The sequence below is a fragment of the Pseudonocardia sulfidoxydans NBRC 16205 genome, from assembly GCF_007989085.1.
Taxonomy (GTDB): Bacteria; Actinomycetota; Actinomycetes; order Mycobacteriales; family Pseudonocardiaceae; genus Pseudonocardia; species Pseudonocardia sulfidoxydans.
Window position 1 is genome coordinate 1 of the sequence record NZ_BJVJ01000045.1, and the last position, 50,551, is coordinate 50,551.

Consider the following 50,551-nt stretch of genomic DNA (forward strand, 5'->3'; position numbering starts at 1 on the left):
GGGTGCCCGCCGTAGGCGACACGACGCAGCGCCTCGACGAATGCGGCGGTGGTCTCCTCGGGGACCGGGGCCAGCAGACGCTGCTGGACCAGTCCCACCCGCCGGGTCACCTCTCCGAGGGCCGTGCGGGCCAGCGGGGTCAGACTGAGCGACTTCCGTCGCCCGTCGCCCGGGTCCTTGGCGAACCTCAGCCAACCCTGCCCCTCCAGGCGCGCGACGATGTCCGCGGTACTGGACTTGTCCAGCGAGGCGCGTTCGCCGACCGCGCGCTGATCGAGCGCCTGGTCGGAGCCGATGGCGCTGATCACCGCATACTGGGGACCGGTCAGATCCCCGTTGAACTCCTGGCCCCACAGGAACGTGTGACGTTGTTGTGCCCGTCGGATCAGGTGGCCGGTGGCCTCGTCGAGGGCGAGCATCGGGGCCGACTCGCCCTGGGGCTCACGATTCGCCAACGGCTGCGACACCTGTCGAGGTCCTCTGCTTCGGCGGACACGGTGCGAGAGGTGGTCCTCCGCCCGCCAAGCATACCAGCGGGGCATGGTCGATGCTGTACGTAGTATTTGTGTCGCGCTGCGTCCGGCATTGCCTTGTAGGCGAACGATGCTCTTCATGCCGGTAAGTCGATCGTTGACAGGGGGGACCGCCGGCCGTAGCGTCTCGATTTGCTCCGTACACGTTGTATTGGAAGCGACCAGGATCGGATGGCAGCGAACCATCCGCCACGCAACGAGCACACGGGCCCGTGCGCCGTCGAGGAGGACGCCGTGACTGCAGGAACCACCACCGGGACGAGCCGCGCCGATCAGTCCGCCGTGCGGCACCCGGTCTACAACGACCGCAAGCTCCACCTCGGGACGTTCTCGTCGAACCTCAGCGGAGGCTGCGCGATCTCGACGATCGACGGCACCCTGGAGGCGACGTGGGACCAGACCCAGGCCCTGGCCACCATGGGCGACCAGATGGACTTCGAGGCGCTCGTCCCCGTCGGACGCTGGAGAGGTTTCGGCGGCGAGACCAACTTCAACGGCGCCGGCTTCGAGTGTTTCACCTGGGCGGCCGGCATGGGCAGCGCGACCGAGAAGGCCGGTCTGTTCGTCACCTCGCACGTGCCGACGATCCACCCCGTCCTCGCGGCGAAGCAGGCCGCGACGATCGACCACATCTCGGCGGGCAGGCTGGCCCTCAACATCGTCACCGGCTGGCACGCGCCCGAGATCGAGATGTTCGGCGTCAAGCAGCTCCCGCACGACGAGCGCTACGACGTCGCCCAGGAATGGGTCGACATCATCCGGCAGCTGTGGACCTCCGAGGAGCCCATCAGCGTCGACGGCAAGTACTTCACGGTCACCGACGCGTCCATCGCCCCCAAGCCCGTCCAGACGCCGCACCCGGTTCTCATGAACGCCGGCGGTTCCGGCGCGGGACGCCACTTCGGCGCCCGCAACTGCGACGTGGTCTTCGTCAGCTCCGACCTCGCCCAGCAGTCCCCGGAAGCCATGCGCGCCAAGGTCGACGACTTCAAGCGGCTCGCCCGAGAGGAGTACGGCCGCGAGATCAAGGTGTGGACCAACGCCTACGTCGTCCAGGAGGACACCGAGGCCGAGGCCGCGCAGTTCCTGGACTACTACGTCAACCAGCGTGGTGACTGGGAGGCCGTGGAGAACCTCGTCACCAGCATGGGGATGAACTCCCAGTCCTTCGCCCCCGAGACGATGCAGGCCATGAAGTACCACTTCATCGCCGGCTGGGCCGGGTACCCCGTCGTCGGCACCAAGGAGCAGGTCGCCGACACCCTCATCGCGCTCGGTGCGGAGGGCGGACTCGACGGCGTGCTGCTGTCGTGGCCCCGCTACATCCAGGACATGAAGCGTTTCCAGGAGGAGACCTACCCGCTGCTGGTCCAGGCCGGGGTGCGCTGATGCCCGCGAACACGCTGGAGGCCAACGAGAAGCGGGTCGCCGAGCTGCTGGACCGGCAGTGGCGGCTGCTCGTCGGCGGCGAGCTGGTCACCTCGGTGGGCGGCCGCACCTTCCCCGTGTCCAGCCCGTACTCGGGCGAGGTCATCGCCGAGGTGCCCGACGGCACGAAGGACGACGCGAACCGGGCCGTCGAGGCCGCGGCCGCGGCGTTCCCGGCGTGGGCGGCGTTGTCCGCCGGAGCGCGGGCCGACGCCGTGCGCGCGCTGGCCGACGCGATCGAGGCACGCGGACACGACCTCGCGCTCCTCGACACCGTCGACGGTGGCGCCCCCGTCGCCGTCATGTCCGCCGACGTGACGATGGCGGTCGACGCCCTGCGCTACTTCGCGGGCCTCGCCCTGGAGAGCAAGGGCTACACCGTTCCGGCCAGCACGAACCTGCACTACACCGAACTGCAGCCCTACGGCGTCGTCGCGAAGATCATCCCGTTCAACCACCCGATCATGTTCGCGGCCAGCAAGATCGCCGCACCGCTCGTCGCGGGCAACACGGTCGTCCTCAAGCCGGCCGAGGCGACCCCGCTGTCCGCGCTGCTGCTCGGCGAGATCTGCGGAGAGGTGCTCCCTGCCGGAGTGGTCAACGTCGTCGTCGGCGACGGCATCGAGGTCCCGGACACGCTCGTGCGCCACCCCGACGTCTACCGCATCGGGTTCACCGGCAGCGAAGGTGCGGGCCGGGCGATCCAGCGCGCGGCCGCCGAGTCGGCGGTCAAGACCGTCACCCTCGAGCTGGGTGGCAAGAACGCACTCATCGCGTTCCCGGACGCGGACCTCGACGAGGTCGCCCGCGCCGCCGTGCAGGGCATGAACTTCACCTGGTCCGGGCAGTCCTGCGGCTCGACGTCGCGGCTGCTGCTGCACGAGGACATCGCCGACGCAGTGGTCGAGCGCGTCGTCCGGCTGCTGCAGGGGCGGACCTACCACGCGCCGCTGGACCCCGCGGCGATCCAGGGCACGATCGTCAACCGGACCCAGTACGACCGGGTGCTGGGCTACGTCGAGGCCGCCCGCGCCGAAGGTGCGCGCGTCGCGGTCGGTGGCGGCCGTCCGGAGGGCGTCGACGAGGGGCTGTTCATCGCGCCGACCGTGCTCGACGACGTGCGGCCGGAGCATCGCGTCGCGAACGAGGAGATCTTCGGCCCGGTCATCTCGGTGCTGCGCTGGCGCGAGGAGGACGAGGCCGTCGCACTGGCGAACAGCGTGCGCTACGGACTCACCGGCAGTGTGTTCACCAACGACATCCGGCGAGCCCACCGCGTCGCCCGCGCACTCCAGACCGGCTTCGTGTGGATCAACGCAGCCGGTCCGCACTACGCCGGTGTGCCCTACGGCGGGTGGAAGAACTCGGGCACCGGCAAGGAGGAGGGCATCGAGGAGCTGCTCAGCTACTCCCAGGTCAAGTCCGTGAACGTCAACCTCGCAGGCGGGTCCTGAGCCTGCGCAGGCCGACGCGTCGCGAACCGGCCGGCTGTCGCCCCCCGCCGGGCGACGGCGTCAGGGGGAGGGGTCCGGCTCACGGTCCTCCGGGTTGACGTAACCGGGTTCGAGCAGACCGTTGCGGTGCACGACCTTGTCCAGGGCGGCAACCCAGTGCTCGTAGTACTCCCATCGCCCGCGGGAGTCGGTGGGCGCGTTCTCCCAGGCGCCGATCTCACTGATCAGCTCCTTCTGGAACGCCTCCCACGGGTAGTGGCCGAACTCGGAGAGCGCGACCGCCAGACCGAACGCACGCCGCTGCCACTCGGCGTCGAACGTCGGCTGGTTGCGATCGGTGACGCAGGACGGGTGCAGCTGCGAGCCGGTCGTGACCGGCGCAGCGACCGGTTCGGGGGCGGGTGTCGTCGTCACGAGCGGGCCGGCGTCTCGACCAGGGCGACGCCCATCATCGACTCCGTCGTCACCAGCTCGGCGAGCTCGGCCTCCGACATCCCGTCGGTACCAGCGGGTCGCTGCGGCACGACGAACCACCGCGAGTGCCCGCTGACGTCCCACACCCGGATCTCGGTGTCATCGGCGAGATCGACGCCGAGCTCGGTCAGGACGGCACGCGGCTCACGCGCGGCGCGGGCGCGGAACACCGGGTCCTTGTACCAGTAGGGCGGAAGTCCGAGGACCGGCCACGGGAAGCACGAGCACAGGGTGCAGATGACGACGTTGTGGACTCCGGGTTCGTTGGCCACCGCGGCGAGGTGCTCGCCCTCGGCACCGGCCATGCCGATCGGCAGGTCCAGTTCGGCGATGGCGGCCGGGGTGTCGCTGACGAGGCGCTGCGCGAACTCGGCATCGGACCAGGCTCGGGCGACGATCTTCTTCCCGTTGAGCGGAGTCATCTCCGACTCGAAATAACCCAGCACCTTGTCGACGGTGCCGGCGGCGATGATGCCCTTCTCGATGAGCAGTTTCTCCAGGGCCCGGACCTGCGCGGCGCTGGCCGCCTCACGGTCGGACGGGTACTCGAAGTGCGAGGTCATGACGTGGAGTCACCTTCGGGAGCGGTGGCAGCGGGGGAGAGGTAGGACTCGTAGAGCTCGGCGTACAGCGGGCCCGAGCCCGCCTCGGCGGCCGCGCCCCAGAGTGTCGCGGGGTCGAACCGGACGAGATAGACCGGGACGGGCTCGCCGAGGCCGTCGGCCCCGGTCGAGAAGAAGTAGGAGTAGTTGCCCTCGAAGATGCGCTCGACGACGCCGTCGTGACCGCGCAGGTAACCCGGGAGCCGCGTGTGCTCCGCGGCCGGGGGATTGCGCACGGTGACGGTGTCGCCCACCGCGAAGCGCGGCGTCGCCGGCCCGCGGCGAGGTGAGTCGCCTCCGCGGAGATAGCGGATGACCTGCTCGTCGATGGCGGGATTCTCGATGTCGGGCAGCGGTGCAGTGGGCTCCTCGCGGAACCGGGCGGTCGCGTCGTCCAGCTCCTCCTGGGAGATGTAACCGCTCGCGACGAGGTGAGCCGTGATGCCGCCCAGCCACTTCTCGTAGTAGCGGTACTGGAAGTAGGCGAACGGGTTCATCGCCTCGGCGCCCGCCCGCAGATCGCCCCACGTCCAGCGGGAGTCGAACGTCGTCGGGACGCCGTCGATGTCGTAGCCGCCCGGTGAGTCCCGCAACGAGCTGCTCAGGCCCATCATGGCGGTGTGGATCCCGAAGATCCGTTTCTCCCACTCCTGGACGAAGACCTGCTTCTCGAAGTCGATCGGGTCGTCGAGACCTTCGAGGCCACCCAGGGTGTGCTGGAGCTTCACAGGCCCTCCTTCGACGGTGAAGAGTTCTCGGCAGACCAGATGTGCTGCCGCCGACGAATGATTCTGGTGAGCAGACACGCCACCAGGAGTAACGGCGGGATAACGGTCGTCGCAGGACCGGCCATCCATGCCACGGATTCGGCCATGTGCGTGTGGCCGGGCACGCTCTAGGCTCATCAGGTGACGAACGAACTGGTCCGGATGTCGGCGCCGGTGTGGAGCCCGGTGTGACGCTGAGCGACATTCCCGCGCGCCGGACGCACACGGTGGCCGTGCTGGTCTACGACGGGGTCCGCCTGCTCGACGTCGCCGTGTCGATGGGCGCGCCCTACCAGGTGCTCGTCTGCTCACCCGACGGGCGTGACGCCCGGACTTCCGGAGGCCTGCCGCTCGGGGTCGGCTACGCGGCCGACTCCGTGAGCGACCTCGACACCCTCGTGGTTCCCGGTGGAGAGTGCCTGGTCACGGGTCCGACGCCGACCGGGCTGCTCGATGCGGTCAAGGTGCTCGCCGCCGGCGCCGGCCGGGTGACGTCGGTGTGCGCGGGGTCGTTCGCGCTGGCCGCCGCCGGCCTTCTGGACGGCCGGCGCGCCACCACCCACTGGCGACACACCGCAACGCTGGCCCAGCGGTACCCGGCCGTCAGTGTCGACGAGGACTCGATCTACGTCCGGGACGGAGAGGTACTGACCTCCGCCGGAGTCAGCGCGGGCATCGACCTGGCCCTCGCGCTGGTCGAGGACGACCACGGTGACGAGCTCGCGCACGCGATCGCGAAGGACCTGGTCGTGTTCACCCGGCGGCGCGGCACCGCGCCCCAGATGCCGGTCCCGGCCTGGACGACCCGGCCCCGGCGGCCACAGCTGCGCACGTTGTGCGACGAGATCGTCGCTGACCCGGCCGCCGACCACAGCCTCGCGGCCCTCGCCCGACGCGCGGGGCTGAGCGTGCGGCACCTGAGCCGACTGTTCCGCCAGGAGGTCGGCTGCAGCCCGACGGCGTTCGTCGCGACCGTCCGGCTCGCGGCCGCGCGCACGTTGCTGGACTCGGGGGAGACCGGCGCGAGCGCGGCACGCCGTAGTGGCATGGGCAGTGAGGAGACGTTGCGTCGTGCACTGCGCCGGGGGCCGACGGCCGAACCGCGTCGCTGAGGCCCGGACCCTGCTGGACGGTCTGCTCGGCGCGCCCGGCGGCGACACGCGGCACGCCCTGCGCGGCCGAGCCGAACCTCAGGTCCGCGAGCTGTGGTCCACGGTGCGCGACCACAGTAGACCCTCGACACCGCCGAGGAACGTGGTGCGGACCGCGTCCGGGTCCGCCAGACAGCCGGCCACCATCGCTCCGTCCCGCAGCATCACGAAGTGTCGGGCCGGTGGCTCGGCAGGGCCGTCGCCCACCTGGTCGTACAGCTCGGTCATGGCTCCGAGGAACCAGTCGCGGTGCTCCATGACCTGGCGGTGCACCGGGTGCGTCGGGTCGGGGTACTCGGCTGCGGCGTTGAGAAAGGCGCAGCCGCGGAAGCCCGCGCGCTGGATGTCCGCGGCGATGTCGCTCGCAACCGCACGGATCGCATCCTCGGGCGCCGTGCTGTCCGCCAGTGATCGGGCGAAGCGCTCCCGCAGCGCATGGTCGGCCTCCCTCAGGTAGGAGGTGACGAGGTCCTCCTTGCTCGGGAAGTGGCGGTAGAACGTCGCCCGGGTCGTCTCCGCCTCGGTGATGATCCGGTCGACCCCGACCGAGTGCAGTCCCTCGGCGTAGAAGATCCGGCTCGCCGTGTCCAGCAGTCGTGATCGAGCCTCGGACGGTCGTCCGCTCCCGCCTTGCGTCATGCGCCCATGCTAGATAGAACGTTCATTCTTGACAACCGCGGAGCCGTCCTGCCACTCTGACGAAGGTCCGAGACCGAACGTTCTATCTCGGATTTCCGTCTGCCGTTGAAGGAGCTTCTCGTGAGCACTGCTGTCGCCCCCGTCGTCGCCGGATTCGCTCCGGCGCTCCGGCGCCTGTACTTCGTCCGGTTCGCCTTCGCGATCGTGTGGGCGGCTCTACTGCTGCTGACAGGGGGTTCGATCGGGGCGGTCACCGCGGTCCTCGTCGTGCTGTACCCGCTGGTCGACGTGGCCGCAGCCGTCGTCGATGCTCGGGCCTCGACCTCGGACTCGACCGTGTCGGTGCCGCGCGGTCTGTACCTGAACATCGCGATCAGCGTCCTCGCCGCGATCGGCTTGGTCGTCGCCCTGACCTCGGGGGTCCCTGCCGTCCTGCGTGTCTGGGGGGCGTGGGCCGTCGTGGCCGGCGTGATCCAGCTCGTCGTCGGGATCTCCCGGCGGGCCCTGGGCGGCCAGTGGCCGATGATGCTCAGCGGCGGCATCTCCGTGTTCGCGGGCACCGGCTTCTTCCTGATGGCGGCCGGGCCGGAGCCCACGCTGGTCAATGTCGCCGGCTACGCCGCGCTCGGTGGCATCTTCTTCCTCGCCTCGGCGCTGCGCCTCGGTCGTAGCGCACAGGTGAACTGACACAGCCTCGCGACGCTCACCCGACGTGCGGGGCCGGGTCAGCTGTGCGCGCTGCCGTTCGCGAAATGCGCCACCATCGCGTCGCGGGCGCCGGCCAGGTGGGCGTGCATCCGTTCCTGCGCCTGCGCGCCGTCGTGGTTTCCGAGGGCCTCGAGCACGGCGTCGTGTTCGGCGACGATCCGGTCGCGGCCGAGGATCAGCCGGGACTGGACCATCGACAGATGGATCTCGCCGCTCAGGCGCTCGTAGTGCGCGGCCAGGCGCGGGCTGCCCACGGCGTCGACCAGCGCGCGGTGAAAACGCAGGTCGGCGTCGACGAAGGCGCTGTGGGCAGCGGTGGCGGCGATCTCGCGCAGGTCGTCGACCGCCTGGGCGGCCGCTGTCAGGGGTGCGGCCCGACCTGCCACGAGGCGCACGGCCTCGAGCTCGAGCGGCATCCGCACGAGGAAGAGATCCTCGACGTCGGCAGCGGCCAGGCGCGGCACCCGGGCAGGTTGCTGGCGACCGGACCGACGCAGCAGGCCTTCGCGCTCCAGTTGCGTGATCGCGACCCGGGCGGTGGGGCGGGACACGCCGTACTCCGCGGCGATCTCGTTCTCCGACAACGCACGGTCCGGCTTCAGGTCGCCGTCGAGTATCTCGGCGCGCATCGTGGTGATCAGCGAGGTGGTCACCGTCATCGCCTTGAGCCGGCCCACACGCTCCCGCTTTCGTCGACGCTCTGCGACGGTCAGGTTAGCCGAGCCGCCGGGAGGCGGACCGCGGTTGACCCGCGCGGCTCATTGTCATACAACTAGACAATGCTGCGCAGCCGAAGCCCCCGATCCGACGCCGGGACGACGACGTCGTTGCAGCCTCTGCAGGAAGCCCTCCGCGACGGCGGCTCCGTCCACGACCGCCTCTCGGACCGGCTGTCGCACGCCCACGACGCCTCGCACTTCCGTCTCGTACCGGCGGCCGTCGCACGCCCGCACGACGCGACGGCGGTTGGGCGCCTGTTCGCCGCGGCCAAGACCGTCGGCCTCCCGCTGACCTTCCGATCCGGCGGCACGAGCCTGTCCGGCCAGGCCGGAACCACCGGCGTCCTCGTCGACACGCGAGCACGTTTCCGCAGCATCGAGATCCTCGACGGCGGCCTCCGGGTCCGGGTCGGGCCCGGCGCCACGATCCGCCAGGTCAACGCCGCACTCGCCCGATTCGGACGCAAGCTCGGGCCCGACCCGGCGAGCGAGGTCGCCTGCACCGTGGGCGGTGTCGTCGCCAACAACTCCAGCGGAATGGCCTGCGGGACCGCCGCCAACAGCTACGCGACCCTCGAGTCGATGGTCGTCGTCCTGCCGTCCGGCACCGTCGTCGACACCGGTGCACCGGACGCGGACGCGACACTGCGGGCGCTCGAACCCGAACTCCATGCCGGACTCGGCCGGCTTCGTGACCGCGTCCGCGGCTCCAGCGACCTGCGGGCCGACATCACCCGACAGTTCTCGATGAAGAACACGATGGGCTACGGCATCAACGCGCTCGTCGACTTCGCCGAGCCGGCCGACATCCTGGCCCACCTCGTCGTCGGCAGCGAAGGCACGCTCGCGTTCATCGCCTCCGTCGTGCTCCGGACCGTCCCGGCACTGCCCCACGCCCGCACCGGACTGCTGATCTTCGAGAACCTGTCCGCCGCCACCGGTGCGCTCCCCGATCTGGTCGACTCGGCACCGACCGCCATCGAACTCCTCGACGCCACCTCGCTGCGGGTCGGGCAACGCGACTCCGCCGCAGGCGACATGCTGCGCGGCCTCGCCGTGAAGGAGCATGCCGCGTTGCTCGTGGAGTACCAGGCCGCGACCGCCGCAGAGGTCGACGAGCTCGCCGCCGCCGCCCGGTCCACCATCGAGAAGCTGCCGGTCGCCGGGCCCCGCCGGCTCAGCGCGGACGCGGCCGGCCGCGCCGACATGTGGCACATCCGCAAAGGCCTCTACGCGATGGTCGCCGAGGCTCGGCCGAGCGGCACGACGGCGCTGCTCGAAGACGTCGTGGTCCCGGTACCGCAGCTCCTGCCCACCTGCCGGCAGCTCACGGCCCTGTTCGACCGCCACGGCTACCGCGACGCCGTCGTCTTCGGCCACGCCAAGGACGGCAACATCCACTTCATGCTCACCGAGCAGCTCGCCGGCGAGCATGCCTCGCTCGACCGGTTCCGACGCTTCACCGACGACATGGTCGACCTCGTCCTCGACCAGGGCGGGTCCCTCAAGGCCGAGCACGGCACCGGCCGGATGATGGCGCCGTTCGTCCGCCGCCAGTACGGCGACGAGCTCTACGCCGTCATGTGCGAGATCAAACGGCTCTGCGACCCCGACAACGTGCTCAACCCCGGCGTCGTGATCTCCGACGACGCCCAGGCCCACCTGCGCGACCTCAAGACCGCGCCGACGATCGAGCCCGAAGCCGACCGCTGCGTCGAGTGCGGGTTCTGCGAACCCGTCTGCCCCAGCCGCGACCTGACCACCACACCTCGCCAGCGCATCGTCCTGCGCCGCGAGATCGAACGGGCGCACCTCGACGGCGACAGCGACCTCGCGGCCCGGCTCGAGGCCGAGTACACCTACGACGCCGTCGAGACGTGCGCCGCGGACGGGATGTGCCAGACCGTCTGCCCCGTCACGATCAACACGGGCGATCTCGTGAAGCGGCTCCGGTCCGACCGGGCCGGACGCGCATCCGCAACCGCGTGGAAGGCCGCGGCGCGCCACTGGGGCGTCGCGACCCGCGCCGCGTCCACGGCCCTGACGGTCGCGGCCGCGCTGCCGGCCCCGGCGGTCGAGGCGGCCGGCCGGGTGGGCCGCGCCGTCGCCGGCCACGAGACCGTTCCGCTGTGGTCCCCGGACCTGCCTGCAGGAGGGAGGGGCACCGATCCCGCGGCCACACACGCCCCCGCGGACCACACCGCCGACGCCGTCTTCTTCCCCTCGTGCACCGGCACGATGTTCGGTCCCGCCACGCCGGGTACACCGGGGGCCTCCGCAGCGTTCACCGCCCTGTGCCGGCGCGCCGGGATCACCCTGCGGCTGCCGCCCGCGGCGGCCCGCCTCTGCTGCGGCACCCCGTGGCGGTCCAAGGGCATGAGCGGCGGCTACGACGAGATGGCCGCCCGGGTCCTCCCGGCGATCTGGGAGGCCACCTCGAACGGGCAGCTACCCGTCGTCACCGACGCGTCGTCGTGCACAGAAGGAGTCCGGCAGCTGGTGCAGCACGCCGGCGAGCGCTACCACTCGATCGAGGTCGTCGACGCGGTCGAGTTCTGCGCCGCGCGGGTGCTGCCGCGCCTGACCGTGACCGCACCCTTCGCCGACGTCGCGCTGCATCCCACGTGTTCGGCCACGCGAATGGGTCTGCTCCCCGAGCTGCGCGCCGTCGCCGATGCCGTCGCGGCGACGGTGCACGTCGCGCAGAGCTGGGGATGCTGCGGCTTCGCAGGCGACCGCGGACTCCTGCACCCGGAGCTCACCGCGTCCGCGACACGCGAGCAGGCAGCCGAGATCACCGCCGAGGCGCACGAGGCCTACGCCTCCTGCAACCGCACCTGTGAGCTCGGGATGACCCGCGCCACCGGGCAGCCCTACGTCCACGTCCTGGAGCTGCTCGAGCAGGCCACGCGACCCCCGGAATGAACGCGGTGCCCGCAGGACACTAGCGCTGGGCCGCGTCGCTCGGGTCGATCCCGAAGGCGTGCAGCTTGCGATAGAGCGACGACCGCGACATGCCGAGTTTCGCCGCCGCGCTCTTGCGGTTCCCGTCCGTGTCGACGAGAGCCGCGACGATCGCGTCGCGTTCGAGGGACTCGATCGGTGACAGAGCTCTACGGCTGGTCGTCGACGACGTCGGGGGCAGGTCCTCGCGTCGGACGACGCCGACGGGGCGCCGCCGCAGGGCAGCGGCCAGCACGGTGCGGAGTTCGGTGACGTTGCCGGTCCAGGCCTTGCGCGCCAACGTGTTCATGGCGTCTTCGCTGCACGCCGAGCCCCGGCCGGGGGCGAGCTGCTCGAGCAGCGCGGGCACGATCTGCTCGAGGTCCTCGATGCGGTGACGAAGCGGCGCCACCGTGACGGTGGAGTCGAAGCGCCGCAGCAGGTGCTCCGGCACGTCGCCGAGGCTTGCGGCGGTCGCGACCACCCACGGCGCCGGCCGCTGCGCGAGCAGGTCGTCGACGAGCGCATCCAGCTGCAGCACGTGGCGGGGATCGATGCGGTCGAGATGTCGCAGCACGACGGTCTGCAGTGGCGCCGGGCCGCGCAGCCCCAGATCGGCCGGGGACCAGGGGACCGCGGCATCGCAGTCGACGAGGACGAACCGCCCGGTCGAGTGGGCGGACAGGTGAACACCACGGACCAGGGTCGTCTTGCCCACCCCGGCTTCTCCGGACACGAGCAGCGGGAGCCGGCGCGCCGCAGCCTCCCGCGCGTCGGCCGACGCATCCACCCACGCAGGCGACTGCCCCGCGGCGCCGGGAAGGGTGACGGGCACGGACCTCTGGGCCGGGCGAGGCCGCGGGTGCGGCTCCTGCAGACGCAGCTCGAACACCGTTCCGGCCTGGGCGGAACCGTGAACGACGGGGTGGCACCGGACCTGGGCCCAGCTTCCCTCGGCCAGCGACATCCCCAGCGGTGTGTCGGGGGTGTCCGCGGGCAGCTCGGTCGCCATCGCGCGCAGCAGCGCCTCGTCGGTGGGAGTCAGGAGCGCCGACGCACGCTGGTTGGCCATCACGACGTCGCCGCACACCGACAGGACCGCTCCCGTGCTGCGACGCGACACGGACAGGAACGCCTCGAGCACCACGCGCTGCCGTTCGCTCCCGTCGTCCAGGAGCAGCCGTTCGATGTCGAGCGCGGCCTCCTGGACGAGGACCCGCATCATCGGGTGAGCGTCCTCGGCGAGACAGCTGAGGTCGATCAGGCCCTCGATCCGCCGCGTGAGCGGGTTGCGGATCGGCGCTCCGGCGCAGGCGAAGGCGATGCTGCGTTCGTTGAAGTGCTCCGGCCCGGACACGAAAACCGGCCGGCCCTCTTCGAGCGCCGTCCCGACGCCGTTGGTACCGACGTGCGCTTCGGCATAGCAGAAGCCGGGCGCGAAGTAGACACCGTCGAAGATGCGGGTGAGCCGACGTTCACTGTCCTCGCGCTGCAGCAGCCGACCGCGCTCGTCGGTGAGCACGATGCTGACGGGGATGCCGGCGAGCCGGTCGTGCAAGCGCTTGATGACGGGGGTGGCGCACCGCACCAGCCGGCTGCGCAGGTCCAGCGCGTCGCCGTACGGGACGTGCGGAGTGCCGATGTCCACACCGGCGAAGCGGGAGCGGCGCCACGAGGTGAGAATGGCGTCCTCGACCGCGGCGTCGGCCACCGCGCCGGAGGTCAGGAACTCCGCGCGAGCCCTGGCGACCTGCCGTCTCCGATCGGGTGTGGGCATGACGGAACCCCTTTTCAGCAGGGCAAATGTAGCTTGCGGCGACGAGCGTGCCCAGCTCCGTTCGGCCGATTGCCGCCGCGTCGCGCTGCCGTCGAGTTGTGCGGCCGTCACAGCTCGTCGGTGCCGACGAGGCGTTCGAGCACCTGGCGTAGGGCCGTGCGGGCGAGGCCGGGTTCGTCCCAGAAGACCATGTGCCCGGCACCGGGGACCGCGAGGAGCGAGGCTCGCGGGTTGCGGCGGGTGAGCTCGGCGATGCTGTCGGCAGGGACGACGGGGCTGTCCGCGCCGTGGATCAGGACGGTGGGCGCGGGGACGTCGGGCCAGGTGTCGAAGAAGTCCTCGGTTTCGAAGCCACGATGGGTCGCCACGATCGCGTCGACGTCGCAGGTGCCCAGCCATCGTGCCCGGAGCTCCTGCTCGCGCCGCGGCCAGCGTGGCCAGGAGCGCGCCACCTCGTCGGCGCTCGTGCCGCGGTGCGCCTGCGCGATCTGGCCGAGGAACGCCTCGACGGTGGTGGGATACGGACCGCGCTGGGGCCCGCTCAGCGGGGGGTCGACGAGGACGCTCGCCCGCAGGGGGGTGCCGCGTGCGGCGGTGACCGCGGCGATCCTCGCCCCCATCGAGTGGCCGAGCAGCACGGGCCGCGTCAGGTCCAGTCCCTCGATCACCGCGACGGTGTCGTCGGCGTAGTCCCCGAGCGCGTAGGAGGGGCCGCTGTCGGAGAACCCGCGGCCACGTACGTCAACGACGAAGGGGTGGACGATGTCGGTCAGCTCGCGGGCGACGAAGTCCATCGTGATCGCCGGGCTCGTGATCCCGGGGATCATCACGAGCGGTGCGCCGGCGCCCCCGTAGTCCAGGACGTGCAGGCGGATGCCGCCGGAGCGGACCCAGCGGGAGGTGGCGGGCACCTCTGCCAGGTCGGCGACGGCGGCCTGCGTCACCGTGCGGACGGGTGCGGCGGTCACCTGGCCACCCCTTTCGTGAGCGCTTGCAGGTAGGACGTCGCCGTGTCGAGGTCGATGACGTCGCCGTACTTCGCCTGGATGTCGAACAGGTTGGCCTCGTGTGGCCCGGGGGCGCGGTCGCCGACACACTCGCGGGGGACGAGGACGGAGAATCCGCTCTGCACGGCGTCGACAGCTGTCGCCCGCACGCAGCCGCTGGTCGTGGCGCCGCACAGCAGCACGGTGTCGACGTGCAGGCCGCACAGCAACGACGTGAGGGTGGTACCGAAGAAGGCGGACGCGCCCTTCTTCGTGACGAGGTGGTCGCGAGGGTCGACGGGCAGGCGTGGGTCGAGAGCGACGGCGGGCGTGCCTTCGCGCAGGACGCGCATCCCGGGCGCCTTGGTCAACCAGGTGACTGCGTCGCCGTCGGCCTCGGCAGCGGTGTAGGCGATCGTGGTGTACACGACGGGCACCTGCGCGCAGCGTCCGTGACGGATCAGCGCCGTCGTGGCCGCGACGACGTCGGTGAGGTCGGCACCGGACGGGTAGCCGGGGTCGGTGAAGCCGTTGGTCAGGTCGACCACGACGATGGCGGGCCGGGACCCGCGGCGCACCGCCTCCCCGAAGCCGGCCGCGGCGTAGGTCTGGTCGGTGCCCGGCCCGTACACGGCGTCGGTCACGGGCGTACCCCGGCGAGCAACCTGCCTGCGCCGGGGACCTCGGGTGGTAGCCCGAGCTCCTGGAGGATCCGGTAGGTGGTCGCCGTTGCCGCGGACAGCACCGGGATGCCGAGCTCGTCCTCCACGGGTTGGATCGCGGGCAGCGAGGGCATCTGCACGCAGGCCGAGAGGACGAGGGCCTCGGCACGCGACAGGTCGAGCTCCCTGCGACGGGTGCGCAGGTCCGCGGGGTCGAGACGGGCCACCGCGAGGTTGTCGGGAACCTCCAGCGACAGGGAGTCGACGACCTCGATGCCGGCCGACTCGAGGTACTCGACCACGGCCTGGGTCAGCGGCTTCATGTACGGGGTGATGATCGCGACCCGGGACACCCCGAGGGCGCCGATCGCGGCGAGCAGCGCTCCGGCGGAGGAGATCACGGGCGCGGTCGAGCCTTCGGCCCGCAGCGCCGCGGTGATCGACTCCTCCGCGGTGCAGTGATATCCGGGTCCCTGCGCCATGATCGCGACGAGGCAGGCGGTGGCGACGACGTCGGGGCGGGCGTCGGCGAGCTCGGTGGCCGCCCGCTCGGCCTGCGCGTTCATCGCGCGCAGCTGGTCGGGGGTGACGTGCTGCATCCGGGCGCGTGCGGCGTGGAAGACGAACCGGTCGCCCGGGTGGGCATGCTCACGGGCGCGCAGCATCCGGGGGAGCTCGGTCTCCATGGTGAGGTTCGAGCTGGGCACGATCAGGCCCACATGGTGGTCGCGGTGTTCGGCGGTCATCGGCGGGTCACCGGCCGCATCTGCGCGACGGTGAGCTCCCCGGCGTCGACGACCAGCTCGTCGTCGAGGTAGAGGCTGTTGCCGCGCATCGGGATGTCGAAGTGACAGGCGGTGTCGTTGGGCCCGCCGAGCTCGTTGTTCGGGCCGATCGAGAACATGACGTTGCCGTAGAAGCTGCGCAGCTCCATGCCCATGCCGCCGCCGAACTGCGTCAGCCCGTGCCAGTGCGCACGCTCGTCGAGGCCCCAGCCGACGTGGCTCATGCCGTAGCCGCGGGGGTCGTCGAAGGAGTCGATGTAGCTGCGGAGCAGGTCGGCGTCGAGCCCGGACGATCCGGCGCCACCGCGGATGTCGCGGATGAAGCCCTCCTCGATCGTGATCTCCACCGGGGTCTGCACGTAGGTGTTGAACGGCAGCAGGACGTCCCCGGGGGCCAGCACGATCCTGCCGTCGACCCCGTCGTCGGCGCCGCCGGTGAACACGAACGCGGCCGGCCAGTGGTCCCAGCGACCGGGCTGGTCGGTGTAGCCGTACTCGCTCATCGTCGGGTAGACCCCGAGCCGGTAGGTGACGTCCGTGCCGTGCGGGCTGGTGATCCGCATGGTCCTCGCCTTGGCCAGCAGCTCGGCGCCGACCTCGACCCGCTCGCGCAGTTCGGCGGTCGGCATCAACCGGGCCAGCAGCGGTGCGGGCTCGACCGCGGTGAGGATCCGGGTACCGGCGGCCTGGATCTCGAACTGTTCGGGGCTGAACAGCAGGAACGTGCAGTCGACGACCATGTCGACGCTCTTGAGGGCCTCGACGGCGAGGCGGTTGTCGCGCAGCCCGGAGTCGCCGACGGCCCACGCACCCGAGGCGCTCGACGGCGCCGGCAGGCGCAGGTGGAAGCCCTGCGCGCCCAGCCTGCCGATCGCCCACAGGAACGCGTCGGCATACTCCGCCCGATCGTTGCCCCGGGTGAGTACGGCGACGGTCTCACCCTCGTGCACCGCGGACAGGGTCAGCTGTCGGAGACAGATCTCGTTGAACAGGTTCTGGTCCATCACCTATGTCACCTTCCTGGGCTCGTCGGCTGCCGGGGACGTCGAGCCGGCCCGAGCCGGGTACGCGCACGTCGCGCCGCCGAGGTGATGACAACCGATCCGGGCCGACCCGCGTGTCCCAAGATGGGACACGCACGGTTGCGCCACGGATGTCTGATGACCCGCAATCTCCGATGGGACCGGACGGCGCATGGAGGACCCGTGAAACCCCCGACATTCGACTACGTACGGCCGGCCTCGGTGGCCGAGGCCATCGACGCTCTCGCCGCGCACCCGGACTCGAAGGTGCTGGCGGGTGGTCAGAGTTTGATCCCGATGATGAACATGCGGTTGGCCCGCCCCACCGCGCTGGTCGACATCGGTCGTCTCGACGAGTTGGCCGGGATCGAGGCGAACGGGTCGCTGCGGGTGGGGGCGACGGCCCGGCAGTCGACCGTGCTCGAGAACGAACAGGTCGGCCGCCGGTGGCCGTTGATCACCGCGGCGCTGGTGCACGTCGGGCATCCGGCCACCCGGGCGCGGGGCACCTTCGGCGGCAGCATCGCGCACGGCGAGCCCGCCTCGGAGCTTCCTGCGGTGATGCTGGCCTGCGACGCGCGCTTCCTCCTGCGTGGGGGCAGCGGCGAGCGTGAGGTCGCGGCCGACGACTTCTTCGTCGGGCACTACACCACCGTCCTGGCCGACGACGAGCTGCTCGTGCAGGTCGAGGTGCCCGACCCGGCGGGCTCCGCATGGGGGTTCGGCGAGATCGTGCGCCGCCACGGCGACTACGCGCTGGCCGGCGCCGCAGTCAGGTTGGCCGTCGACGGGGACGGGACGGTCGAGGAGGCTCGGGTCGCCCTGTTCGGCGTCAGCGGCCGCCCGATCCGTGCCACCGCCGCGGAAGAGCACCTGCTCGGGACCCGGCTCGGTGACGAGCGGGCGGCGGCCGAGGCCGGTCGCGCCGCGCTGTCGGGCACCGAGGTCACCGACGACTCGTTCGTCAGCGCCACCTACCGACACGACGCTGCCGCCGCGGTCGTCGAACGCGCCCTGCTCGAGGCCGCGCTGCGCCGAAGGGGAACCAACTGATGGAGACGAAGCAGGGCACCGTCGCGGTGACGTTGACGGTCAACGGCGAGAAGCGCGTCGGGGTGGCCGAGCCGCGGATGTTGCTCAGCGACTTCCTGCGCCACGGTCTCGGCATGACCGGCACCCACGTCGGTTGCGAGCAGGGGGTGTGCGGCGCCTGCACGGTGCTGATCGACGGACAGCCCGGACGGTCGTGCCTGGCGTTCGCGGTACAGGTCGAAGGCGCGACGGTCGACACGGTCGAGGGCATGGCCGAACCCGGGGAGCTCTCCGACGTCCAGCAGGCGTTCCGTGCCGAGCACGGCCTGCAGTGCGGGTTCTGCACCCCCGGGTTCCTCGCCAGCACGCAGGCACTGCTCGAGCAGAACCCCGACCCGACCGACGACGAGATCCGGGAGTACCTGTCGGGCAACGTCTGCCGCTGCACCGGCTACCAGGGAATCATCGCGGCCGTGCGCCGGGTCGCGACCGAGCGGAAGGCCGCCTCCCATGACGCTTGAGTCCACCGCGACCGATCCCGCAGCCACGTCTGCCGCGTCCTCGGCCACGACGCCGCAGCAGCCGCGGCCCGCCCGCTACGTCGGGCGCCCCGTCCAGCGTGTCGAGGACCCACGGCTGCTGTCGGGGCAGGGCCGCTACATCGACGACGTCGCGCTGCCCGGGATGCTGCACGCCGCGTTCGTCCGCAGCCCGCACGCCCACGCCCGCATCGTCGGGATCGACGCGACCGAGGCGCTCGCCGTCGAGGGCGTCGTGGCCGTGTACACGGGCAAGGACCTCGACTGGCTCGCGCCGATGGTGTCGGCGGGCCCGATGCGCGAGGGGGTCCTCGCCCAGTCGCGCTCACCGCTCGCCGTCGAGGTCGCCCGCCACGTCGGTGACCCGGTCGCCGTCGTGCTGGCCCGCTCGCCCTACCTCGCCGAGGACGGCCGCGACCTCGTCGACGTCGAGTGGGAGCCGCTGACGCCCGTTCTCGACCCGTTCGCGGCGCTCCACCCGGACTCGCCCCTGGTCGACGAGGCCCTGGGCACCAACAACATCTCCCACCTGGAGCAGTCGGCCGGGGACGTCGACACGGCGTTCGCCGAGGCCGACCACGTGACCCGGATCCGCTTCCACTCCGGCCGGTCGACGGCCGCCCCGATCGAGTGCCGCGGCGTCGTCGCGGAGTACGAGGACCGTGCGGGCGGGAGGTTCAACGTCTACTCCTCGACCCAGATGCCGCACCTGCTGCGAATGCTCATCGCACCGGTGCTCGGTGTGTCGCAGGGACAGCTGAGCGTCAAGGCGCCCGATGTCGGCGGCGCGTTCGGCCTCAAGTGCACGGTCTTCCCGGAGGACATCGTCGTCCCGGCGGTCGCCCGGATGTCGGGCCGGCCGGTCAAGTGGATCGAGGACCGCTGGGAGGACCTCGCGGCCGGCGTGCACTCCAAGGACATGCACTGCTCCATGGAGATCGCGGCCACCGCCGACGGCACGATGACCGCCTTCCGCGGGCACTTCGTCACCGACTCGGGCGCCTACTCGTCCATCCCGTTCACCCCGCTGGTCGACTCACAGGTCGCGGGTGTGTACCTGTCCAGCTGCTACGGCGTGCAGAACGTCGCCTACTCCATCGACAACCCGCTGACCAACAAGTGTCAGATCGGCGCCGTCCGCGGTGTCGGGTGGGTGCCCGGTCAGCTCGCCCGCGAGGTCGCCATCGACCAGCTCGCCCGATCCCTCGGCAAGGACCCGGTCGAGCTGAGGCTGCAGAACATGATCGGTCCGGAGGTCTACACCACGCCGTTCGGTCAGACCTACGACGGTGGCAGCTACGCCGCGGCCCTGGAGAAGGCCCGCGACGCCGTCGACTACCCCGCGTTCCGGCAGCGGCAGGCCCAGGCCCGGGCGGACGGACGCTACCTCGGTGTCGGGTTCAGCCCGTTCGTCGAGCCCACCGGCTGGGGGACCGCCAGTGCCGCCGCCGGCGGGCTCCCCAACGGCTTCTTCGACACCGCGAGCGTCACCGTCGAGCCCGACGGCTCGGTCACCGTGACGACCGGTCTGCACTCGCACGGGCAGGGCCACGAGACGACCCTGGCCCAGGTGACCGCCGACGAGCTCGGCGTGGCGATGGACAGCGTCCGCATCGTGTTCGGGGACACCGACAGCTCCGTCTTCGGCATGGGGACCTACGCCAGCCGCAGCGCCGTCCTCGGGTTCGGGTCCATCCAGGAGTCCGCCGTCCAGGTCCGTGACCGGCTGGTCCGCCTCGCAGCGGCGATGCTGGAGGCCGACGACGCCGACATCGAGCTCGTCGACGGCGTCGCCGCGGTGAAGGGCGTCCCCGGCAAGACGGTGCCGCTGCAGCAGATCGCGCTGTTCGGCTACTTCGGCGGACCTGCTCGTCCCGAGGACGTCCAGCGTGACGGTCTCACCGCGACCTCCGGCTACAACCCGGGGGAGACCTACGCCAACGGCTGCGCCGCGGCCGTCGTCGAGGTCGACGTGCGGACGGGCCTGGTCAGCATCGAGCAGCTCGCCGCGGTGGAGGACTGCGGGGTCGTGCTCAACCCGATCATCGTCAAGGGCCAGGTCGCCGGTGCGCTGGCCAACGGCATCGGGGTGGCACTGCTGGAGGACCTCGCATACGAGGACAACGGCGAGTTCGTCTCCGGCAGCCTGATGCACTACCTCTACCCGTCGACGACCGAGGTGCCGGACCTGACCCTGCACAGCATCGAGACACCGTCGGCGGTCAGCGTCGGGGGCGTGAAGGGCGTCGGGGAGGCCGGCACCATCTCGGCGCCGGCGGCCATCGTGAACGCCGTCATGGACGCCCTGTCCCCGTTCGGGATCGTCATCGAGAAGACCCCGATGACGCCCGAGTACATCCGGGGACTGGTGCGGGCGGCCGAGGCCGCCGCGACCGGGCCGGCCCGGAGCTGAGCGTGGCCACGCTGCCGGTTCCGTCGTCGAGAACCATGCCGCCCACCGGATGCCGCTCAGCGGAGCGTCACCCGGCCGGACGTCGCGGGGCCGGGTGCGGAGAAGGACGAGGGAGCCGATCGTGTCCGTAGCCGAAGCCGGGGTCGCCTTCGAGGTCCGCGGCGCCGACAACCCGACGCCACTGCTGTTCGTTCCGCCCCTGGGCCGGGGTCGGGCCAGCTGGGCGTCGCAGGTCGCCGCGCTCGAGGACTCGTACCGGTGTGTGCTGTTCGACCCGCGCGGGATCGGCCGGTCCAAGGACGTCGCGTGCGCCGGATACTCGGCGGCGACCATCGCCGACGACGCACGTCACGTCCTGGACGAGAGCGGTGTGGAGCAGGCGCATGTCGTGGGGTGGTCGCTGGGTGCCGCGGCCGCGATGCTGCTCGCCCTGCAGCACCCCGGACGGGTCGCCTCGCTCGCCCTGCTCACCCCCTGGGCGCGCACCGACGCCCACCTCGCACGTGCTTTCGAGATGCTGCGCGACCTGGTGGTCCACGCCTCGCCCGAGTCCGCGGAGGTCGCCACCATGTGGCACATCCTCTCCCGCGAGGCGGTCAACGCCGCCGGCACACACCTGCTCGACGGGGCCCGGTCCGACGTCGCCGACCCCGGATACCCGGCAGCGTCCACGATGGTCGACTACCTCGACTCGGGCGCCGAGCTCGACGTCCTCGACCGGCTCGGCGACCTGGCGATGCCGACGCTGGTCGTCGGCGGGGCGGAGGACCGCCTCGTCGACACCGCCCACGCCCGGGCGACCGCGGCCGCGATCCCGGGTGCCGACCTGCGCGTCCTGACCGGACCCGGCGCGACCCACGCTCTGCCGGTGGAGCGCGCCGACGAGGTCAACGCCCTGCTCCGGACGTTCCTGACCGCACACGACACCTCGGTCGGCGCGGCCACCACCTGACACCACGCCCCGCGAGAGGGCGCGATTGGAGACAGTTCTGTGAGCATCCCGAACCCCGGACGAGCCGAAGCGGGACTCGCCGCCGACGGGAGGACCGTCGCCGACGTCGGGGCCGGTGTCGGGGCCGACGCCGCCGTGGACACCGATGTCGTCGTGATCGGCGCGGGCTTCGCCGGCCTCTACGGCGTCCACCGGTTCCGCCAGGACGGGCTGTCCGTCCGCGGGTTCGAACGCGGCAGCGGCGTCGGCGGCACCTGGTTCTGGAACCGCTATCCCGGCGCCCGCTGCGACATCGAGAGCATCTACTACTCCTACTCGTTCTCCGACGAGCTGCAGCAGGACTGGACCTGGACCCACCGCTACGCCACCCAGCCCGAGCTGCTCGCCTACCTCAACCACGTCGCCGACCGCTTCGACCTGCGGCGTTCGTTCAGCTTCGACACCTCGGTGACCAGCGCGGTCTTCGACGACGACACGCAGACCTGGGTCGTCGGGACGGACCGCGGCGAGACGGTCCGGTGCCGCTTCGTGGTCATGGCCACCGGACCGCTGTCCACACCCGTCGACCCGCAGATCCCAGGCCTGGCCGAGTTCGGCGGGCAGGTCCTGCGTACCAGCGACTGGCCCGCCGACGTCGACCTGGCCGGCAAGCGGGTCGCGATCGTCGGGACGGGCTCGTCCTGCATCCAGTCCGCGCCGATCATCGCCGACCAGGCCGAGCACCTCTACGTCGTCCAGCGCACACCGCAGTTCTCCATCCCCGCCTGGAACCGCGCCTACGACGAGGACGAGATCGCCCGGATCAAGGCCGGCTACCCCAGGATGCGCGAGGACGCCTGGGCCACCGTCGGCGGCATCCTCTACGAGCAGCCCGATCACGATCCGTTGACGGCCGACCCGCAACAGCGAGAGGCCTGGCTCGAGCGGACCTGGGCGCGCGGGGGCTACCTCATGATCGCCAGCTACCCGAACGTGGTGTTCGACGAGGAGGTCAATGCGCTGGTGGGGGAGTTCGTCAAGACGAAGCTCCGCGCCCGAATCCGGGACGAGGACGTCGCCGGCCGGCTCATGCCCACCTACCCGTTCGCGGCCAAACGGCTGTGCGTGGACACCGACTACTTCGAGATCTACAACCGGGACGACGTCACGCTCGTCGACCTGCGGGAGAGCGGGATCGACCATGTCGAGGCGGCCGGCATCGTCCGCGACGACGGTTCCCGCATCGACCTCGACGTGATCGTGCTCGCCACCGGGTTCCACGCGTTGACGGGCGCGATCCTCGCCATGGACCTGCGCGGGCGCGGGGGCGTGCGGATCCAGGACAAGTGGTCGGGTTCGGCGTCGAACTACCTCGGGTTCGCACTCGCCGGCTTCCCGAACCTGTTCATGGTCAACGGCCCCGGCAGCGTCGGGGTGCTCTACAACATGATCCCGGCCGCCGAGCAGCACATCGACTTCGCCGCCGACACGATCGCCTACCTCGACGCCCATGGACTCGCCTCGGTCGAACCGACCGAGGACGCGGAGAAGTCCTGGTCCGCACACGTGAACGAGGTCGCCGAGCAGTCGGTGTACCCGAAGGCGAACACCTGGTACATGGGCGACAACGTGCTCGGAAAGCCGCGGGAGTTCCTCGCCTACGCCGGCGGGGGGCCGGCCTACTTCCGGCACTTCGCCCAGGAGGCCGCCGACGGCTATCCCGGTTTCGTCCTGCGGGAGAGGTCCTCGTGACACGCCCCCGCTCCTGCGCGGCTGCGCTCGCCGACCCCCACCGGTGCCCGCCCGGGCCGCGCGGGCCAGGGGGCGTCCGACGGATCACTCGCCCCGCCAGCTGAGCGACTGTCCGCAATCTCGGACCGCCCAGTTTTCCGGGGTCCGGCAATCAGGGTGGCCGATCCGCTGGGCTGTGGTACACGTGATGTCACGGATGTTGCAGCGGCACTCCGGCACGTCACCGTGCGCCCGGAACGGGCGGCAACCGGCCGACGTGGCGGATCGACGCCACCAGGCTTCCTCCGTTGAGCACGGCCCGACACGTCCCGGGTCGTGCTCATTCCGCTTTAGCGGGCCCCGCGCGCTGATTCCGTGGTCCGGGCCACCCGTCCTGGGCGATTCGAGGAGTGGAACGATGACTGAGCAGGTTTGGCTGGCGGAGAGTGCATACGAGCGACTCAAGGGGGAGCTCGCTGCCCTTCTTCGCCAACGCGACCTCGGTGTCACCGGGGCCGGCACCGAACAGTTCGTCGGCGACAGTGCCGGCCAGGACACCGACCAGCAGTTGCTGACCGCTCAGCGGGAGCGGCACAACCGAATCCGGAAACTGCAGGAACTGCTCCAGAATCCTTCGGTCGGCCAGGATCCGCCCGACGACGGGGTGGCGGAGCCGGGAATGGTGCTGACGGTGCGCTACGACGACGGCGAAACCGAGACCTTCCTGCTCACCCACCACGAGGACGGCGCCTATCCCGCGGACCTCATGACGTGTTCGCCGGACTCCCCTCTGGGACGTGCACTCCATGGCCGCAAGCAGGGCGAGACGGTGCAGTTCGGCGTCCCGGACGGGCAGACGATGGAGGTCGTCCTGCTCCAGGCGGTGCCCTACCGACCCGAGGTGTCGCACGCGGCTGCACCGGCGGGGGACTGACACGCACCACTGAACCGGTGTGAACCGCAGGTGCGCGGTCCGTCCCGACCCGGGCGTTCGGGCCGGTACCGATCCGCATCCGCATCTGCCTCGGGGCCGGCCGGACCCCGCGCTGCGGGGCCGTCCCCGACGACGTGCCCGACCGGGTGGAGGATCGAGCCCGATCACCGAGACACCCACGGATCCGGGGTGAGGCCCGGAGCCACCCGGTCGGGTTCAGGGAGGCCCGGCGAGGGCAGGCGCACGGATCGGTGATCCCGCGTGCCGGCGCCGCGGCACGGATGGCTGCCGGCGGCCCGGGGGCCGGGCGCCGGCCCGACCGACATGTCGTCGGCGGCATCGAGGAGGCGACGAATGCAACCTGGTCACAAGGCTCGTGTCCTGGGCTCGCCCACCTTCGGCAGCGACGACCCGGGACCGACGACACCCACCGACGCACAACCGCTCGTCGGACCCGGCGGCCCGGCGGCGCACGAGCCGCCGCGGGCAGCCGATCCGTCGCTGCTGTGGCTGACCCGGCTCCTCGGCGCCGCGGTGCTCGGCCCCGCCGGCGAGCACCTCGGGCACGTGCGCGACCTGGGCATCACCCGGACGGGCGGCGGCACGTTCGTCGACGCCGTCCTCGTGGACGGCGGCGGCCACCACGTCACCCTGCCCGCCGAGGCCCTGGTGTCCATGCGGTACGCGACGGTGCGCGTGCGCGAACCGCGAAAGCCGACGGCAGCCTCGCGCCTGTCGATCGAACCGCAGCGCGAATGGCTCGCCCGGTCCGTACTCGGGCGCCCGACCCTCGCCGGCTCGACACAGACGCCCGCGACGCGCGTACGCGACGTCGGACTGCGCAGGAACCGGGACGGACGCTGGATGGTCTCGAGCGTCGACACACGCCCGGCCTGGCTTCGACGCCTCGGATTCCCGCGGCGGACCACCCCGTGGCCCGTCTCGACGACCGCGGGCCGTTTCCGGTCCCGCCCGAGGCGGCAGAGAGGAAGACGTCATGTGGATCTACCGCGGTAGGTCCGGACAACGAGTCGTCCAGGACTGGTGCCGACAACGCCTGGCGTGCTGGACCGTCCCGCACCGGCACCACGTCATGCGGGGCGGCGACCCGCAGGACTCCCACACCGCCCACGCCGTGATCTGCGGCGAGGAACACCGGGACACCCTGGTCGTCGTGCCCGGTCGGCACGCCAACGCCGCCGTGCTGGTCCCACTGCTCGAGGTGCTCGCGACCCGCTACCGCGTGATCGCGGTCGACCTGCCCGGCGAGGCGGGCCTGGGATCGGGCGGCCGACCCAACACCGAACGACTGCGGCACTACGGGGAGTGGTTCGACCAGGTCCTGGCGACGGCGGCGACCGACCGCGAGGTCACGGTCCTCGCCCACGGGTTCGGCGCCACCGTCGCCCTGGCCGCGCGGCCGGCCCCTCACGTCGCCGGGCTCGTGCTGCTCGGCCCGAACGGCGTGGTCCGCCCGGCCGTCCGTCCCGCCGCTGCCGCGGCACTGGCGCGCTGGCGGCTCGCACCGACCGCGGCGTCCGCCGAGAGGCTGCTCGCCCGGCTCGGCGGTCGCGACTTCGTCGCTCCGCACGCCCTGGTCGAGTGGATGTGTCTGGTCGGCCGACACGTCGCCATGAGCAGCCAGCCGCCGGCCGACCCGGAACTGGCACGTGCCTGGGCCGCGACACCCTGCACGGTCGCGGTCGGCGAACAGGACCCGCTCTTCGGTGACGGCCGCCTCGACCGCGCCGTCCGGTCGACGCTGCGCACGAGCGTGCTCACCGTCCCCGACGTGGGCGCTCTGATGCCGTTCGAGGACCCGTCAGCGGTCCTGGCGGTGCTGCGCCACCATGAGACGGTACGGCCGCACCCGATCCGCTGGGCGAACTGACGAGCTGGTTCGCTCCACAGCGCCCATCGCCTCCGGGTGCCGCACCCCCGGATACCTCCGCGAAGGCATCGTGGTGCACCGTGCTGCTGGACTTCGGCAGTTTCACCGCTCGGCCGGAGAACGTCCGAGAAGGGGCATCGCGAGAGAGTGGGGACCGATGGCACCTCGGCCTGAGAAGGCACCTGCGTCGCCGGCGCGACCCATTCCGGCCACCGACACGGCGTGGCTGCCGCGCGTGGCGCGGGAAGCCAGCCGTGGCGCCGGTGGGGTGCCCGTCGAGCTGCTCGGTGGATTCCTGCCCCTGCTCGTCGAGGCCGCCACCACAGGGCGGCGGCCGGACAAGATCGAGCTCGACGCGGTAGCCGTCAACGGCCGCCGGGCCGCCGAGCTCGGGGTGTCGGCGGGCAACGCGGTACAGCTGTACCTCTCCGCAGCGTGGCGTCTGTGGCGCGAGCTGCCGGCCGTCATCGAGTTCGACGACACCACCACCACCGCCACAGCCGCCGAGGCCGTCATGCGGGCGGTCGACGGTGCGGTGGCGAGTCTCGCCGAGGGCTACACCGCCGCCCGCCGCGACATGATGCGCAGCGAGGAGACGTTGCGCCGCGAACTGATCGAGGACCTGCTGCGCGGTGACGGCGACATCGGGGCGCTGGTGGAGCGGGCCGAGCCGTTCGGGCTGGACATGGCGCAGCCGCACCAGGTCGCGCTGGCGGCGCCCTCCGGGCGACCCGTGGATCTCGACGCTCCGCTGAGCAGCCTCGAACGCGCTGTCGTGCAAGGTATCGGCGACCGCGACGTGCTGGTCGCGACGAAGGACGGCGGCATCGTGGTCGTCGCCCCGGCCACGCCTTCGTCGTCGAGCCCGGTGCGCGGCCTGGGCGCGCTCATGCACGCCGATCTGAGCCGTGCGCCGCGCGGCGGTGCGTGGCGGATCGCCGTCGGCAGGCCCTACCCCGGCTCCTACGGAATCGCCCGCTCCTACGAGGAGGCTCGCGAAGCACTCGCCATGGCGACCCGGCTGCGGCTCGACGGCCCCGTCGTGCGCGCCGAGGACCTGTTGATCTACCGCGTCCTGCTCCGTGACCAGCCCGCCATCATCGACCTCGTACAGGCCGTGGTGAGTCCCTTGGCCACTGCCCGAGGAGGAGCCGGGCCCCTGCTGAACACACTGGATGCGTACTTCGCCACCGGTTGCGTGATCACGGAGACCGCACGACGGCTGCACCTGTCCGTGCGCGCGGTCACCTACCGGCTCCAGCGCATCGCCGAGCTCACCGGCCACGATCCGACCGATCCCGCTCAACGGTTCACGGTGCACGCCGCAGTTCTCGGCGCACGGCTGCTCGGCTGGCCGAAACGGGACCTGCCCACGCCGCACTCGGCCGAGTAGACGAGCGTGCCCGCCGCGGGGCACGGCGTTCGGACGACGCATCGCGACGCCACCTTGCCGGAGCCCGGCAATCCGGCGCGTCGTTGTTGGTGCGTCAGCGCCCTCGCAGCGGCCCGGTTTCCGGGGCATCGTGAAGCTGTCCAGATGGTTCCCGCACACCCTCGGGCAGGGCTCGACGTTGTCGCCCCGACCCCGGTCTCGTACCGCGGTCCGCCGAGTACAGGAAGTAGAACGATGCCACGATGACGTGTGCCCGCCTACGGCTATTCCGCGGCCTCGGCGCGACGACACAGTCGCAAGCGCTCCCGGTTCCGATCGACGCCGCCGGAGCTCTGCGCAATGGCAGACGTTAGTGCGGTGCTGCGACTTCGCTTTCCCTCCGGCGTCCTGCGCTCCCACGCCGAGAACCTGGCCCTCGCCGCGATCGCCATTCACGTCCCCGCCACTCTCGAGCTCAACTGCATCGGTGAGGCAGTAGCGGACCTCGGATGCGGGATCGGCGCACAGCCGACCGAATCCAGCACGTACATGTTGATCCTGCGTGCGGCACGGCTGCGTGCGCACCTCGATCCGAACCAGCTCGTCGACGCGGCGGGGCATGCCGCCGACCAGGTGCTCCGCGGCGAGTGGGGCAACGAGGCCGGCGCGAGTGCCGTTCTCGCACAAGGCGACGACGCGGTGATGTCCCGACGCACCGTGCCCCGGCGGCGCTGCAGCCCCAGGAGCTGACGGGGAACCCGTCCCACCGATCGCGTCCTGGCCGCCGCGCGGCGCGCCCGTGAGGAGCGCCAGGACTCGTCGGGTCAGGGCGGTCTCAGGTCAGGGCGGTACGGACAACGCCGTGCGCATGTGTCGGAGCTGGGTGCGGTGCAGGCGACTGAGCTGGGCGAGCAACGTCTCGCCTGCGTCGGTCAGCTCCACGCGGACGACCCGGCCGTCGTTCGAGTCGCGACCGCGCTGGACCAGGCCCTGCTTCTGGGCCCTCGTGATGAGCTCGGCGGCGCTGTGGGGGCGCAGTTGGAGCTGTTCGGCGAGTTCGCCGACCGTCGCCCACTCGCGATGCGGGAACCCTTTGAGGGCCAGCATGAGCTGGTACTGCTGAGGCGTGAGGCCGTGTTCGCGCACGGTGTCCTCACTGAAGCGCAGGTAGCGGCGGATGGCGAAGCGGAACTGGGCGAGGGCTTCGAAGTCCTGCTTGGTCAGCGCCCCGTCCGGCGCGACGGCGTCGTCGGCGGGGGGCGACCGGTCGGGACGTGTCGTCACCGCGCCATCACACCATGTGGACGCCGCCTCCGCATTTCTGTCGTGTTACGATGCGATTTGTCCGTTGTAGGAGGTGGCGGGAATGTTCGACGACGAGCAGCGCGCGCTCACGGACATCGAGCGCGAGCTGGAAGCGGATCAGAAACTCTCGGCAGCATTCGATCGGCACGAACGCGACCTGCGGGACCGGGGCCACCGGCGCGGGGCGCAGGTCGCGGCAGGTGTGGCCGTGGTGGCGGGGCTGGGCCTGTTGATGATGGGTTCCGTGCTGGGCGCGGTGGCGACGATGGTCACCACCGGACTGATCTGGCTGGCGTGGCGCTGCCCCGACAGCACCAGCCCCCAGTAGGCGTCGGCACCCTGGACCGGTGGTGGTCGTCGGGTGCCGCCCGGCCGGTCACACGGGCGTGGCGGCGACTCCGGCCAGCTCGAGTGTCGTCGCGGTCGGGCTGTGGGGCCGGGACACGACCTTCATCGCCAGCCCGCGGTCCGCGAGCCGGTCGCGCAGCGCGATCAGCGCCTCGGCGGCTGCCCCCGGCAGGTCCTCCGTTGCCCGCAGGTCGACCACGAGCAGCGAGAACGACAACATCGCCACCGCCCGCAGGCCCGTCTCGAACTCGCCCAGCGATCGCCGCGTGATCCTCTCGGCCACCGACATCCGCACGGTCACACGTTCGAGATCGGCTGAGGTGACTACGCGGACACGAAAGCTGCCGCTGCTCGATGGCATCGTCTCCCCCTCGGATCGGCTCTCCGACGATCATCTCGCACCCCCGCACCCGCAGCGATCCGGGTCCTTGCCGACGCAAGAGGCGCCGGCGCCCCGGGCGACAGGTGGGCAGCCCGCACCGCGGCCCTACCCGCTGTGCTCCGAGGACCGTCCGGCCACCTCCTGGGCCCGGCGACGGTCACCGGTGTCCAGTGTGGATGGCCACCACACCCTCGGACCGATGTCGAGGGTGAGCGCGGGGACCAGCACCGAACGGACCAGGAGCGTGTCGACCAGGACGCCGACCGCGACGAGGAACGCGATCTGGAGCAGGAACAGGATCGGCAGCACGGCCAGGGCCGCGAAGGTCGCCGCCAGCACCACCCCGGCGGAGGTGATCACCCCGCCGGTGACGCGCAGGCCGCGGACGACACCCTCGCGCGTGCCGACCAGGCGGGTCTCCTCACGGACCCGGCTCATGAGGAAGATGTTGTAGTCGACGCCGAGCGCGACCAGGAACACGAACGCGAACAACGGCACGCTCGGATCCGCGCCGGGCAGCTCGAGCACGTGGTTGAACACCAGGGCACCGATGCCCAGGGTCGCAGCGAACGACAGCACCACCGTCGCGATCAGCAGCAGCGGCGCCACCACGGCCCGCAACAGCGCGGCGAGCACCAGGAACACCACGACCAGCACCGCCGGGACCACGACACGCAGGTCGCGCTCCGCGGCGGCCTGGGTGTCCAGCTGCGTCGCGGTCACCCCGCCGACCAGTGCCGACGAGCCGGGAACGGCGGCCACCGCCTGGCGCAGCTGTGCGACCGTGTCGACGGCGGCCTCGCTGTCGGCGGGGTCGGCCAGCACGGCGTCGAGAAGTACCCGCCCGTCCACGACCCGATCGGAGTCGGGCTCGACCGACACGATCCCCGGTACCGCCCGCGCGGCGGCGAGGACCTGGTCCTGGGCCGGGGCCGCGACGACGATCACCGCGGGCGACCCCGTTCCTCCGGGGAAGTGCCTGCTCAGCGCCTCCTGGCCCTGGACGGAGTCGACCGAGGACTTGTCGACGAAGAAGTCGGACTGCGCGACCCCGGAGGCCTGGAACTGCGGCACGAACGCGGCCAGTACCCCGAGTGCGAGGGCGGTGACGATCCACAGTCGCCGCGGACGCCGGCCGACCGCCTCGGCGATCCGCGCCCACAACCCGCTGCCGGCCTCGCCGGTGCCCGCGCGCGGGCGGAACGGCCAGAACGCGGCGCGCCCGAACAGCAGCAGCGCGGCGGGCAGGAACGTCAGGGCAGCGAGGACCGAGGCGACGATCCCCAGTGCGGCAACGGGGCCGAGGCCGCGGTTGGAGTTCAGTCCCGACAGCAGCAGGCACAGCAGACCCAGCACGACGGTGCCGGCCGAGGCCAGTACCGGTTCGACAGCGGCCCGCCACGCCGAACGCATCGCCGCCCGCGTCGACTCGGTGCGACGCAGCTCCTCGCGGTAGCGGGCGATGAGCAGCAGCGCGTAGTCGGTCGCCGCGCCGACCACCAGGATGAACAGGATGCCCTGTGTCTGCCCCGACAGGGTGATCAGCTCCGCGTCGGCGAGCAGGTACACCGCGATCACCGCGAGGCACAGTGCGAGACCCGCCGACAGCAGCACCAGCACCGGCAGCAGCGGGCTGCGGTAGACGATCAGCAGGATCAGCGCGACGACGCCCGCGGCGACGGCGAGCAGCAGCCCGTCGATGCCCGCGAACGCGGCGGAGAGGTCGGCGGCGAGCCCGGCGGGGCCGGTGACGTGCACGGTCAGCCCGGCGGGCAGGTCGGCGGCGAGGAGCTCGCGCAGCTGCGGGATCGACTCGTCGAGCTCGCCGCGAGCCTGCGCAGGGTAGGAGGCGATGAACTGGGCGGCCGCGCCGTCCGGGGCCGGGATGACGGGGGACACCGACTCGACGCCCGGCGAGCGGGCGGCGTCCGCGGCGTGGGCGCGGATCGTCCCCAGATCGTCGGCCGTCAGCCCGCCTGCCCGCTCGTAGACGACCACAGCGGGCAGCGGTTGGGCACCGGTGAACCGCTGCTGCTCCTGCGCTGCCCGGGTGGACTCGGCGTCGGCGGGGAGGAAGGTGCTGCTGTCGTTGGTCTGAACCTCCGCGAGCCTGCCCTGGAACGGTCCGCCGATGCCGCCGACGGCCAGCCACGCCAACAGCACGAGGGCCACCGCCGGCCACAGCCGCCACGTCCCGGCCCCGCCCGAGGCCCGACCGGCCGGGCCCTCGGAACGATGCGGACCTCGTTCAGGTCGTGTCGGTGCAGTTGATGAACGCGGCGAATCGCCCGAAGCTGGACACACGTCCAAAGCCTAAGGGGCGGCGGCGCCATCGGCCTGTCGACGATGGACGTCACAGGTTGCGGCAGGCTCCGACGCGGCCGACTCGCGACCGTCAGAGGCTCGCCTGTTCGGTGAGCAGTTCCCCGATCCCGACGCGTCGGTAGAAGTCGGCGCGGATGCGGTCGTACACGGTGGACACGACCTCGCTGCCGTCATGGCTCGGGTCGATGTGCACCCGGAAGGGGCGTTCCCCGTACGGGAGGTCGGTGATCCTGACGATCTCGTCCGCGACCTCGGAGGCGTCGTGACCTTCGGGAAAGATCGCGGCGAGAGAGCCGGCGAGGTTGTCGCGGAGCTCCCCGTACTGTTCGTCGTAGGCCGCGGCCGCGGTGGTGTCGGCGGGCACGCCGGAGTGGGCGAAGTGGTTCGTGCCGCTGGTGTAGGCGCCGGGGACGACGATCACGGAATCGATGCCGAACTTGATCAGCTCGGCCGCGTAGCTCTCGGCAAGTGCATCCATGCCGGCCTTCGCGGCGAAGTACGGGGCCAGGAACGGCGGATGTCCGCCCCGGGTCGAGGACGACCCGACCCAGACGACGAGACCCGAGCCCTGTGCCCGCAGCACCGGCAGGACCGCGCGGTTGACGCGCTGGGTGGACACGACGTTGACGTCGTACTGCTGTGCGAGCTGCTCAGGGGTGAACGCCTCGGTCGGGCCGAGCACCATGTGGCCCGCGTTGTGGACGACGACGTCGAGGCGGCCCTGCTCGTCGACGATCCGTGCGATCGCGGCGTCGACGGACGGCTGGTCCTGCACGTCCATCTCGATGCCGCGGACGTCGACGTTCTGTGTGGCGGACAGCTCGGCGAGTTCGGCGACGCGCGGCGCGTTGCGGTCGGCCGTCGCGCGCATCCCGGCGTAGACGGTGTGGCCGGCCCGGGCGAGGGCGCGGGCGGTGAGGTTGCCGAAGCCGCTGGAGGCTCCGGTGACGACGACGACCTTCCGGTCGGACATGGCGGTGCACCTTTCGATGTGGGCGTGGGAGGCGGGCGGGCGGGAACGGTCGGGGCGGTCGGCTCCCGACCTCGCTCAGGCGAGACCGCCGTTGACGAAGACCGTCTGGCCGTTGACCCAGCGTGCGGGGCCGGCGAGCTGGGCGACCGTGGTCGCGATCTCCTCGGGGCGGCCGAGGCGCTCGAGCGGGGTGACGTTGGTGAGCGCCGCGATGGTCTGCTCGTTGTTGCTGTCGAAGAACAGCGGCGTCGCCGTCGGGCCGGGGGCGACGGCGTTGACGGTGATGTCGCGGCCACGCAGCTCCCGCGCGAGGATCAGGGTCAGCCCCTCGACGGCTGCCTTGGTGGCGACGTAGGGCCCGTACTTGGGCAGCTGGGTGCGGGTGACCGAGGTCGAGAAGTTGATGATGGCGCCGCCGTCGCGGACGTGGCGGGCCGCCAGCTGGGAGACGACGAACGCGCCGCGGAGGTTGGTGCGCACGATCTGGTCGAACTGGTCGAGGTCGTAGTCGGCGATGGGGCCGAGGACCATGATCCCGGCGGTGTTGATCACGACGTCGATGCCGCCGAAGGCGGTCCGGACGGTGTCGAAGGCTGCGGCCATGGCGTGCTCGTCGGCGACGTCGCCACCGACGGCGACGGCCTGTCCGCCCGCGGTGGTGATCTTCTCGACGAGGGCGTCGGCCTTCGCCTTGTTGCCCGCGTAGTGCACGCCGACTGCGAACCCGTCGGCGACGAGCGCGTCGACAACGGCTTCGCCGATTCCGCCGGTGCCTCCGGTCACGAGCGCGACGCGGGGGGTGTTGTTCGACATGGGACCACCTGTTCCGTTCGTTCGGCCACGGCCGAATCGTTGATATCTGCGAACAGGATCGACGATACGACTGGCGTATCGCCGTGTCTATGTGACACGTATCATCGATACGGAACGGGCTCGCACGGGTCGCCGCTACACCTCCTGACGTAACGTCGAAACGTGACTGTCACAGCCCCTACGCTGCGTCGGCGGATGCTCGAGGCCGCCGAGGAGCAGCTGGCCGCATCGGCCGACAACGACATCTCGACCCGTGCCGTGTGCGAGGCGGTCGGCGTCGGCCAGCCGGCGCTGTATCGCATCTTCAAGGACAAGGCCGGACTGCTCGCGGCTCTCGTCGACCACGGGTTCGAGCGCTACGTCGAACGCAAGCGCAGCCTGGAGCAGACCGACGACCCCGTTGCCGACCTGCGCGCCGGCTGGGACGACCACATCGCCTTCGCGCGGGAGAACGCCGCGACCTACCGGCTGATGTTCTCGCCGACCCTGACGCGGCGACCCGACGCACCGCAGGTGATCTTCGATCTCCTGTGCGCCACCCTGGAACGGTGCGCCCGCGTCGGGGCGCTGCGCCTGCCCGCCCCGCTCGCGGCCCAACGGATCCTGTCCGCCAACGTCGGGGTCGCGCTCGCGATCCTGGTCAGCCCGGAGATCTACTCCGACCCCCAGCTGTCGGTGGGCGTGCGCGACGCCGTCTTCGCCGCGTGCCTGGACACGGCCGCCGCCAGAGACGTGACGGGGGGCATCGGGGCGACCGCGATCCAGCTCGCCGCGCAGCTGCGCGGGGCGGCCTCGGGGGAGCTCGGTGACGAGGAGCGACAGCTGATGCTCAAGTGGCTGAGCCGACTGGGCGCCGACGGCGCCGCGGACCCGGCATGAGCATGCGCCGACGCTGCCGGCCTGCAACGAGCGCCCCCGGCATCCGGACCGCGGCTCAGGGGAGCTGAGGGGCGACGGCCGAGGCGATCAGCTCGAGGTGGTCGAGATCGGACGCGTCGCCGAGCCGGAGGTAGACACGTGTCGCCCCGGCCTCGGCGTAGTGGCCGAGGGCCTCGACGACCTGCGCGGGGGTGCCGACGACGCCGGTCTCCGTCAGCCGGGTGAGGTCGTCGCCGGCTGCGGCGGCGCGGCGCGCCACGTCGGAACCGGTCGTGCCGACGCAGGCGTCCACGGTCACCGAGTACACGAGGTCGGGACGGTAGTCCGCGAATCTGCGGACCTCCTCGATCTGCGCCCGGGCGGCGGCCGTCGACATCGGGGGGGCGTTGAACTCGTGGGCGAAGTCCGCGGTGAGAACGGTCGCGCGAGGACTGTCGAGACCGCTCAGGATCACCGGGATCTGGTGCTGCACGGTCGACGGGACAGGGAAGTCGACCAGCTCGAAGTACCTGCCCGCTGCGGAGTGGGCGGATCCGGCCGGACGCTGCCACAGTGCATGCAGGATGCCCAACTGCTCCTCGAAACGGGCATCGCGGTCCTCGGGCAGGGTCGTACCGAAGGCCCGGTGCTCCCTCGGGTCGCCGCCGGGGCCGATGCCCAGCTCGACACGCCCGCCCGACATCCGGTCGACCTGGGCGACCTGGACGGCCAGCAGCGCCGGCGGTCGGAACGTGGCGTCGGAGACCAGGGTGCCCAACCTGATGGTGGTGGTCTCGCGGGCCAGTCCGGCCAGGGTGGTCCACGCGTCGGTCGGGACCGCCGCCCGACCGCCCCTCGGCAGGTGGTGATCGGAGCGGAAGTATCCACTGAACCCGAGGGACTCCGCCGCCTGTGCGAGAGTGAGCTCGGCGTCGTAGTCCGCGCCGCGACCCGCGTCGATCATGATTCGCAGTTCCATGATCGCCATCATGGCCCATGTGGCGCGGCGGCGAAACGATACCGTGAGGTATCATCCGTTCGTGACCGGCCGCCACGACGCACGCGACAGAGCCCTCGACGCCACTGTCGAGCTGCTGCTCGAACGAGGATGGACCGGGACCACCCCGGCCGCGGTCGCCGAACGTGCCGGCGCCGGCAAGATGTCGCTCTACCGGCATTTCACGGGCAAGGACGAACTCGTCGCGGCCGCGCTGGCGCAGTTCAGCGCGACGCAGCGCCGCTGGTTGCTCGGCCCGGACGGCGACCCACCCCGGGACCGTCTGCTCGGTGCCTTCACGCGGATCGGGGACCGGGTCAGGAGCGGAAAGCTCGCTGTCGGCTGCCCCTTCGTCGCCACGCGGCTGCAGAGCCCGGACAAGGACGGGCCGGCCGCCATGCAGGTCCTGGCGCACAAGAACTCCGTCGCCGCCGAGTTCACCCGGCTCCTCCAGCAGCTGGGACATCCCGACGCCGCCGCAACCGGCGAAGCGCTTCTCCTCCTCCTCGACGGCGCGATCGTGCACGCCGCGATGTCGGGAAGCGACCGCCCCGTGCTGGTGGCCGCCCGCGCCGCGGCGACCCTCATCGACGCGCACACCCTCAGTGCCACCGACCAGTAGCCCCCGCACCTGCGGGGCACCGCCACAGTCTCGACGAAGGAGCAGTACATGAGTGCCGACGCCCCCACCCCCGACGGCCGCCCCGACACCCGCGACCAGCGGCAACCCGGCACGGCGATCGACGTCGTCCACAACTTCTGGGCCGAGGTCTGGCAGGCCCCGCACAACGTCGACGCGATCGACGAGCTCGTCACCGAGGACTTCGTGATCATCTCCGGCGGAACCGAGATTCACGGGCGCGCCGCGTTCAAGGAGTGGGTCCGAGCCTTCCACGGTGCGATCACCGACATCCACCTCGAACCCGTCGACACCTTCCAGAACGCCGACGGTTCCCGTGTCGCGTCGCGGTGGGTACTGACCGGTACCAACAACGGTTTCGCCGGCACCGAACCGGACGGACAGCAGGTCCGGATGACCGGAACCGCTGTCTGGCACGTCCTGCCCGACGGCCGGCTCACGCACAACTACGTCGAGCGCAACGCGCTGGAACTCCTGCGGCAGCTGACCTCATAGGCGGACCGGTGTCAGGCGACGAGCCCGGCCAGGGTCGCGTCGACGATCGCGCGTAGCGGCGCGCGCCCGGGCCGGCTCTTCGCCAGGACGTTCATGCCCTGTGCGACCGCGACGAGCAGCGCGGCGGCCTCCGGGCCGGCGCCGGGGCGCAGCTCGCCCGCCGCGGCGGCCCGTGCGAGCGCGGCCTCGAAGGCGGCCCGCAGGTTCGCGAGGTGCAGCCCGACCAGGCCCGCGAGCTCCGGGTCGCGCTCGGCGAACTCGACGAGCGAGTTCGTGATCAGACAGCCCCAGCGGCGGTTCCCGTCGACCATGGCCTCGATCAGGTGGTCGAAGTAGTCGCGCAGCCCTTGCAGTCCGCTGACGGGTGTCGTGATGCGACGGACGGCGTCGGCCGACACCGTCTCGGCGTAGCGGCGCAGGGCCGCGACGAAGAGCGCGCGTTTGGGGCCGAACGCGGCGTAGGCGCTCCCGGGCTGGACGCGCATCGCGTCGCACAGCGTCTGCATCGACGACGCCTCGTACCCGTGTTCCCAGAAGGTGCGCACCGCCGCGTCGAGCGCGTCGTCGATGTCGAAGCCCCGGCTCCTGCCCATCGGGTGATAGTAGGACAGGCCGCTGCCCGGCAGGACATCTCCACAGGCTGGACCTCCACCCGCACCGCCCCTATATTTGGCGGACCGTTCAACAAAAGGAGGCCTGGATGCGGATCGCCGTGATGGGGACCGGTGGGGTCGGCGGCTACTTCGGCGCGCGGCTGGCCCGAGGCGGACACGACGTCGCGTTCATCGCGCGCGGGCGGCAGCTCGCGGCGCTGCGCGCCGACGGCCTGCGGGTGCGCAGCCCCCTCGGTGACGTCCACCTCCCCGACGTCACCGCCACCGACGACCCGTCCGAGCTCGATCCCGTCGACCTCGTCGTGTTCGCCGTCAAGCTGTGGGACACCGAGACGGCCGCCGCGCAGATCCGCCCCCTGCTCCGGGAGGGGACGGGGGTGGTGTCGTTCCAGAACGGGGTGGCCAAGGACGAGGTCCTCGGCAAGGCCCTCGGTCCCGGGCACGTCGTCGGCGGCGTCTGCTACATCGCCGCGGAGATCGCGGAGCCCGGCGTCGTCCGCCACTCCGGACCACTGCAGAAGCTCGTCGTCGGCGAGTACGACGGCTCCCTGTCGCCACGCGTGGTGGCCTTCCGGGAGGCGTGCGTCGACAGCGGCATCGACGTCGAGATCAGCGACCGGATCGAACAGACGATCTGGGAGAAGTTCGTCTTCCTCGTCGGACTGTCGGGAACGACCGCCCTCACACGTGGCCCGATCGGCCCGGTGCGGGAGAACGCGCGGTCGCGGCGCTTCCTGCGCGAGGTGATGGACGAGGTCGTCGCCGTCGCGCGGGCCCGCGGCGTCGCACTCCCGGCCGACTACGCCGACGACCGGCTCGCCTTCGTCGACACGGTTCCGTCGACGATGACGTCGTCGATGCACAACGACCTCGAGGCGGGCCGGCCCCTGGAGGTCGAGTGGCTCAGCGGGGACGTCGCGGCACGTGGCGCGACCCTCGGCGTCGCGACGCCCGCGAACAGGGCGATCGCGGACCTGCTCGCCGTCCACGCCGCGGGGGCCGCGCGGTGAGCTCGCCGGTCGTGCGCGACGTCGAGGCCCGGCTGGTCCGGGTGCCGATGCGCCGGCCCCTGCACACCAGCGCGAGCCGGGTGACCGACGCCCCCCTCCTGCTCGTCGACGTGCACACCGAGGACGGGCCCACAGGTCGCTGCTACCTGTTCTGCTACCTCGACGCGGTCGGCCGCGCCGCGGCCGCGATCACCCGGTCGCTGGGAGAGGGGCTGGTGGGGACGCCGGCCGAGCCGGCCGCCGTGCGCGCCCAGCTCGCCGACCGGACCCGGCTCGTCGGCGCGTCAGGGGTGGTCGGGGGCGTCCTCGCCGCACTCGACGTCGCCTGCTGGGACGTCGTCGCCCTCGCGGCCGGCGTCCCGCTCGCGCGACTGCTCGGTGCCCGGCCGGTGCCGGTACCCGCCTACAACAGCAACGGGCTCGGTCTGGTCGATCCCGCGACCGCGGCCGACGAGGCGGTGGAACTGGCCGGCGAGGGCTTCCGCGCGGTCAAGATGCGGCTCGGCCGCGCCGACCCGGACTCCGACGTCGCGGCGGTGCGCGCGGTCCGGCGCGCACTGGGCGACGACGTGGGGGTGATGGCCGACTTCAACCAGGCGCTGAGCCGTGCCACGGCGCGGGAGCGTTGCCGCGCCCTCGACGACGAGGGGCTCACCTGGATCGAGGAACCCGTGCGTCACGACGACCACGCGGGTGCCGCCGACCTCGCTGCGACGCTGCGCACACCCGTCCAGCTCGGCGAGAACCTCGCCGGTCCCCGCGACGCCGCGCGGGCGGTCTCGGCGGGTGTGTGCGACCTGCTGATGGTGGACCTCGACCGCATCGGCGGCGTGACCGGCTGGTCGGCGGCCGCCGCGCTCGCCGACCAGCACGCCATCCCGCTGTCGAGTCACCTCTACCCGGAGGTCTCGGCGCACCTGCTGGCCGCCTCCCCGACGGCGCACTGGCTCGAGTACGTCGACTGGGCCGAACCCGTCCTACTCGACCCCGCGCCGGTGGCCGACGGCGCGATGTCCGCCCCGGAGCGTCCCGGAACCGGGCTCGTCTGGGACGAGGAGGCCGTGGCCCGGTACCGCATCGGCTGACCGGTACCGATACGCACCCCACCACGACGGTCGGGTTTGCCCCCCTCCGCTGCGAACGCCCGCCGAACGCGGCGTTCCTAGCGTCGACGACGAGCCGATCGACCACCAGGCCGACGGCACCGTCGTCGACAGGAGTCCGTCGTGTCCACCGCCACCGGGTCCCCGCGCGCCGTGCCGGCGCAGGCGCCGCTGCGGCCGGTCGTGCTGCGTGCCGCGGCCGACGCGGTGCCGGTCATCGCCGCCTACGTCCCGTTCGGTCTGACCCTCGGCGCCACCCTGGCCGCCTCGGGCATCTCACCGCTCGTCGCCTGGTCGTCGTCGCCACTGCTGTTCGGCGGGGCGGCCCAGCTCCTCGCGGTCCAGCTGCTGGGGGCCGGCGCGAACGTGGCCGTCGTCGTGCTGGGCGCGCTCGTCGTGAACTCCAGGATGCTGCTCTACAGCGCCTCACTGGCCCAGCACGCCGACGGCTGGTCGCGACGGGCCCGCTGGGCGGGGGCCTACCTGCTGGCCGACCCCGTCTACGCGCTGGCGCTGGGCCGGTTCACCAGGCCCGACGGCGGCGGTGACGCCCGGACCCGGCTCGCCTACTACCTCGGCGTCGGCAGCACCCTGTGGACGGCCTGGATGGGCGTCACCGCCGCCGGTGCGCTGCTCGCGGGCGTATTGCCCGACGGGCTGCGCCTCGACGTCGCCGCGCCGCTGACCTTCCTGCTCCTCGTCCTGCCGATGCTGACCTCGCGCCCGGCGTGGGCCGCGGCCGCGACGGGCGGCGCGGTCGCCGTGGCCGCCTCCGGGCTGCCGCTCGGACTGGGCCTGCTCGTCGGCTCCGCCGCCGGGATCGCCGCGGGCGCGCTGGTGGGCCGCCGCCATGGGTGAGCTGCTGGTGCTCGTCGCCATCGGCGTCGGCACGTACCTGATGCGCGCGGCCTTCCTCGCGACGGCCGGGGCGCGCCCGCCCGCCGCGGTCGGGCGGCTGCTGCGCCACGTCGGACCGGCGGTGCTCGCCGCGATCGCGCTGCCCGCCCTCGTCGCACCGCAGGGCCGCGTCGCCCTCGACGCGACGGTGCCCGCGCTGCTGGCCGCAGCCGTCGCCGGGGTGGCCTGGAAGTTCACCCGCAGCCTGCCGCTCGCCCTGTTCGGCGGGCTCGTCGTGGCGTGGGCCACGACCTGGCTCCTGACCTGACCTGCACGACGCAACTCCGGGGGGAGAGAAGTCATGATCGCGATTCGAGAACTGCACGACGGGGAGTTCGACGTCCTCGACGCCGTGTTCGACGGCCTGTCCGAGGAGAGCCGATTCCGGCGCTTCCACGCACCGGTGCGCGGGCTCACCGCGAACGCCCGGCGGGCGCTGGCCGCCGTCGACGGGCACCGCCACGTGGCCGTCGCCGCTTTCGCCGACGGCCGGCCGATCGGCATCGCCCGGCTGATCGCCGACGGGACCGGGGTCTGCGACCTCGGCGTCGAGGTCGTCGACGACGTGCAGCGGGCCGGCGTCGGTGCCCGGATGCTGCGAGCGGTCGCCGACCTCGCCGTCGCCGCCGGGCACCTGCTCGTGCAGGCCGAGGTGCTCAGCACCAACCGGGCGGCGATGCGGCTGGTGCTGTCGGTGTTCCCGGACGCGGTGGCGTTCCCCGAGGGCACCACGACACGGCTCGTCGCCGCGCTGCCCGTGTGCACGTCCGCCACGGCCGGCACCCTGCCCTGCGCGGCGTGACCGTTCGGCCGTCCGGCGGTGCCCGGGTGAGCCGATCAGCCCTGGCGGCACCGGAGGCGGCCCAGCAGGCTGATCCGGGAGGGCCCGGAGGAGCCGCGATGCTGCAGGTCAACCTGCTGGGGGAGCAGTCGGTCACCGACGACGACGGACGCGTCCGGGCGCGGTCGTCGCGGGCGTTGCTGCTGGTCGCCTACCTCGTCGTGCACGCCGGTGTGCCGCAGACCCGTCAGCACCTGGCCGCGCTGTTCTGGCCCGACTCCGCCGACGACCAGGCGCTGACCAACCTGCGTCGCGAGCTGCACCGCGTGAAGGCGATGCTCGGCGACGACCCCGCGCTCGTCGTCACGGCCCGCGACCTGTGCTGGACCGACTCGCCCACCTGCCGGGCCGACGTGCGCTCGTTCGCGCTGGTCCGGGCCGCGGCCCGCGCGGCCGCGGCGGCCGGCGACGAGGAACAGCAGCTGGCCAGGGCGGGCGCGGCCGTGGCCTGCTACCGCGGTGAGTTCATGCCCGGCGGGTTCGACGACTGGGTGCTCGACGCGCGTGCCGAGCTGGAACAGCAGTGCGTCGACCTGCTGGACATGATCGCCGGCCGCGACACCGGTGACGCCGCGATCGCGGCCGCGCGCAGGCGGGTCGGGCTGCGGCCCCTGGAGGAGCCCGGCTACCGCAGGCTGATGGAGCTGCAGGCCGCGGCGGGGGACCGGGCGGCCGCCGTCAGCACCTACCACCGGTGCGCGTCGGTGCTCGAACGCGAGCTGGGCGTCGACCCCGACCCGCGGACCCGGGCGACGCTCGAGCGGCTGCTGGCACCCACCGCGCCGCAGACGGCCCCACCTGCCCGGGTGCGGTCCGGGCCCGCCGCCGCACGGCTCGTCGGACGCACCGACGAACTGGCCCGGCTGCGCGCGGCCTGGCGGGCCGCGGCCGACCGGCCGGGGCTGGTCGTCGTGCGCGGCGAGCCGGGCGTCGGCAAGTCCCGGCTGGTGGCCGAGCTGGCCGCCGAGTGCCGGCGGGCGGGCGCGGTCGTCGCCGTCACCCAGGGGTTCGGCAGCGCGGGCAGGCTCGCGCTCGCGCCGGTCGCGGACTGGCTGCGCGCACCGGAGATCCGGGCCGCGACACAGCGTCTCGACCCGGTCCGCCAGGCCGAGATCGACCGGCTCGTCCCGTCCGCGGGCACCCCCGAGGCGACGACCGACACCTGGCAGGGCCACCGGCTCTTCGACGCCGTGACCCGGGCACTGGTGGCCGTCGACCGGCCCCTGCTGCTGGTCGTCGACAACCTGCACTGGTGCGACCAGGAGACGCTGGCGTTCCTCACCTTCTGCCTCGGCGCCGCCACGGGCGCGCCGCTGCTGGTCGCCGCCACCGCCCGCGATGCCGACCCCGACCAGGAGCCGGGGCTGCCCGAGTGGCTCGCCCGGATGCGCACGACGCAGGGGCTCACCGAGATCGAGGTCCACCCCTTCGAGGTCGCCGACACCGCCACGCTCGCCGCGGCGGCCACCGGGCACCCCCTCGACGACGACGCCGCGGCCCTGCTGCAGGCCACGACCGGTGGCTTCCCGCTGCACGTCGTCGAGGCGGTGCGGTGTGTCGACCCCGGCGACCCCGGCGACCTCGGCAGCGTCCTGCGGCACCGGCTCGACGCCGTGAGCCCGCCCGCCCGCGCGGTCGCGGGCCTCGCCGCCGCGGTCGGCCGCGACTTCACCCTCGACCTGCTCGGTGCCGCCTCCGACCTGCCCGACGACGCCGTCGTCGCCGCCGTCGACGAGCTGTGGCGGCAGCGGATCCTGCGCGAGACCTGGGACGGCTACGACTTCGCGCACGACCTGCTGCGCGCCTGCGCCTACGAGCAGGCCGGCCCACCCACGCGCTGGCTGTCGCACCGCCGCGTCGCCCGGGCGCTGGAGGTCCTGCACGCCGGCGACCTCGACGCGGTCTCGGCACAGCTCGCCGAGCAGTACGCCCGCGGCGGACGCGGCGCCCGCGCCGTCGGCTGGTACCGGCGCGCGGCCGCCGTCGCGAGCGGCCGGTACGCGCACGCCGAGGCCGTCCGGCTCCTCGACGAGGCACGCTCGGCCCTGGCCGCGGCCCCGGCGGGCCGGGGCCGCGACACCGACGAGCTCGCCGTGCTGGAGGCGACGGCGGCGCCGCTCAACGCGCTCCACGGCTACTCCTCGCCGCGGCTGCGCGACACCCTGGAACGCTCGGTCGAGCTGGCCACCGCACTCGGCGACCGCGGGGCGACGCTCTCGGGCCTCGTCGGGCTGTGGTCGTCGCAGTTCGTGAGCGGCGACGTGACCGCCGCGCACGTCACCGCCTCGCGCGCCCTCGGCCTCGTCGACGCCGGCTCGGAGCTCGCCGGGCCGGCCCACTTCGCGGTGGGTGGTTCGGAGCTGATCCTGGGCCGTCCCGCGGAGGCGCTGCGCCACCTCGACCGGTCCGCCGAGATCGGGGGCAACCCACCGCTGTCGGTCGGCACCCGCTCCGACGTGCACGGCCGCGCATTCGCCGCGCACGCGCACTGGCTGCTCGGCCACGACGAGGCGGCGCTGACGACGTGCCGGGACGCGATCGAGCTGGCACGCACCACCGGCAGCTCCTACGGCCTCGCCGTGGCGCTCGGCTACGGCGCCGTCACCCACCAGCTGCGCGACGACCGCGACGCGCTGCGCGACACCGTCGCCGAGCTGCGCGAGCTGTGCGCGCGCTTCGACTTCACCTACTACCGCGAATGGGCGATGGTCCTCGACGGCTGGTGCCGCGGCGGAGCGGCCGGTGCCGACCTCGCCGACCGCGGGATCGAGGGGCTGACCGGCAAGGCCGCGCTCGTGCGGATGCCGTACTGGCTGTCGCTGCGCGCCGACCTCGCGGCCCGCGACGGTCGCACCGGTGAGGCGCGGACGACCCTGGACGCCGCCGTCGCCGGGGTCCGGGCGCGCGACGAGAGCTGGTGGCTGCCCGAGGCGCTGCGGATGCGCGCCGCCCATGACGACGACCACGACACCGCCGCCGAACGGCTCGCCACCGCCGCCCGGCTCGCCGCCGACCAGGGCAGCGTGGCGCTGTTGCGGCGCTGCCTCGCCGATTTCACCGCCCGCGGTGTTCCCGCACCCGAGGTCGGTCTCCCCGAAGCGGGCTGATCCTCGACGGAGGTTCCGGTCGACGGAAGACCCGCTGGCGCGCAACGGCCACGGAACGGATGATCGTCGGGTGACGAGCGAGACCCGGACCGTGCCCGCCCCGGACCGGACCCGTCCGCCGCTGCGGCAGATCGTCGCACTCGGCGGGCTGTCGATGTTCGGGCCGCTGTCGATGGACCTGTACCTGCCCGGTCTGCCCGAGCTGACCGACGACCTGCACACCAGCGAGGCGACCGCCCAGCTCACGATGTCGCTGTGCATGGTCGGGCTCGCCGTCGGCCAGCTGATCGCCGGGCCGCTGTCGGACCGCCGTGGCCGCCGGACACCGCTGCTGGTCGGTGTCGCCCTGTTCGCGGTGACGTCGCTGGCCTGCGCGTTCGCGCCGTCGATCGAGGTGCTGCTGGTGCTGCGGCTGGTCGGCGGGCTCGCGGGCGCGGTCGGGATCGTCGTCGCCCGGGCGATGGTGCGCGACCAGTGGGAGGGGCGGGCCGCCGCACGGGTGTTCGCCCTGCTCATGGTCGTCAGCGGGGCCGCACCCGTGCTCGCTCCGGTGATCGGCAGCCAGCTGTTGCGCGTGACCGACTGGCGCGGCGTGTTCGTGGTGCTCGCCGGCATCGGGGTGGTGCTGCTCGTGGCGGCGTGCACGCTGCCCGAGACGTTGCCGCCCGCCCGGCGCCGCACCGGCGGGGCGCGGGACACGCTGCGCGCGCTGGGCACCGTCGCCCGCGACCGGACCCTCCTCGCCCCGGCCGCGGTCCTCGCCCTCGGGTGCTGCTCGATGTTCGTCTACATCGCGATGGGCAGCTTCGTGCTGCAGGGCGACGGGTACGGCCTCTCCCCACAGCTCTACGGGATCGTGTTCGCGGTCAACGCGATCGGCATCGTCCTCGCCGGCCGGCTGTCGGCGTGGCTCGTCGACCGCGTCGGACCGCACCGGCTCCTCGGTGTCGCCGTCGTCGCGGCGCTGGTCGCGGCGCTGGTGCTCGTCGCCGGGGTGCTCCTGACCCGCTCGGTGTGGGCGGTGCTGCCGCCGCTGTTCGTGATCGTCGGGGCCGTCGGGATGATCATGCCCAACGCCACCGCACTGGCCATGTCCGGCCAGGGCGCCGCGGCCGGCGCCGCGTCGGCACTGCTCGGGCTGGGCCAGTTCCTGACGGGTGCGCTGATCCCGCCGGCGGCGTCGGCGGGCGGGGTGAGCCCCCTGGTGATGGCTGTGACGATGGCGGGCACCGCCGCGGCCGCGGTGGTGCTGGCCGTCCCGGTCCTGCGCGCCCGCACCGCCTCACGCTGATCCGGTGCGTAGGGCGAGGTCGCCGTCGCCGTACGCACCGGATCCGGGTGGGTCAGGCGGTGGCGCGCTCCGCGCACTCCACGGCGTTGCGGAACAGCATGGCGACGGTCGTCGGGCCGACACCGCCGACCCGCGGGGTGATCGCGCCCGCGACCTCGGCGACGGCGTCGTCGACATCGCTGAGCAGCTTCCGCCCCGAGTACCGGACCCCGCCGCCCACGACGACCGCGCCCGGTCGCACGTGCTCGGGCCGGATGATCCCCGGCACGCCGACCGCGGCGACGAGGATGTCGGCCTCGCGGGTGTGCCGGTCCCAGTCGGGCACGTGCGAATGCACGACGGTGACCGCGGCGTCGGCCGTCGCCCGCTTCTGCGAGAGCAGCAGCGCCAACGGGCGGCCGAGCGTCGCACCCCGCCCGAGGATCACGACGTGCCGGCCCGCGACCGGGACCTCGTGGTGGGCCAGCAGCGCCTCGATGCCCGCGGGCGTGCAGGGCACCGGCCCGGGCAGCCCGGCGGCGAGGCGGCCCAGGTTGAGCGGGTGCATCCCGTCGACGTCCTGCTCGGGGTCCATGACGGCGAGTGCGGCCTCGTGGTCGAGATGGGCCGGCAGCGGGTGCTGCACGAGCAGCGCGTGCGCACCGGACTCGGCGCCGAACGCCGTGATGACGGCGTGCAGGTCGGCCTGCGACGCCGTCGCCGGCAGATGCTCGTGGAACGACTCGAATCCCAGCTCGGCCGCGGTGCGCTGCTTGATGCGGATGTAGCCGGCCGACGCGTCGTCGTCACCGACGAGGATCGTGGCCAGCCCCGGGGCGGTGCCGCGGGCGCGCAGCGCGGCGACGCGCTCGCGGACGTCGGCGAGGACTGCCTCTGCGACGGGAGCTCCGGGCAGCAGGCGGGCGGTCGTGGGCGCGGACATCGCGGCTCCTCGGCACTGCGGACCCAGGCGGTCGATCCGCGCGTCGATCAGCTCCCCGGTGGTTGCCCACCCGCCGGCCGCCAGTCGCGTTGCCGGACCAGTATGGCGACCGGGCACGACGGTGGCGACATCCGGACGACGTGGATCACAACCTCACGGTCAGTTCAGGTGGTGACGCCAGTCGGCGGGGACCCGGTCGGCCGGACCCGGAACGGCCTGGTCCAGCGGGCGGTGCTGCGGATCGGCCAGCACCGGGCCGGCGACGGCACGTTCGGTGCTGAAGTCCCAGAACCAGTCCTCACCGGGCTCGTAGCTCCGCATCACGTGGTGCCCGGTCGCGGCGGCGTGCCCCCTGGCGTGCCGCGACGGTGACGAGTCGCAGCAGCCCACGTGCCCGCACGACGCGCAGCGCCGCAGGTGCAACCACCAGCCACCGGCCTCGTCGCACTCGACGCAGCCGGGGCCGGACGGTGCGACCGCCGGATCGATGTCCGTCATTGCGTTGCCTCCTCGGCTGCCTCGTCCGCACTGGGCTGCAGCGGCAGCCGCACCCGGAACCGGGTGTCGCCCGGCACCGACTCGACGCCCATGTCGCCACGGTGGCGGTTCACCACGATCCGCCACGAGATGTCCAGGCCCAGCCCGGTCCCCTCGCCGAACGGTTTCGTCGTGAAGAACGGCTCGAAGATGCGGCTCCGGATGCCGGTGGGGATGCCGGGCCCGGTGTCGCCGATCTCCACGAGCGCCCGGTCGCCGTCACGCGCCGTCCGCACCGTGAGGGTGCCGGCGCCGCCCATCGCCGCGACCGCGTTGTCGATGACGTTCGTCCACACCTGGTTGAGCTCGGCGGCGTAGACGGGCACCGGCGGAAGCGACCGGTCGTAGTCCTTCACGACGCGGACGTCGCCGATCTTGCGCGCCAGCATCACGAGCGTGGAGTCGAGCAGCTCGTGCAGGTCCGTCGTCCGGTACGGGGCGCGGTCCATCTGCGAGTACTGCTTGGCCGCACCGACGAGCGTCGACACCCGGGTCGTCGAGTCGGCGATCTCGTTCATCAGCAGCTCGGTCTCGACCGTGTAGTTCAGCCAGCGCACCGCGCCCTCGAGCGCACCGGACAGACCCGCGGCCTCCGCCCGGGCGACGACCTGCTCGAACCAGTCGATGTCGAGCCCGGCCTGCACGAACGTCGGCGAGAGATCCCAGCCGTCGGCGATGCCGTGGTCGTCGAACCAGTCCGACAGGGCGTCCTCGCGGTCGCCCGCCTCGATCGGGGTGAGCGTCGGCGCCTTCGCGACGCGCTCCGCCGCCTCCTCCTGGATCTCGGTCAACGCCTGCAGCGCGACCCGGTTGAGCGAGCCGCCCGCGATCATCCCGAGCTTGTGGCGCATCCCCGCCACCCGCTCGCGCAGCAGCGCCGTCGCCCGCACCGCCGCGGCCGCGGGGTTGTTGAGCTCGTGGGTCAGCCCCGCCGACAACGACCCCAGCGCCAGCAGGCGTTCACGCTGGCTGACGGCCTGCTGCGTGTTCTGGATGCCGAAGAACAGACCCTCCAGCAGGTGCAGCGCCATCGGGAACCACTGGCGCATCATCTCCTGCAGCGCGGTGGCGTCGAGGACGAAGAACGTCGACGGGCGCGTCACCCGCAACGTGTTGTTGTAGGTCTGCGGCACCCGGTCACCCAGGTAGGCGTGCCACGCCCCGGCGTACACGCCGGGTTGCTCGGTCCGCTCGACCTCGACGTCCTCGTCGCCGGAGCGTCGCTGCAGCACCACCGCGCCCTCGACGAGCACGTAGAAGCACGTCGCGACGTCACCCTCGGTGTAGACCGGCCCCACCGGGAACCGCTCGACCGAACCCTCCCGGCACAGCCAGTCGAGCTGGTCGTCGGACAGCTTCTCGAACAGGAACAGCCCACGCAGCAACGAGGGCGTGCAGTCGGGCACCACCTGCTCCGGGGCGCTCACGACCGCTCCAGGTACCGGTGCACCAGCGACACGGCCATCGCCCCGTCGCCGACCGCCGACGCGACCCGTTTCACCGACTCGGCCCGCGCGTCACCGGCGACGAAGACCCCCGGCTGGCTCGTCTCCAACAGGTACGGGTCGCGGTCCAGCGGCCAGCCCGCCGGACGCGCACCGCCCGACAACAGGTCCGGGCCGGCGAGCACGAACCCCGCCCGGTCACGGGCGACGAGCCCGTCGAGCCAGTCCGTCCGCGGGGCCGCGCCGATGAACACGAACAGCCACGGCGCGTCGACGACCTCCTCCGCGCCGGTCTGACGGTCGCGCAGCCGCAGCCGCTCCAGGTGGCCGTCGCCCTCGGCCTCGACCACCTCGGTGCCCGTGCGCACCGTGATCTCGGGGATGCCCGCGATCTGCTCGATCAGGTAGTGCGACATCGACGCCTCCAACGACGGCCCGCGCACCAGCAGCGTCACCGACTTCGCGTGCCGCGAGAAGTACACCGCCGCCTGCCCGGCCGAGTTCGCGCCGCCGACGATGTACACGTCGTCGCCGGTGCAGCTCGACGCCTGGCTCAGCGCCGACCCGTAGTGGACGCCGCGCCCGGCCAGCTCCGCGAGCCCCGGCGCGGCCAGCTCCCGGTAGGACACACCCGTCGCCAGCACCACCGCGTGCGCGGTGATCGCCGACCCGTCGGCGAACCGCACCGTGCGCCCCGACCCGTCGACGTCGAGGCCGACGACGTCGCGTGCCGTGAGTACCTCCGCGCCCATCCGCACCGCCTGCCGCCGGGCCCGGTCGGTCAGCTGCGCGCCGGACACCCCGTCGGGGAAGCCCAGGTAGTTCTCGATCCGCGAGCTCTGCCCGGCCTGCCCGCCCGTCGCCGTGCGCTCCACGAGCACCGTCCGCAGGCCCTCCGACGCCCCGTACACCGCCGCGCCCAGCCCCGCCGGGCCACCACCGATGACGACGAGGTCGTAGAACTCCGACGCCGGCGTCGTCGACAACCCGACCCGCTCGGCCAGCTCCGCGTCGCCCGGGGCGACCAGCGTCTCCCCGGCCGGGGTCACGACCACCGGCAACGTCTCCCCGTCGAGGTTCGCCGCCGCCAGCAGCCGCGCGGCCTCCGGGGCGTCGCACGGGTACCAGCGGTAGGGCACCTGGTTGCGCGCCAGGAAGTCCCGCACCTCGTTGGAGCGCGCCGACCAGCGGTGCCCGACGACCCGTGTCTCGCACACCGGGCGCCGGTCCGACGACCGCCACGCCTCCAGCAGCGCGTCGAGCACCGGGTAGAGCTTCTCCTCCGGCGGGTCCCACGGCTTGAGCAGGTAATGGTCGAGATCGACGACGTTGATCGCCGTGATCGCCGCGTCCGTGTCGGCGTAGGCCGTCAGCAGCACCCGGCGCGCCACCGGGTACAGGTCCATCGCCGCCTCCAGGAACTGCAGCCCGTCCATGCCGGGCATCCGGAAGTCGGCCAGCAGCACGGCGACGTCGTCACCGCGCAACGTCATCTCGCGCAACGCCTCCAGCGCCTGCTCGCCCGACTCGGCGCGCACGATCCGGTGGTGCTCGCCGTACCTGCGTCGCAGGTCGCGGGCCACGGCACGAGACACCGAGGGATCGTCGTCGACCGTGACGATCGCGGGCCGGGCCGGGATCAGACTCGCCGTCATACCGTCGAGTCTGCCAAGCCCGTCCAGCCCCTTCCCGCCGAGTTCGACAGGAGACTGGTTCGATCATGGTCCGGGGCAGTCTCAGGTCGAACTCGGTGGAGGTGGAGTCGGCCGTTCCCGGCGAGCCTCCTCATGGGAGCAGGATGCCGGTGAGCGCGGACCGCACGACGTCGCCCGCGGCCGTCGGGCAGCAGCACGGCAGACAGGTCGTTCACGCGTACCCCTCTCGTCCGGTCCGGACGCTGGGAGCGGCAGACGCGAGGAGAGGGCGTTCGCGACGTGATCACCCGAGCGGGCGACGGGCCGCCGCCTCGTTCCGCGACGACGTCGAGAGTGTCGTGAGCGCTGTGGCGAAGCGCTGGTGTCACGCTCGCCGTGTTCTCCTCCACCGAGCGTGTGACCAGTGCGCTCGAACAGCGCTGCTCACACGTTCGAGCGGCGACGAGGTCCGGTCCGGCGCGTTCGCGAGGCGCGGCGGGGCGCGGCGGGGCGGGGCGGGG

General features: G+C 72.4%; 48 protein-coding genes and 1 riboswitch. Of the genes, 26 read left to right on the plus strand and 22 right to left on the minus strand.

The window, feature by feature from the left end; genetic code table 11:
* Positions 1-419, minus strand: a 419-nt coding sequence (locus PSU4_RS31450) for a MarR family winged helix-turn-helix transcriptional regulator (protein ID WP_186817078.1), incomplete at its 3' end; no start/stop codon positions are given.
* A gap of 348 nt (positions 420-767) precedes the next feature.
* On the opposite strand from PSU4_RS31450, the gene PSU4_RS20020 reads away from it, so the two are divergent.
* Both PSU4_RS20020 and PSU4_RS20025 read left to right on the plus strand, forming a co-directional pair.
* Positions 768-1,922, plus strand: coding sequence for an LLM class flavin-dependent oxidoreductase (locus tag PSU4_RS20020; RefSeq protein WP_186817079.1), 1,155 nt, complete (start codon positions 768-770; stop codon positions 1,920-1,922).
* On the plus strand, positions 1,922-3,415 hold the full coding sequence (locus PSU4_RS20025; RefSeq protein ID WP_147110579.1) for an aldehyde dehydrogenase family protein: 1,494 nt from the start codon (positions 1,922-1,924) through the stop codon (positions 3,413-3,415). Before PSU4_RS20020 ends, PSU4_RS20025 begins: the two co-directional genes overlap by 1 nt.
* Before the next feature lie 60 nt (positions 3,416-3,475).
* Here the strand turns inward: PSU4_RS20025 and PSU4_RS20030 are convergent, their stop codons facing one another.
* Genes PSU4_RS20030 through nthB form a run of 3 tightly spaced genes read right to left on the minus strand, consistent with a single transcriptional unit; the run spans position 3,476 to position 5,219 of the window.
* On the minus strand, positions 3,476-3,829 hold the full coding sequence (locus PSU4_RS20030; RefSeq protein ID WP_147110582.1) for a nitrile hydratase accessory protein: 354 nt from the start codon (positions 3,827-3,829) through the stop codon (positions 3,476-3,478).
* Positions 3,826-4,452 carry a nitrile hydratase subunit alpha gene (gene nthA / locus PSU4_RS20035; protein ID WP_147110585.1) on the minus strand — a complete coding sequence of 209 codons (627 nt, stop codon included), beginning with the start codon at positions 4,450-4,452 and terminating at the stop codon, positions 3,826-3,828. Before nthA ends, PSU4_RS20030 begins: the two co-directional genes overlap by 4 nt.
* A complete protein-coding gene (gene nthB / locus PSU4_RS20040) occupies positions 4,449-5,219 on the minus strand; it encodes a nitrile hydratase subunit beta (protein ID WP_147110587.1) in 771 nt (256 codons plus the stop codon). The genes nthA and nthB overlap by 4 nt, the downstream gene beginning before the upstream one ends.
* 227 nt (positions 5,220-5,446) lie before the next feature.
* On the opposite strand from nthB, the gene PSU4_RS20045 reads away from it, so the two are divergent.
* Positions 5,447-6,370 (plus strand): GlxA family transcriptional regulator, encoded by a 924-nt coding sequence (locus PSU4_RS20045; RefSeq protein ID WP_246115233.1) that lies wholly within the window; start codon positions 5,447-5,449, stop codon positions 6,368-6,370.
* Between the two features lie 78 nt (positions 6,371-6,448).
* Here the strand turns inward: PSU4_RS20045 and PSU4_RS20050 are convergent, their stop codons facing one another.
* Positions 6,449-7,048 carry a TetR/AcrR family transcriptional regulator gene (locus PSU4_RS20050; RefSeq protein ID WP_147110589.1) on the minus strand — a complete coding sequence of 200 codons (600 nt, stop codon included), beginning with the start codon at positions 7,046-7,048 and terminating at the stop codon, positions 6,449-6,451.
* Positions 7,049-7,168: 120 nt separating this feature from the next.
* On the opposite strand from PSU4_RS20050, the gene PSU4_RS20055 reads away from it, so the two are divergent.
* Positions 7,169-7,735 (plus strand): hypothetical protein, encoded by a 567-nt coding sequence (locus PSU4_RS20055; RefSeq protein ID WP_147110592.1) that lies wholly within the window; start codon positions 7,169-7,171, stop codon positions 7,733-7,735.
* Between the two features lie 38 nt (positions 7,736-7,773).
* Here PSU4_RS20055 and PSU4_RS20060 read toward each other — a convergent pair whose 3' ends face one another.
* A complete protein-coding gene (locus PSU4_RS20060) occupies positions 7,774-8,415 on the minus strand; it encodes a GntR family transcriptional regulator (RefSeq protein WP_147110595.1) in 642 nt (213 codons plus the stop codon).
* Between the two features lie 120 nt (positions 8,416-8,535).
* On the opposite strand from PSU4_RS20060, the gene PSU4_RS20065 reads away from it, so the two are divergent.
* The gene (locus tag PSU4_RS20065) at positions 8,536-11,400 is read left to right on the plus strand and encodes an FAD-binding and (Fe-S)-binding domain-containing protein (protein WP_147110598.1); all 2,865 of its coding nucleotides are present in this window, start codon (positions 8,536-8,538) and stop codon (positions 11,398-11,400) included.
* A gap of 19 nt (positions 11,401-11,419) precedes the next feature.
* Here the strand turns inward: PSU4_RS20065 and PSU4_RS20070 are convergent, their stop codons facing one another.
* The 5 genes from PSU4_RS20070 to PSU4_RS20090 all read right to left on the minus strand — a co-directional run bounded on the left by PSU4_RS20070 (position 11,420) and on the right by PSU4_RS20090 (position 16,632).
* Positions 11,420-13,195, minus strand: coding sequence for a sigma-54-dependent Fis family transcriptional regulator (locus PSU4_RS20070; RefSeq protein ID WP_147110601.1), 1,776 nt, complete (start codon positions 13,193-13,195; stop codon positions 11,420-11,422).
* Between the two features lie 107 nt (positions 13,196-13,302).
* Positions 13,303-14,163: an alpha/beta fold hydrolase gene (locus PSU4_RS20075; protein WP_147110603.1), complete on the minus strand. Its 861-nt coding sequence runs from the start codon at positions 14,161-14,163 to the stop codon at positions 13,303-13,305.
* Positions 14,160-14,825, minus strand: a complete 666-nt coding sequence (locus tag PSU4_RS20080) for an isochorismatase family protein (protein ID WP_147110606.1) — start codon at positions 14,823-14,825, stop codon at positions 14,160-14,162. The genes PSU4_RS20075 and PSU4_RS20080 overlap by 4 nt, the downstream gene beginning before the upstream one ends.
* Positions 14,822-15,589 carry a maleate cis-trans isomerase family protein gene (locus tag PSU4_RS20085; RefSeq protein WP_147110609.1) on the minus strand — a complete coding sequence of 256 codons (768 nt, stop codon included), beginning with the start codon at positions 15,587-15,589 and terminating at the stop codon, positions 14,822-14,824. The genes PSU4_RS20080 and PSU4_RS20085 overlap by 4 nt, the downstream gene beginning before the upstream one ends.
* The gene (locus PSU4_RS20090) at positions 15,586-16,632 is read right to left on the minus strand and encodes a 2,5-dihydroxypyridine 5,6-dioxygenase NicX family protein (protein ID WP_147110688.1); all 1,047 of its coding nucleotides are present in this window, start codon (positions 16,630-16,632) and stop codon (positions 15,586-15,588) included. Before PSU4_RS20090 ends, PSU4_RS20085 begins: the two co-directional genes overlap by 4 nt.
* Positions 16,633-16,833: 201 nt before the next feature.
* On the opposite strand from PSU4_RS20090, the gene PSU4_RS20095 reads away from it, so the two are divergent.
* The 10 genes from PSU4_RS20095 to PSU4_RS20140 all read left to right on the plus strand — a co-directional run bounded on the left by PSU4_RS20095 (position 16,834) and on the right by PSU4_RS20140 (position 28,243).
* Positions 16,834-17,703, plus strand: a complete 870-nt coding sequence (locus PSU4_RS20095) for an FAD binding domain-containing protein (protein WP_186817081.1) — start codon at positions 16,834-16,836, stop codon at positions 17,701-17,703.
* On the plus strand, positions 17,703-18,203 hold the full coding sequence (locus tag PSU4_RS20100) for a (2Fe-2S)-binding protein (RefSeq protein ID WP_147110614.1): 501 nt from the start codon (positions 17,703-17,705) through the stop codon (positions 18,201-18,203). The genes PSU4_RS20095 and PSU4_RS20100 overlap by 1 nt, the downstream gene beginning before the upstream one ends.
* Positions 18,193-20,634 (plus strand): xanthine dehydrogenase family protein molybdopterin-binding subunit, encoded by a 2,442-nt coding sequence (locus PSU4_RS20105; protein ID WP_147110617.1) that lies wholly within the window; start codon positions 18,193-18,195, stop codon positions 20,632-20,634. Before PSU4_RS20100 ends, PSU4_RS20105 begins: the two co-directional genes overlap by 11 nt.
* A gap of 121 nt (positions 20,635-20,755) precedes the next feature.
* Positions 20,756-21,586 carry an alpha/beta fold hydrolase gene (locus tag PSU4_RS20110; RefSeq protein WP_186817082.1) on the plus strand — a complete coding sequence of 277 codons (831 nt, stop codon included), beginning with the start codon at positions 20,756-20,758 and terminating at the stop codon, positions 21,584-21,586.
* 39 nt (positions 21,587-21,625) lie between these two features.
* Complete coding sequence (locus PSU4_RS20115) at positions 21,626-23,317, plus strand: flavin-containing monooxygenase (RefSeq protein WP_222596342.1); 1,692 nt, start codon at positions 21,626-21,628, stop codon at positions 23,315-23,317.
* 397 nt (positions 23,318-23,714) lie between these two features.
* Positions 23,715-24,230, plus strand: coding sequence for a GreA/GreB family elongation factor (locus PSU4_RS20120; protein WP_147110623.1), 516 nt, complete (start codon positions 23,715-23,717; stop codon positions 24,228-24,230).
* 354 nt (positions 24,231-24,584) lie between these two features.
* Entirely contained in the window at positions 24,585-25,247 is a 663-nt protein-coding gene (locus PSU4_RS20125; RefSeq protein ID WP_147110625.1) for a hypothetical protein, read from the plus strand.
* On the plus strand, positions 25,228-26,121 hold the full coding sequence (locus PSU4_RS20130; RefSeq protein WP_147110628.1) for an alpha/beta fold hydrolase: 894 nt from the start codon (positions 25,228-25,230) through the stop codon (positions 26,119-26,121). The genes PSU4_RS20125 and PSU4_RS20130 overlap by 20 nt, the downstream gene beginning before the upstream one ends.
* A 235-nt stretch (positions 26,122-26,356) precedes the next feature.
* On the plus strand, positions 26,357-27,514 hold the full coding sequence (locus PSU4_RS20135) for a PucR family transcriptional regulator (protein ID WP_246115234.1): 1,158 nt from the start codon (positions 26,357-26,359) through the stop codon (positions 27,512-27,514).
* Between the two features lie 357 nt (positions 27,515-27,871).
* Entirely contained in the window at positions 27,872-28,243 is a 372-nt protein-coding gene (locus PSU4_RS20140; protein ID WP_147110634.1) for a hypothetical protein, read from the plus strand.
* A gap of 90 nt (positions 28,244-28,333) precedes the next feature.
* Here PSU4_RS20140 and PSU4_RS20145 read toward each other — a convergent pair whose 3' ends face one another.
* Positions 28,334-28,777, minus strand: a complete 444-nt coding sequence (locus PSU4_RS20145) for a MarR family winged helix-turn-helix transcriptional regulator (protein ID WP_222596343.1) — start codon at positions 28,775-28,777, stop codon at positions 28,334-28,336.
* Between the two features lie 82 nt (positions 28,778-28,859).
* Here PSU4_RS20145 and PSU4_RS20150 point away from each other — a divergent pair, with 82 nt between their 5' ends.
* Entirely contained in the window at positions 28,860-29,126 is a 267-nt protein-coding gene (locus tag PSU4_RS20150; RefSeq protein WP_147110637.1) for a DUF3040 domain-containing protein, read from the plus strand.
* Between the two features lie 48 nt (positions 29,127-29,174).
* Here PSU4_RS20150 and PSU4_RS20155 read toward each other — a convergent pair whose 3' ends face one another.
* From PSU4_RS20155 to PSU4_RS20170, 4 genes are all read right to left on the minus strand, one after another.
* On the minus strand, positions 29,175-29,429 hold the full coding sequence (locus PSU4_RS20155) for a hypothetical protein (protein WP_147110640.1): 255 nt from the start codon (positions 29,427-29,429) through the stop codon (positions 29,175-29,177).
* 204 nt (positions 29,430-29,633) lie between these two features.
* Positions 29,634-31,700 (minus strand): MMPL family transporter, encoded by a 2,067-nt coding sequence (locus PSU4_RS20160; protein ID WP_147110643.1) that lies wholly within the window; start codon positions 31,698-31,700, stop codon positions 29,634-29,636.
* Between the two features lie 223 nt (positions 31,701-31,923).
* Positions 31,924-32,826, minus strand: a complete 903-nt coding sequence (locus PSU4_RS20165) for an SDR family oxidoreductase (RefSeq protein ID WP_147110646.1) — start codon at positions 32,824-32,826, stop codon at positions 31,924-31,926.
* Between the two features lie 75 nt (positions 32,827-32,901).
* Positions 32,902-33,639, minus strand: a complete 738-nt coding sequence (locus PSU4_RS20170; protein WP_147110649.1) for an SDR family oxidoreductase — start codon at positions 33,637-33,639, stop codon at positions 32,902-32,904.
* A 162-nt stretch (positions 33,640-33,801) separates the two neighbouring features.
* Between PSU4_RS20170 and PSU4_RS20175 the strand changes: the two genes are divergently transcribed.
* Entirely contained in the window at positions 33,802-34,518 is a 717-nt protein-coding gene (locus PSU4_RS20175) for a TetR/AcrR family transcriptional regulator (protein ID WP_246115235.1), read from the plus strand.
* Between the two features lie 55 nt (positions 34,519-34,573).
* Here the strand turns inward: PSU4_RS20175 and PSU4_RS20180 are convergent, their stop codons facing one another.
* Positions 34,574-35,476 (minus strand): LLM class flavin-dependent oxidoreductase, encoded by a 903-nt coding sequence (locus PSU4_RS20180; protein WP_186817083.1) that lies wholly within the window; start codon positions 35,474-35,476, stop codon positions 34,574-34,576.
* Here PSU4_RS20180 and PSU4_RS20185 point away from each other — a divergent pair.
* Together PSU4_RS20185 and PSU4_RS20190 are read left to right on the plus strand one after the other, a co-directional pair.
* The gene (locus tag PSU4_RS20185) at positions 35,475-36,116 is read left to right on the plus strand and encodes a TetR/AcrR family transcriptional regulator (protein WP_186817084.1); all 642 of its coding nucleotides are present in this window, start codon (positions 35,475-35,477) and stop codon (positions 36,114-36,116) included. The two genes, PSU4_RS20180 and PSU4_RS20185, sit on opposite strands and share 2 nt — an antisense overlap.
* A 48-nt stretch (positions 36,117-36,164) precedes the next feature.
* Positions 36,165-36,629 carry an ester cyclase gene (locus PSU4_RS20190; RefSeq protein WP_147110656.1) on the plus strand — a complete coding sequence of 155 codons (465 nt, stop codon included), beginning with the start codon at positions 36,165-36,167 and terminating at the stop codon, positions 36,627-36,629.
* 11 nt (positions 36,630-36,640) lie between these two features.
* Here the strand turns inward: PSU4_RS20190 and PSU4_RS20195 are convergent, their stop codons facing one another.
* Entirely contained in the window at positions 36,641-37,222 is a 582-nt protein-coding gene (locus PSU4_RS20195) for a TetR/AcrR family transcriptional regulator (RefSeq protein WP_147110659.1), read from the minus strand.
* 107 nt (positions 37,223-37,329) lie between these two features.
* On the opposite strand from PSU4_RS20195, the gene PSU4_RS20200 reads away from it, so the two are divergent.
* The 7 genes from PSU4_RS20200 (at position 37,330) to PSU4_RS20230 (ending at position 45,492) form a co-directional block, all read left to right on the plus strand.
* Entirely contained in the window at positions 37,330-38,253 is a 924-nt protein-coding gene (locus PSU4_RS20200) for a 2-dehydropantoate 2-reductase (RefSeq protein WP_147110662.1), read from the plus strand.
* A complete protein-coding gene (locus tag PSU4_RS20205; RefSeq protein WP_246115236.1) occupies positions 38,250-39,338 on the plus strand; it encodes an enolase C-terminal domain-like protein in 1,089 nt (362 codons plus the stop codon). The genes PSU4_RS20200 and PSU4_RS20205 overlap by 4 nt, the downstream gene beginning before the upstream one ends.
* Before the next feature lie 141 nt (positions 39,339-39,479).
* Entirely contained in the window at positions 39,480-40,214 is a 735-nt protein-coding gene (locus PSU4_RS20210) for an AzlC family ABC transporter permease (RefSeq protein WP_147110665.1), read from the plus strand.
* On the plus strand, positions 40,207-40,521 hold the full coding sequence (locus tag PSU4_RS20215) for an AzlD domain-containing protein (protein WP_147110668.1): 315 nt from the start codon (positions 40,207-40,209) through the stop codon (positions 40,519-40,521). The genes PSU4_RS20210 and PSU4_RS20215 overlap by 8 nt, the downstream gene beginning before the upstream one ends.
* Before the next feature lie 33 nt (positions 40,522-40,554).
* Positions 40,555-41,055, plus strand: a complete 501-nt coding sequence (locus PSU4_RS20220; protein ID WP_147110671.1) for a GNAT family N-acetyltransferase — start codon at positions 40,555-40,557, stop codon at positions 41,053-41,055.
* A 98-nt stretch (positions 41,056-41,153) separates the two neighbouring features.
* Positions 41,154-44,201, plus strand: coding sequence for an ATP-binding protein (locus PSU4_RS20225; protein WP_147110673.1), 3,048 nt, complete (start codon positions 41,154-41,156; stop codon positions 44,199-44,201).
* Between the two features lie 70 nt (positions 44,202-44,271).
* Positions 44,272-45,492, plus strand: coding sequence for a multidrug effflux MFS transporter (locus tag PSU4_RS20230; RefSeq protein WP_147110676.1), 1,221 nt, complete (start codon positions 44,272-44,274; stop codon positions 45,490-45,492).
* Positions 45,493-45,544: 52 nt separating this feature from the next.
* Here PSU4_RS20230 and PSU4_RS20235 read toward each other — a convergent pair whose 3' ends face one another.
* The 4 genes from PSU4_RS20235 to PSU4_RS20250 all read right to left on the minus strand — a co-directional run bounded on the left by PSU4_RS20235 (position 45,545) and on the right by PSU4_RS20250 (position 50,051).
* The gene (locus PSU4_RS20235; protein ID WP_147110679.1) at positions 45,545-46,414 is read right to left on the minus strand and encodes a bifunctional 5,10-methylenetetrahydrofolate dehydrogenase/5,10-methenyltetrahydrofolate cyclohydrolase; all 870 of its coding nucleotides are present in this window, start codon (positions 46,412-46,414) and stop codon (positions 45,545-45,547) included.
* A gap of 14 nt (positions 46,415-46,428) precedes the next feature.
* Positions 46,429-46,512, minus strand: a riboswitch (ZMP/ZTP riboswitch).
* 61 nt (positions 46,513-46,573) lie between these two features.
* The gene (locus PSU4_RS20240) at positions 46,574-46,912 is read right to left on the minus strand and encodes a UBP-type zinc finger domain-containing protein (protein ID WP_147110682.1); all 339 of its coding nucleotides are present in this window, start codon (positions 46,910-46,912) and stop codon (positions 46,574-46,576) included.
* Entirely contained in the window at positions 46,909-48,378 is a 1,470-nt protein-coding gene (locus PSU4_RS20245) for an ATP-binding protein (RefSeq protein WP_246115237.1), read from the minus strand. The genes PSU4_RS20240 and PSU4_RS20245 overlap by 4 nt, the downstream gene beginning before the upstream one ends.
* Positions 48,375-50,051 (minus strand): NAD(P)/FAD-dependent oxidoreductase, encoded by a 1,677-nt coding sequence (locus tag PSU4_RS20250; RefSeq protein WP_147110685.1) that lies wholly within the window; start codon positions 50,049-50,051, stop codon positions 48,375-48,377. Before PSU4_RS20250 ends, PSU4_RS20245 begins: the two co-directional genes overlap by 4 nt.
* Between the last annotated feature and the right edge of the window lie 500 nt (positions 50,052-50,551).

Bases quoted from the DNA above. Each gene is read 5' to 3' on its own strand.
- PSU4_RS20025 (WP_147110579.1), top strand. From the start codon at position 1,922: ATGCCCGCGAACACGCTGGAGGCCAACGAGAAGCGGGTCGCCGAGCTG.
- nthA (WP_147110585.1), bottom strand. From the start codon at position 4,452: ATGACCTCGCACTTCGAGTACCCGTCCGACCGTGAGGCGGCCAGCGCC.
- PSU4_RS20050 (WP_147110589.1), bottom strand. From the start codon at position 7,048: ATGACGCAAGGCGGGAGCGGACGACCGTCCGAGGCTCGATCACGACTG.
- PSU4_RS20060 (WP_147110595.1), bottom strand. From the start codon at position 8,415: ATGACGGTGACCACCTCGCTGATCACCACGATGCGCGCCGAGATACTC.
- PSU4_RS20065 (WP_147110598.1), top strand. From the start codon at position 8,536: ATGCTGCGCAGCCGAAGCCCCCGATCCGACGCCGGGACGACGACGTCG.
- PSU4_RS20070 (WP_147110601.1), bottom strand. From the start codon at position 13,195: ATGCCCACACCCGATCGGAGACGGCAGGTCGCCAGGGCTCGCGCGGAG.
- PSU4_RS20085 (WP_147110609.1), bottom strand. From the start codon at position 15,589: ATGACCGCCGAACACCGCGACCACCATGTGGGCCTGATCGTGCCCAGC.
- PSU4_RS20090 (WP_147110688.1), bottom strand. From the start codon at position 16,632: ATGGACCAGAACCTGTTCAACGAGATCTGTCTCCGACAGCTGACCCTG.
- PSU4_RS20100 (WP_147110614.1), top strand. From the start codon at position 17,703: ATGGAGACGAAGCAGGGCACCGTCGCGGTGACGTTGACGGTCAACGGC.
- PSU4_RS20105 (WP_147110617.1), top strand. From the start codon at position 18,193: ATGACGCTTGAGTCCACCGCGACCGATCCCGCAGCCACGTCTGCCGCG.
- PSU4_RS20120 (WP_147110623.1), top strand. From the start codon at position 23,715: ATGACTGAGCAGGTTTGGCTGGCGGAGAGTGCATACGAGCGACTCAAG.
- PSU4_RS20125 (WP_147110625.1), top strand. From the start codon at position 24,585: ATGCAACCTGGTCACAAGGCTCGTGTCCTGGGCTCGCCCACCTTCGGC.
- PSU4_RS20130 (WP_147110628.1), top strand. From the start codon at position 25,228: ATGTGGATCTACCGCGGTAGGTCCGGACAACGAGTCGTCCAGGACTGG.
- PSU4_RS20150 (WP_147110637.1), top strand. From the start codon at position 28,860: ATGTTCGACGACGAGCAGCGCGCGCTCACGGACATCGAGCGCGAGCTG.
- PSU4_RS20165 (WP_147110646.1), bottom strand. From the start codon at position 32,826: ATGTCCGACCGGAAGGTCGTCGTCGTCACCGGAGCCTCCAGCGGCTTC.
- PSU4_RS20170 (WP_147110649.1), bottom strand. From the start codon at position 33,639: ATGTCGAACAACACCCCCCGCGTCGCGCTCGTGACCGGAGGCACCGGC.
- PSU4_RS20185 (WP_186817084.1), top strand. From the start codon at position 35,475: ATGATCGCCATCATGGCCCATGTGGCGCGGCGGCGAAACGATACCGTG.
- PSU4_RS20180 (WP_186817083.1), bottom strand. From the start codon at position 35,476: ATGGAACTGCGAATCATGATCGACGCGGGTCGCGGCGCGGACTACGAC.
- PSU4_RS20190 (WP_147110656.1), top strand. From the start codon at position 36,165: ATGAGTGCCGACGCCCCCACCCCCGACGGCCGCCCCGACACCCGCGAC.
- PSU4_RS20195 (WP_147110659.1), bottom strand. From the start codon at position 37,222: ATGGGCAGGAGCCGGGGCTTCGACATCGACGACGCGCTCGACGCGGCG.
- PSU4_RS20200 (WP_147110662.1), top strand. From the start codon at position 37,330: ATGCGGATCGCCGTGATGGGGACCGGTGGGGTCGGCGGCTACTTCGGC.
- PSU4_RS20215 (WP_147110668.1), top strand. From the start codon at position 40,207: ATGGGTGAGCTGCTGGTGCTCGTCGCCATCGGCGTCGGCACGTACCTG.
- PSU4_RS20220 (WP_147110671.1), top strand. From the start codon at position 40,555: ATGATCGCGATTCGAGAACTGCACGACGGGGAGTTCGACGTCCTCGAC.
- PSU4_RS20225 (WP_147110673.1), top strand. From the start codon at position 41,154: ATGCTGCAGGTCAACCTGCTGGGGGAGCAGTCGGTCACCGACGACGAC.
- PSU4_RS20235 (WP_147110679.1), bottom strand. From the start codon at position 46,414: ATGTCCGCGCCCACGACCGCCCGCCTGCTGCCCGGAGCTCCCGTCGCA.
- PSU4_RS20240 (WP_147110682.1), bottom strand. From the start codon at position 46,912: ATGACGGACATCGATCCGGCGGTCGCACCGTCCGGCCCCGGCTGCGTC.
- PSU4_RS20250 (WP_147110685.1), bottom strand. From the start codon at position 50,051: ATGACGGCGAGTCTGATCCCGGCCCGGCCCGCGATCGTCACGGTCGAC.